This is a genomic window from Stutzerimonas kunmingensis, assembly GCF_032106285.1.
Lineage (GTDB): Bacteria > Pseudomonadota > Gammaproteobacteria > Pseudomonadales > Pseudomonadaceae > Stutzerimonas > Stutzerimonas kunmingensis_B.
Genome location: NZ_DAMCPO010000003.1, coordinates 111,897 through 167,997 on the forward strand (window position 1 = coordinate 111,897; position 56,101 = coordinate 167,997).

Annotated in this window: 58 protein-coding genes (2 of these 58 only partly in view); 49 read left to right on the forward strand and 9 right to left on the reverse strand. The window is 61.9% G+C overall.

Annotation, left to right across the window (positions count from 1 at the left end; all coding sequences use genetic code 11):
- Positions 1–1,013 carry the 3' portion of a lipoprotein-releasing ABC transporter permease subunit gene (locus tag RT582_RS03690; protein WP_221104088.1) on the forward strand. 232 nt of this gene lie to the left of the window's left edge, so the window shows 1,013 of its 1,245 coding nt (coding positions 233–1,245); its start codon lies off the left edge, out of view; its stop codon occupies positions 1,011–1,013.
- A 6-nt stretch (positions 1,014–1,019) separates the two neighbouring features.
- Here the strand turns inward: RT582_RS03690 and RT582_RS03695 are convergent, their stop codons facing one another.
- The gene (locus RT582_RS03695; protein ID WP_003299644.1) at positions 1,020–1,535 is read right to left on the reverse strand and encodes a DUF2062 domain-containing protein; all 516 of its coding nucleotides are present in this window, start codon (positions 1,533–1,535) and stop codon (positions 1,020–1,022) included.
- A 150-nt stretch (positions 1,536–1,685) separates the two neighbouring features.
- Here RT582_RS03695 and RT582_RS03700 point away from each other — a divergent pair, with 150 nt between their 5' ends.
- The 8 genes from RT582_RS03700 (at position 1,686) to murB (ending at position 8,518) form a co-directional block, all read left to right on the forward strand.
- The gene (locus RT582_RS03700) at positions 1,686–3,911 is read left to right on the forward strand and encodes a DNA internalization-related competence protein ComEC/Rec2 (protein WP_313476574.1); all 2,226 of its coding nucleotides are present in this window, start codon (positions 1,686–1,688) and stop codon (positions 3,909–3,911) included.
- Between the two features lie 71 nt (positions 3,912–3,982).
- Positions 3,983–4,615 carry a MotA/TolQ/ExbB proton channel family protein gene (locus RT582_RS03705; RefSeq protein WP_003299642.1) on the forward strand — a complete coding sequence of 211 codons (633 nt, stop codon included), beginning with the start codon at positions 3,983–3,985 and terminating at the stop codon, positions 4,613–4,615.
- The gene (locus tag RT582_RS03710) at positions 4,612–5,040 is read left to right on the forward strand and encodes an ExbD/TolR family protein (RefSeq protein WP_014820907.1); all 429 of its coding nucleotides are present in this window, start codon (positions 4,612–4,614) and stop codon (positions 5,038–5,040) included. Before RT582_RS03705 ends, RT582_RS03710 begins: the two co-directional genes overlap by 4 nt.
- Complete coding sequence (lpxK, locus tag RT582_RS03715) at positions 5,040–6,044, forward strand: tetraacyldisaccharide 4'-kinase (RefSeq protein WP_014820906.1); 1,005 nt, start codon at positions 5,040–5,042, stop codon at positions 6,042–6,044. Before RT582_RS03710 ends, lpxK begins: the two co-directional genes overlap by 1 nt.
- A 45-nt stretch (positions 6,045–6,089) precedes the next feature.
- Positions 6,090–6,275 carry a Trm112 family protein gene (locus RT582_RS03720; RefSeq protein ID WP_003299639.1) on the forward strand — a complete coding sequence of 62 codons (186 nt, stop codon included), beginning with the start codon at positions 6,090–6,092 and terminating at the stop codon, positions 6,273–6,275.
- Positions 6,272–7,036, forward strand: a complete 765-nt coding sequence (gene kdsB, locus RT582_RS03725; protein ID WP_014820905.1) for a 3-deoxy-manno-octulosonate cytidylyltransferase — start codon at positions 6,272–6,274, stop codon at positions 7,034–7,036. The genes RT582_RS03720 and kdsB overlap by 4 nt, the downstream gene beginning before the upstream one ends.
- Position 7,037: 1 nt before the next feature.
- Positions 7,038–7,502, forward strand: coding sequence for a low molecular weight protein-tyrosine-phosphatase (locus RT582_RS03730; RefSeq protein WP_014820904.1), 465 nt, complete (start codon positions 7,038–7,040; stop codon positions 7,500–7,502).
- Entirely contained in the window at positions 7,499–8,518 is a 1,020-nt protein-coding gene (murB, locus tag RT582_RS03735; protein WP_014820903.1) for a UDP-N-acetylmuramate dehydrogenase, read from the forward strand. The genes RT582_RS03730 and murB overlap by 4 nt, the downstream gene beginning before the upstream one ends.
- A 384-nt stretch (positions 8,519–8,902) precedes the next feature.
- On the opposite strand, the gene rne is transcribed toward murB, so the two are convergent.
- Positions 8,903–12,019, reverse strand: a complete 3,117-nt coding sequence (rne, locus tag RT582_RS03740) for a ribonuclease E (protein WP_187289376.1) — start codon at positions 12,017–12,019, stop codon at positions 8,903–8,905.
- A gap of 558 nt (positions 12,020–12,577) precedes the next feature.
- Here rne and rluC point away from each other — a divergent pair.
- Genes rluC through sppA form a run of 3 tightly spaced genes read left to right on the forward strand, consistent with a single transcriptional unit; the run spans position 12,578 to position 15,183 of the window.
- Complete coding sequence (rluC, locus tag RT582_RS03745; RefSeq protein WP_014820901.1) at positions 12,578–13,531, forward strand: 23S rRNA pseudouridine(955/2504/2580) synthase RluC; 954 nt, start codon at positions 12,578–12,580, stop codon at positions 13,529–13,531.
- A complete protein-coding gene (locus RT582_RS03750; protein WP_213573848.1) occupies positions 13,524–14,210 on the forward strand; it encodes an HAD-IA family hydrolase in 687 nt (228 codons plus the stop codon). Before rluC ends, RT582_RS03750 begins: the two co-directional genes overlap by 8 nt.
- On the forward strand, positions 14,200–15,183 hold the full coding sequence (gene sppA / locus RT582_RS03755; protein ID WP_313476577.1) for a signal peptide peptidase SppA: 984 nt from the start codon (positions 14,200–14,202) through the stop codon (positions 15,181–15,183). The genes RT582_RS03750 and sppA overlap by 11 nt, the downstream gene beginning before the upstream one ends.
- A 14-nt stretch (positions 15,184–15,197) precedes the next feature.
- Here the strand turns inward: sppA and RT582_RS03760 are convergent, their stop codons facing one another.
- Positions 15,198–15,776 (reverse strand): Maf family protein, encoded by a 579-nt coding sequence (locus tag RT582_RS03760; protein WP_044316186.1) that lies wholly within the window; start codon positions 15,774–15,776, stop codon positions 15,198–15,200.
- A gap of 103 nt (positions 15,777–15,879) precedes the next feature.
- Here RT582_RS03760 and RT582_RS03765 point away from each other — a divergent pair, with 103 nt between their 5' ends.
- From RT582_RS03765 to RT582_RS03830, 14 genes are all read left to right on the forward strand, one after another.
- Complete coding sequence (locus RT582_RS03765) at positions 15,880–16,407, forward strand: YceD family protein (RefSeq protein ID WP_014820897.1); 528 nt, start codon at positions 15,880–15,882, stop codon at positions 16,405–16,407.
- A 12-nt stretch (positions 16,408–16,419) separates the two neighbouring features.
- Complete coding sequence (rpmF, locus tag RT582_RS03770; protein ID WP_003293518.1) at positions 16,420–16,602, forward strand: 50S ribosomal protein L32; 183 nt, start codon at positions 16,420–16,422, stop codon at positions 16,600–16,602.
- A gap of 3 nt (positions 16,603–16,605) precedes the next feature.
- Complete coding sequence (plsX, locus tag RT582_RS03775) at positions 16,606–17,676, forward strand: phosphate acyltransferase PlsX (RefSeq protein WP_044316187.1); 1,071 nt, start codon at positions 16,606–16,608, stop codon at positions 17,674–17,676.
- A gap of 62 nt (positions 17,677–17,738) precedes the next feature.
- A complete protein-coding gene (gene fabD / locus RT582_RS03780) occupies positions 17,739–18,677 on the forward strand; it encodes an ACP S-malonyltransferase (protein WP_104097252.1) in 939 nt (312 codons plus the stop codon).
- A gap of 14 nt (positions 18,678–18,691) precedes the next feature.
- Positions 18,692–19,435, forward strand: a complete 744-nt coding sequence (gene fabG / locus RT582_RS03785) for a 3-oxoacyl-ACP reductase FabG (RefSeq protein WP_014820894.1) — start codon at positions 18,692–18,694, stop codon at positions 19,433–19,435.
- Between the two features lie 194 nt (positions 19,436–19,629).
- Positions 19,630–19,866 (forward strand): acyl carrier protein, encoded by a 237-nt coding sequence (gene acpP, locus RT582_RS03790; RefSeq protein WP_003283670.1) that lies wholly within the window; start codon positions 19,630–19,632, stop codon positions 19,864–19,866.
- Positions 19,867–20,039: 173 nt separating this feature from the next.
- Positions 20,040–21,284 (forward strand): beta-ketoacyl-ACP synthase II, encoded by a 1,245-nt coding sequence (gene fabF, locus RT582_RS03795; RefSeq protein WP_031298320.1) that lies wholly within the window; start codon positions 20,040–20,042, stop codon positions 21,282–21,284.
- A gap of 2 nt (positions 21,285–21,286) precedes the next feature.
- Positions 21,287–22,102, forward strand: coding sequence for an aminodeoxychorismate lyase (pabC, locus tag RT582_RS03800; RefSeq protein ID WP_104097253.1), 816 nt, complete (start codon positions 21,287–21,289; stop codon positions 22,100–22,102).
- Positions 22,099–23,169: an endolytic transglycosylase MltG gene (gene mltG / locus RT582_RS03805; protein WP_313476581.1), complete on the forward strand. Its 1,071-nt coding sequence runs from the start codon at positions 22,099–22,101 to the stop codon at positions 23,167–23,169. Before pabC ends, mltG begins: the two co-directional genes overlap by 4 nt.
- Positions 23,166–23,798 (forward strand): dTMP kinase, encoded by a 633-nt coding sequence (gene tmk / locus RT582_RS03810; RefSeq protein ID WP_041014478.1) that lies wholly within the window; start codon positions 23,166–23,168, stop codon positions 23,796–23,798. The genes mltG and tmk overlap by 4 nt, the downstream gene beginning before the upstream one ends.
- Positions 23,791–24,777, forward strand: a complete 987-nt coding sequence (locus RT582_RS03815; protein ID WP_313476584.1) for a DNA polymerase III subunit delta' — start codon at positions 23,791–23,793, stop codon at positions 24,775–24,777. The genes tmk and RT582_RS03815 overlap by 8 nt, the downstream gene beginning before the upstream one ends.
- A gap of 31 nt (positions 24,778–24,808) precedes the next feature.
- Positions 24,809–25,165, forward strand: a complete 357-nt coding sequence (locus tag RT582_RS03820; protein ID WP_003283656.1) for a PilZ domain-containing protein — start codon at positions 24,809–24,811, stop codon at positions 25,163–25,165.
- Between the two features lie 119 nt (positions 25,166–25,284).
- A complete protein-coding gene (locus tag RT582_RS03825; RefSeq protein WP_042922599.1) occupies positions 25,285–26,070 on the forward strand; it encodes a TatD family hydrolase in 786 nt (261 codons plus the stop codon).
- 108 nt (positions 26,071–26,178) lie between these two features.
- A complete protein-coding gene (locus RT582_RS03830; RefSeq protein WP_179486151.1) occupies positions 26,179–27,576 on the forward strand; it encodes an amino acid permease in 1,398 nt (465 codons plus the stop codon).
- A gap of 204 nt (positions 27,577–27,780) precedes the next feature.
- On the opposite strand, the gene RT582_RS03835 is transcribed toward RT582_RS03830, so the two are convergent.
- Positions 27,781–28,914 carry an aminotransferase class V-fold PLP-dependent enzyme gene (locus RT582_RS03835; protein ID WP_102832544.1) on the reverse strand — a complete coding sequence of 378 codons (1,134 nt, stop codon included), beginning with the start codon at positions 28,912–28,914 and terminating at the stop codon, positions 27,781–27,783.
- A 75-nt stretch (positions 28,915–28,989) separates the two neighbouring features.
- Between RT582_RS03835 and RT582_RS03840 the strand changes: the two genes are divergently transcribed.
- The 4 genes from RT582_RS03840 (at position 28,990) to RT582_RS03855 (ending at position 31,901) form a co-directional block, all read left to right on the forward strand.
- Positions 28,990–29,610 (forward strand): TetR/AcrR family transcriptional regulator, encoded by a 621-nt coding sequence (locus RT582_RS03840; protein ID WP_003299617.1) that lies wholly within the window; start codon positions 28,990–28,992, stop codon positions 29,608–29,610.
- A 38-nt stretch (positions 29,611–29,648) separates the two neighbouring features.
- The gene (locus RT582_RS03845) at positions 29,649–30,545 is read left to right on the forward strand and encodes a radical SAM protein (protein ID WP_313476587.1); all 897 of its coding nucleotides are present in this window, start codon (positions 29,649–29,651) and stop codon (positions 30,543–30,545) included.
- Between the two features lie 116 nt (positions 30,546–30,661).
- Positions 30,662–31,276: a DUF4823 domain-containing protein gene (locus RT582_RS03850; RefSeq protein WP_230356519.1), complete on the forward strand. Its 615-nt coding sequence runs from the start codon at positions 30,662–30,664 to the stop codon at positions 31,274–31,276.
- Between the two features lie 55 nt (positions 31,277–31,331).
- Entirely contained in the window at positions 31,332–31,901 is a 570-nt protein-coding gene (locus RT582_RS03855) for a DUF1285 domain-containing protein (RefSeq protein WP_313476590.1), read from the forward strand.
- A 63-nt stretch (positions 31,902–31,964) separates the two neighbouring features.
- Here the strand turns inward: RT582_RS03855 and RT582_RS03860 are convergent, their stop codons facing one another.
- Positions 31,965–33,620 carry an electron transfer flavoprotein-ubiquinone oxidoreductase gene (locus RT582_RS03860; protein ID WP_313476591.1) on the reverse strand — a complete coding sequence of 552 codons (1,656 nt, stop codon included), beginning with the start codon at positions 33,618–33,620 and terminating at the stop codon, positions 31,965–31,967.
- A 330-nt stretch (positions 33,621–33,950) separates the two neighbouring features.
- On the opposite strand from RT582_RS03860, the gene RT582_RS03865 reads away from it, so the two are divergent.
- From RT582_RS03865 to RT582_RS03895, 7 genes are all read left to right on the forward strand, one after another.
- Positions 33,951–34,700, forward strand: coding sequence for an electron transfer flavoprotein subunit beta/FixA family protein (locus RT582_RS03865; RefSeq protein WP_041014470.1), 750 nt, complete (start codon positions 33,951–33,953; stop codon positions 34,698–34,700).
- A complete protein-coding gene (locus RT582_RS03870; RefSeq protein ID WP_014820880.1) occupies positions 34,701–35,645 on the forward strand; it encodes an electron transfer flavoprotein subunit alpha/FixB family protein in 945 nt (314 codons plus the stop codon).
- Positions 35,646–35,771: 126 nt separating this feature from the next.
- Positions 35,772–36,596 (forward strand): substrate-binding periplasmic protein, encoded by an 825-nt coding sequence (locus RT582_RS03875; RefSeq protein ID WP_031298316.1) that lies wholly within the window; start codon positions 35,772–35,774, stop codon positions 36,594–36,596.
- 11 nt (positions 36,597–36,607) lie between these two features.
- Positions 36,608–36,961 carry a DUF4398 domain-containing protein gene (locus RT582_RS03880; protein WP_102832877.1) on the forward strand — a complete coding sequence of 118 codons (354 nt, stop codon included), beginning with the start codon at positions 36,608–36,610 and terminating at the stop codon, positions 36,959–36,961.
- Entirely contained in the window at positions 36,958–37,755 is a 798-nt protein-coding gene (locus tag RT582_RS03885; protein ID WP_102832876.1) for an OmpA family protein, read from the forward strand. The genes RT582_RS03880 and RT582_RS03885 overlap by 4 nt, the downstream gene beginning before the upstream one ends.
- A 110-nt stretch (positions 37,756–37,865) precedes the next feature.
- Complete coding sequence (locus RT582_RS03890) at positions 37,866–39,296, forward strand: aminotransferase-like domain-containing protein (protein ID WP_102832875.1); 1,431 nt, start codon at positions 37,866–37,868, stop codon at positions 39,294–39,296.
- Between the two features lie 33 nt (positions 39,297–39,329).
- Positions 39,330–39,851, forward strand: a complete 522-nt coding sequence (locus RT582_RS03895; RefSeq protein WP_014820875.1) for a hypothetical protein — start codon at positions 39,330–39,332, stop codon at positions 39,849–39,851.
- A 27-nt stretch (positions 39,852–39,878) separates the two neighbouring features.
- Here the strand turns inward: RT582_RS03895 and RT582_RS03900 are convergent, their stop codons facing one another.
- Entirely contained in the window at positions 39,879–42,443 is a 2,565-nt protein-coding gene (locus RT582_RS03900; protein WP_102832874.1) for a bifunctional diguanylate cyclase/phosphodiesterase, read from the reverse strand.
- A gap of 122 nt (positions 42,444–42,565) precedes the next feature.
- Complete coding sequence (locus RT582_RS03905) at positions 42,566–42,733, reverse strand: DUF2897 family protein (RefSeq protein WP_014820873.1); 168 nt, start codon at positions 42,731–42,733, stop codon at positions 42,566–42,568.
- A 166-nt stretch (positions 42,734–42,899) separates the two neighbouring features.
- Between RT582_RS03905 and pyrF the strand changes: the two genes are divergently transcribed.
- A complete protein-coding gene (gene pyrF, locus RT582_RS03910; protein ID WP_102832873.1) occupies positions 42,900–43,595 on the forward strand; it encodes an orotidine-5'-phosphate decarboxylase in 696 nt (231 codons plus the stop codon).
- Positions 43,596–43,646: 51 nt separating this feature from the next.
- Here pyrF and RT582_RS03915 read toward each other — a convergent pair whose 3' ends face one another.
- The gene (locus RT582_RS03915; RefSeq protein WP_102832872.1) at positions 43,647–44,651 is read right to left on the reverse strand and encodes an NADP-dependent oxidoreductase; all 1,005 of its coding nucleotides are present in this window, start codon (positions 44,649–44,651) and stop codon (positions 43,647–43,649) included.
- A gap of 217 nt (positions 44,652–44,868) precedes the next feature.
- Between RT582_RS03915 and RT582_RS03920 the strand changes: the two genes are divergently transcribed.
- Entirely contained in the window at positions 44,869–45,630 is a 762-nt protein-coding gene (locus RT582_RS03920; protein ID WP_102832871.1) for an SDR family oxidoreductase, read from the forward strand.
- A 45-nt stretch (positions 45,631–45,675) separates the two neighbouring features.
- On the opposite strand, the gene RT582_RS03925 is transcribed toward RT582_RS03920, so the two are convergent.
- Complete coding sequence (locus tag RT582_RS03925) at positions 45,676–46,863, reverse strand: benzoate/H(+) symporter BenE family transporter (RefSeq protein ID WP_102832870.1); 1,188 nt, start codon at positions 46,861–46,863, stop codon at positions 45,676–45,678.
- Positions 46,864–47,109: 246 nt separating this feature from the next.
- Between RT582_RS03925 and fliE the strand changes: the two genes are divergently transcribed.
- The 10 genes from fliE to RT582_RS03975 all read left to right on the forward strand — a co-directional run.
- Positions 47,110–47,439, forward strand: coding sequence for a flagellar hook-basal body complex protein FliE (gene fliE, locus RT582_RS03930; protein ID WP_003299599.1), 330 nt, complete (start codon positions 47,110–47,112; stop codon positions 47,437–47,439).
- A gap of 13 nt (positions 47,440–47,452) precedes the next feature.
- Positions 47,453–49,234, forward strand: coding sequence for a flagellar basal-body MS-ring/collar protein FliF (fliF, locus tag RT582_RS03935; protein WP_102832869.1), 1,782 nt, complete (start codon positions 47,453–47,455; stop codon positions 49,232–49,234).
- Positions 49,227–50,243 (forward strand): flagellar motor switch protein FliG, encoded by a 1,017-nt coding sequence (fliG, locus tag RT582_RS03940; protein WP_014820867.1) that lies wholly within the window; start codon positions 49,227–49,229, stop codon positions 50,241–50,243. The genes fliF and fliG overlap by 8 nt, the downstream gene beginning before the upstream one ends.
- A gap of 19 nt (positions 50,244–50,262) precedes the next feature.
- Complete coding sequence (fliH, locus tag RT582_RS03945; RefSeq protein ID WP_014820866.1) at positions 50,263–51,039, forward strand: flagellar assembly protein FliH; 777 nt, start codon at positions 50,263–50,265, stop codon at positions 51,037–51,039.
- Entirely contained in the window at positions 51,029–52,387 is a 1,359-nt protein-coding gene (fliI, locus tag RT582_RS03950; protein WP_042927000.1) for a flagellar protein export ATPase FliI, read from the forward strand. The genes fliH and fliI overlap by 11 nt, the downstream gene beginning before the upstream one ends.
- Positions 52,388–52,390: 3 nt before the next feature.
- On the forward strand, positions 52,391–52,843 hold the full coding sequence (gene fliJ, locus RT582_RS03955; protein ID WP_014820864.1) for a flagellar export protein FliJ: 453 nt from the start codon (positions 52,391–52,393) through the stop codon (positions 52,841–52,843).
- Between the two features lie 237 nt (positions 52,844–53,080).
- Entirely contained in the window at positions 53,081–53,386 is a 306-nt protein-coding gene (locus RT582_RS03960) for an STAS domain-containing protein (protein ID WP_313476598.1), read from the forward strand.
- Position 53,387: 1 nt separating this feature from the next.
- A complete protein-coding gene (locus RT582_RS03965; RefSeq protein WP_313476601.1) occupies positions 53,388–55,079 on the forward strand; it encodes an ATP-binding SpoIIE family protein phosphatase in 1,692 nt (563 codons plus the stop codon).
- A 28-nt stretch (positions 55,080–55,107) separates the two neighbouring features.
- Positions 55,108–55,458 (forward strand): Hpt domain-containing protein, encoded by a 351-nt coding sequence (locus tag RT582_RS03970; RefSeq protein WP_312722788.1) that lies wholly within the window; start codon positions 55,108–55,110, stop codon positions 55,456–55,458.
- 168 nt (positions 55,459–55,626) lie between these two features.
- Positions 55,627–56,101, forward strand: partial view of a flagellar hook-length control protein FliK gene (locus RT582_RS03975; RefSeq protein WP_313476604.1) — the 5' portion only. It continues 764 nt past the right edge of the window; the window shows 475 of its 1,239 coding nt (coding positions 1–475); its start codon is at positions 55,627–55,629; the stop codon falls past the right edge of the window.

A 56,101-nucleotide genomic window follows, 5' to 3' on the forward strand; every position in this document is an offset into this window, starting at 1 on the left:
AGGCCGTCGCGTCGCGCCTGTCGGCGCATCCTCAGATTGTCGGCAGCGCACCCGTCACCCAGCTCGAAGGCATGCTGTCATTCAAGGGCAGCATGCAGCCGATTCAGATCAGCGGTATCGATCCGCAGGCTGAGGCGGATGTATCCATCATCGGTGATCGCCTGGTCGGAGGCAGTCTGGATGCGCTGAAACCGGGTGAGTTCGGCGTCATCGTCGGCTTGATGACCGCCCGGCGCTTCGGTCTGAAGCTGGGCGACAAGTTGACACTGATCGTGCCGGAAGTGAGCTCCTCGCCCGGTGGAGTCACGCCTCGCATGCAGCGGCTGAATGTGGTTGGCGTATTCAAAGTGGGCGCCGACCTGGACGGCAGCCTGGGGATGATCCACCGCGCCGATGCTGCGCAGATCCATCGTTGGGCGCCGCAGCAGGTGCAGGGCGTGCGGCTTAAGCTGAGCGACCTGTATCGAGCGCCGGAGGTGGCGGCGCAAGTGGCTGAAATGCTCGGAGATGGCTACCGCGTGGAGGACTGGTCTTATACGCAGGGCAGCCTATTCAGCGCGATGAAGATGGAAAAGACCATGATTGGCCTGTTGTTGATGCTGATCGTTGCGGTGGCGGCCTTCAATATCATTGCGACGCTGATCATGGTCGTTGCCGACAAGCGAGCCGATATCGCGATTCTGCGCACGCTTGGCGCGACTCCACGGCAGATCATGGCGATCTTCATGGTTCAGGGCAGCATCATTGGCTTCAGTGGCACCGTGATAGGCGTGATCCTGGGCGTACTCGGTGCGCTGAACGTAAGTGCTCTGGTGGCCTGGCTGGAAAAAGTGTCAGGCCAGCATATCTTTAGTTCCGACGTCTACTTCATCAGCACCCTGCCATCGGAGCTGCGTCTGGAGGACGTCGTGCTGGTATCGGTCGCGGCGCTGACCTTGAGTTTCTTGGCTACGCTCTATCCGGCATGGCGAGCCGCGCAGACCCAGCCGGCCGAGGCACTGCGCTACGAGTGATGGCCGTTAGCGCCGGCCGTTCTGTCGCCGGCGCCAGCTGCGCCCGACCCACCAGCGCCAGTAGGCCTGAGTTAGAACGTAGCCGAGGATGGCGAAAACGACGCCCGAAACCAGCGAGCCCAGATACAGCGGCTGCCAGTTGTGCTGCAGCATGTGACTTACCCAGGCCAGGCTCAATTCTGCCGGCATGTCAGAGGCAGGTGTATCCAATAGCCAGGTACCGACCTTGTAATTGCAATAGAACACCGGAGGCATGGTCAGCGGGTTGGTCAGCCAGACCAAACCTACCGCGATGGGCAGATTGGCTCTCGCGGGAAGTGCACAGACGGCCGCCGCGAGCATCTGCATGGGCATCGGAATCATCGCCCAAAACAGGCCGATAGCCATGGCTCGCGCCACCGAGTGCCTATTGAGATGCCAGAGATTGGGATCGTGAATCAGCGCGCCGAGAAAACGCAGGGACTTGTTAGTCTTGATGCGATCGGGGTGCGGCATGTAGCGTTTGAAAAAGCGACGCGGCATGAAGGTTCTCTGGCAGGCTGCAGCCCGGCGATTATGCCTCGAATCGCGATGCGGCGCTGACAGGAGTTTTGTGACATTAGGTCTACACCCGCGACAAATTGACCATCCGCCCACAGCGGTCCCGGAATGGATTCCAGGAGTCGAAAAATCATGCGCACATGGATGTTGGCGCTCGCGGCAGGCCTCGTCTTGCCCCGTTTCTTACCGGCGTTGCCCTCTTTCTGGATTTTGTGCGTGCTTGGCGTGCTGGGGGGCTTGCTGCTTTCGCGTCGGCGCTGGGCGTCGTCCGGGTTGCTTCTCCTCGGGTTCGCCTGGGCATGCTGGCAGTGCCAGAGTGCCATTGATGATCGCCTGCCCGTTTCGCAAGATGGCCGGACATACTGGATCCAGGGGACGGTCAGTGGATTGCCCACCAGCACGGGCGATGTCGTGCGCTTCGAGTTGGAGGATATCGAGTCGAGGCATGCTGGGCTGCCGTCGAAGGTGCGTCTGTCCTGGTACGGCGGCCCGCAAGTGCGGGCCGGCGAGCGCTGGCGGCTTGCGGCTCGACTGAAACGTCCGCGTGGCCTGGTCAATCCGCATGCGTTCGACTACGAAGCCTGGTTGCTGGCTCGTCGCATTGGCGCGACCGGTTCGGTCAAGGCGGGAGAGCGCCTCTTCGCGCCGCACTCCGTGAATAGTTGGCGCGACCGCTTGAGGCTCCGTCTGATGGAGGTCTCCGCGTCCGGTCGACAAGGCGCGATCGCGGCACTGGTGGTCGGTGATGACTCCGGCCTGAGTCGTGAGGATTGGCAGGTGTTGCAGGACACCGGCACGGTGCACCTGATGGTCATATCCGGACAGCACATCGGCATGCTGGCTGGCTTGCTATACGGACTGGTTGCGCTAGCAGCTCGATGGGGCTTCTGGCCCAGCCGTTGGCCCTGGCTTCCATGCGCATGCGCGTTGGCTCTCGCTGGTGCGCTTTCCTATGGATGGCTCGCGGGGTTCGATGTGCCGGTGCGTCGTGCGTGTCTCATGGTCGCCGTGGTCCTGCTCTGGCGCTTGCGCTTTCGTCATCTGGGTGTCTGGCAGCCGCTGTTGCTGGCGCTGAATGGTGTCCTGCTGGTCGATCCCCTGGTCTCGTTGCAGCCGGGGTTTTGGCTCTCATTCGGGGCCGTTGCGGTGCTCGCGCTGGCGTTCTCCGGTCGGCTCGGCCGATGGAAGTGGTGGGCGACGCTGACGCGCGCCCAATGGGCAGCTTCCCTCGGCCTGCTGCCTCTGTTACTGACGCTGGGACTGCCGGTCAGCGCCAGCGGGCCTTTGGCCAATCTGATTGCCGTACCCTGGGTAAGCCTCACCGTTCCCTTCGCGCTGCTCGGTACGTTGCTTCTGCCGTTGGGCGCTATCGGCGAGACGCTACTCTGGTTGGTCGGCACCTCGCTGGCGCTGCTGTTCGAGCTGCTGTCCGCCATGGCTACCTGGCAACCCGCCTGGCTGGCGGTCGGTATACCCATCTGGGCCTTGCTGATGATTGGGCTGGGTGTGCTGTTGATGTTATTGCCGTCAGGTGTGCCGGTGCGTGCGCTCGGACTGGTGCTCCTGGCGCCGTTGGTGTATCCCCCGTATTCCGAAGTAGCCGAAGGACGGGCGCAGGTCTCGGTGCTGGATGTGGGGCAGGGGCTTTCGGTACTGGTGCGGACCCGGGAGCACGCGTTGCTCTACGATGCGGGACCGAGACAGGGTGATTTCGATACCGGCGAGCGTGTCGTGTTCCCGTCGCTGCGAAGCCTGGGCGTGAAGAGGCTGGACATACTGCTGCTGAGCCATGCGGATAACGATCATTCCGGTGGCGCTCAGGCGATCCGTCGACTGCTTCCGGTCGCGCGGACCGTCAGTGGGGAGCCGCAACGACATGCGACCGATCTGAATGCCAAGCCCTGTGAAAACGGTGCCGAGTGGCGGTGGAACGGCGTGCGTTTCAGTCTCTGGCAATGGCAGGCGGCCCGGGAAAGCAATCAGACGTCATGCGTTCTGCTGGTCGAGGCCAATGGCGAACGGGTGCTGCTTACCGGCGATATCGATCAGGCCGCGGAGCAGGCTTTGCTGCTCAGCGGACAGGACGTAAAGGCGCAGTGGTTGCTATTGCCTCATCACGGCAGCCGCAGCTCATCGTCGGAGCCATTCCTGCGAGCGGTGGAACCGAGCGCCGCGCTGATCTCGCGCAGCCTGCACAACGCTTTCGGTCATCCTCATTCGACTGTGACCGCTCGCCTCGAAGCGTCCGCGATCGACATTTACGACACCGCCTTGCACGGCGCGATCCGCATCGATCTCGGCGATTTCTCGGTGGCGGAGATACAGCGTGCGGAACGTCGGTTCTGGCGGGAAAAATGAGAACGGCGGCCGTCGGCGACCCCGCGGCCCTATGCTAGAGTGGCGCCACTTTTTCGAGGGGGATTCATCTCGTGTGGGAGCTGGTCAAAGCAGGCGGCTGGATAATGCTGCCAATCATCCTGTGTTCCATCGCCGCCGCCGGCATCGTTGCTGAGCGCCTGTGGACGCTGCGCCCGAGTCGTGTCACGCCGCCGCATCTGCTTGGCCAGGTGTGGAAGTGGATCAAGGACAAGAAACTCAGCAACCAGAAGCTCAAGGAGCTGCGCGCGGATTCGCCTTTGGGTGAGATTCTTGCCGCCGGCCTCAGCAACTCCAAGCGTGGTCGCGAGATCATGAAGGAATGCATCGAGGAAGCCGCGGCCAGGGTCGTTCACGACCTGGAGCGTTACCTCAACGCGCTGGGCACCATTGCCGGCATCGCGCCCTTGCTTGGCCTGCTGGGAACGGTGCTGGGCATGATCGAGATCTTTAGCGCCTTCATGGGCTCTGGCATGGCCAACGCGCCGCTGCTCGCCGGCGGTATCGCCAAGGCGCTGATCACCACAGCCGCTGGCCTGATGGTTGGTATTCCCGCGCTGTTCTTCCATCGCTTTCTGCAGCGTCGCGTTGACGAGCTGGTCGTTGGCATGGAGCAGGAAGCGATCAAGCTGGTGGAGGTGGTGCAGGGTGACCGCGATGTCGATCTCGGTGAGGACAAGGCGTGAAATTCCGTCGCAAACCCCGGGAGAACGTGGAGATTGGGCTGGCACCGCTGATCGACGTGGTGTTCATCCTGCTGTTGTTCTTCGTGGTCACCACGACCTTCACCCGTGAAACGCAGCTCAAGGTCGATCTTCCGGAAGCCGCCAGCGGTACGCCGCCGCAGGATGCCGAGGTCCGTCAGCTGGAAGTGCTGATCGACGTGGCCGGCAATTATTCGCTCAACGGCAAAGCGCTCTTGAAGAGCGACCTCAATTCGCTGATGGCGGCGTTGAGCAAGGAATCAGGCGGTGACAATCGGCTGCCGATGGTCATCAGTGCCGATGGCAAGACCCCGCATCAGGCGGTGATCACCGCGATGGATGCCGCCGGCAAGCTGGGCTTCGGCCAGCTGCGCATCACCACGGTCGAGGCGCAGGCCTCTCCCTGATGTCATTCGCCGATCGCCTGCAACGCGCCTGGTATCAGGGGCATCCGGCCCTATGGGTGCTGGCTCCGCTGGAGCTACTCTATCGGCGCGTGGTCGAGGCAAAGCGACGGCGCTTTCTCAAAGGTGAAAGCGCTGCCTATCGTGCACCAGTGCCGGTCATCGTGGTGGGTAACATCACCGTAGGTGGAACAGGCAAGACTCCACTGATTCTCTGGCTGATCGAGCATTGCCGCAGCCGCGGGCTGCGCGTCGGCGTCGTCAGCCGCGGCTACGGTGCCAAGCCCTCGGCGCTGCCCTGGCGCGTTCAACCCGAACACTCGGCGGAGCAATCAGGCGACGAGCCGCTGTTGATCGTGCAGCGTACCGGCGTGCCGCTTATGATAGATCCCGACCGATCACGCGCGGTACGGTGCCTGCTGGAGACCGAATCGCTTGACCTGATCCTTTCCGACGATGGCCTGCAGCACTATCGGCTGGCCAGGGACCTCGAACTCGTACTGATCGACGCGGCACGCGGGCTGGGCAACAGGCGCTGCCTGCCGGCTGGCCCCTTGCGCGAACCGGCCGAACGCCTGAATAGCGTGGATGCTGTGCTGGTCAACGGCACCGATTCGGATACCGCCGACGGCTATGCGTTCAGCCTTAAGCCGGTCGCGCTGGTCGAACTGTGCTCCGGCGAACGCTGGCCTCTCGATCACTTTCCCGCCGGCCAGCTGCTGCACGCGGTGGCTGGCATCGGCAACCCGCAGCGTTTCTTCACCACGCTCGAAACGCTACACTGGCGTCCGATTCCGCACCCCTTCGCCGATCATGCCGCCTACAGCCAGGAGCAGCTGGAGTTCAGCCCAGCCCTGCCGTTGGTGATGACCGAGAAGGATGCGGTGAAATGCCGGGCATTCGCACCGCCGGGTTGGTCATATCTCCAGGTGCACGCCGTACCTTCTGCGGCTTTCGTCACTTGGTTCGACGGCCAGTTGGCGCGATTGCTGCCCGATCACTCTTAAGCCGCTCGCACTGCCATCGCAGTCGAACGCTTCCAAGGACTGCGCATGGATACCAAACTGCTCGACATACTGGCCTGCCCACTATGCAAGGGGCCGCTGAAGCTGACCGATGACAAGTCGGAACTGATCTGCAAGGCCGACGCCCTGGCGTTTCCCGTGCGCGATGGCATCCCGGTGATGCTCGAGAGCGAGGCCCGTACGCTGGACGTGGATGAGCGCCTCGACAAATGACCACTGCCTACACTGTCGTGATTCCCGCCCGCTATGCCTCGACCCGCCTGCCTGGCAAGCCGTTGCAGGACATAGCCGGCAAGCCGATGGTCCAGCACGTGTGGGAGCAGGCAAGCAAGAGCACGGCTCAGCGCGCGGTCATCGCCACCGACGACTCGCGCATCGTCGATGCCTGCTCGGCATTCGGTGCGCAGGTTGTTTTGACCCGCCCCGACCACAACTCCGGCACCGACCGGCTGGCTGAGGTGTGCGAGCAGCTTGGTCTGCCGAGTGACGCCATCGTGGTCAACGTGCAGGGCGACGAGCCGCTGATTCCCCCGGCAGTCATTGATCAGGTTGCCGCCAATCTGGCTGCGCACCCCGAGGCGGCCATCGCCACGCTCGCCGAACCATTGAGCGATGTGCAGGCGCTGTTCAATCCAAACGTGGTAAAGGTGCTCTCGGACACCAATGGCCTGGCGCTGACCTTCAGCCGGGCGCCGCTGCCCTGGGCAAGAGATGCGTTTGCCGCCGATCGCAGCGTACTGCCTGTTGGCGTGCCGTACCGCCGGCACATTGGTATCTACGCCTATCGCGCCGGTTTCCTCGCTGATTTCGTTTCCTGGGGTCCTTGCTGGCTCGAGGACACCGAGTGTCTGGAGCAGTTGCGCGCGCTCTGGCACGGCCAGCGTATTCACGTTGCAGACGCGGTACAGGCACCGCCTGCGGGAGTGGATACCGCGGAAGACCTGGAGCGGGTCCGTCGTCTGCTGGGCGGCTGAGATGAGAATCCTGTTCGTCTGCATGGGCAACATCTGCCGCTCGCCCACCGCCGAAGGCGTGTTTCGCCAGCGCGTCGAGCAGGCCGGGCTCGGCAGTCGGATCGAGATCGATTCTGCTGGGACCGGCGATTGGCATGTGGGCAAGGCTCCGGACTCGCGTGCTTGCGCCGCGGCCGGCAAACGCGGCTATCGGCTGACAGCGCTGCGCGCGCGCCAGGTGCAGCCGGAAGACTTCCTGCGTTTCGACCTTATTCTGGCGATGGATCACGACAACCTGGCTCGACTGGAGGCCTTGCGCCCCGAAGCGAGCAGGGCGGAGCTTGATCTTTTGGTACGCCGTTACGACCTGGCGCGTGGCGTGGTGCCAGACCCTTACTACGGCGAGACAGATGGCTTCGAGGAAGTACTGGATCTCCTCGAGGAGGCCTGTGATGCGCTGCTCGTGGAATTGAAGGGACGACTGTGAGCCTGACCCTCGAATCAAACCGATCACTCAAGGCATTCAACACGTTCGCTGTCGATCAGCGTGCGCGCTACTTCGCGGCCGCTCATAACGATGAGGATGTTCGTGACGCGCTCGCCCAGGCGCGTCGGCTCGACGTTCCGCTGCTGCCGATCGGTGGAGGCAGCAACTTGCTGCTGACTCGTGACGTGCCGGCGCTTGTCCTGCATATGGCCAGCCGTGGCAAACGCATCATCGATGAGTCTGCCGAGCAGGTTCTGGTCGAGGCGCAGGCAGGCGAGCCCTGGCACCCATTCGTGCTCTGGACGCTGGAGCAAGGCTTGGCGGGCCTCGAGAATTTGAGCCTGATACCAGGTACCGTTGGTGCATCACCAATCCAGAACATCGGTGCCTACGGTGTCGAGATCAAGGACGTATTTGCAGGGCTCACTGCACTGGATAGTGAAACTGGGATCATCCGTGAGTTCAGCGAGGACGACTGCGCATTCGGTTATCGCGACAGTCTGTTCAAACAGCAGCCCGGGCGTTTTCTGATTCTGCGAGTGCGTTTCGCGTTGCGTCGCCAGGCAGCGCTGCATCTTGAGTATGGGCCGATCCGCCAGCGTTTGGCGGAGCAGGGGATTACCGTACCTTCCGCGCAGGATGTGAGCCGAGCTGTTTGTGCCATCCGCAGTGAAAAGCTGCCGGATCCACAGCGGCTGGGCAATGCCGGGAGTTTCTTCAAGAATCCGCTGGTGCCGGCTGCCGCTGCTCAGACGCTGCGCGACCGTTACCCCGAGCTGGTCGGTTATCCGCAAGCCGACGGTCAAGTGAAACTGGCGGCTGGCTGGCTGATCGAGAAGGCTGGCTGGAAGGGATTTCGTGACGGCGACGCAGGGGTTCATCGGCTGCAGGCGTTGGTGCTGGTCAATCATGGCCTGGCCACGGGGGTGCAGCTGCTGGACCTGGCGCGACGTATCCAGGTCGATGTGCTGGAGCGCTTCGGCGTCAGCCTTGAGATCGAGCCAAATGTGCTCTGACTACGACTCGTACGGTCAGTTTTGGCTGCTTTAAAGCCAGGCCGTGCGGTGTTGTAGATATCTGGTTCTGGTCGCTCGCGTCCTTCTTGAGTTGTACTGATCGCGCACTTCGGTTCGCCTAGCGCGGGCAACCAAGCAGAATCTGCGATGTGCATCGGATGTAAGCGAGCTCAATTTCGACCTGCAGCCGGTCCGGCTTCTCAAGCTCGCAGTGACGGCTTTTTCGGGGAGAGATGGGGCAGTGAGTAGCCTTGCTGACTGCGCCGCACCCCTTCTGCCATGAGCGTTCTCCCGACGAATAAGACGAAGGTGTAAACCTTATTCAGGACGGGACAATGCAAAAAAAAAGGGATGCCGAAGCATCCCTTTTTTGGCCAGCGGTGTTCAGCCTTGCGGCTTCTCACGGTTATCTGGCTGGTCACCTTCTGCAGCTTGTTCCGACTCCTGGGGTGATGGCTGAACCACTTCCTCAGTTGTCGGTGCTTCTGGCTTCTGCTCGTCTACTTCAGCGGTCGACACCTGTGCTTGTTCGGCGGGCTCGTCAGCCTCGGCGAGCGGCTGCTCGTGGAGGGTGGTGACTGGCTCGGCGAACGGCTCAGGCTGGGCGTCGGCAGGCACCGGCTCCGCAACTTGTTCAACTTGCGCTTCGACGACTGGCTCGCTGGCGACGATCTCCGGGCTGGCCAGAGGTTGCTCCGCTGCGGCCTTGGCGTCGGCTTCTGCCGCTTCCTTGGCCAGACGCTCGGCTTCACGCTGACGGCGACGGACCTCGCGCGGATCATTAGGCGCGCGTCCGCTAGGCGTCAGTACTGGCGCCAGGGTCGGTGCGACTTCGACTTTCTCGACCACCGGCTCCGGGGCAGGCTGTGGGGTGTCGTTGGCTTGGACGACCTGTGGTGCTTCGCTCGGCGCAACTTCGGCAGCGTGTGTCGATGTCTCGTCTGCAGCTTCGATAGCTATCGACTGCTCGTCCGTACTTTCCACGCTTGGCGCATGCTCGACAATCGTCGCTACACCTTCGGTGCTGGTTTGAATCACGGCGTCATCAGCGAGCTTGGCCTGTGGCGCCGCTTCGGTGTCGGCGGTGTTCGCGGCCAGGGCGGCGGCTGTTGCTGCGACGGCGATTTCCTCGGTTTTCACCGGGGCGTTGCTCTCGTCGACCTCGTCGATTTCGTTACCGTTGGCGTCACGCTGACGCTCACGGCGATTGCTGCGACGACGCTGGCCGCGGGAGCGGCGGCGTGGGCGGTCGCCGTCGTTGCCTTCGCTGCCCTCGTTGGAGTCCTGGGCGTCCTCGGCTTCGTTCGCATCCTCGGTTTGCTGCAGCAGCTCATCGGCGGCTACCGGGGCTTGCCGTTCGGCGCGCGGTTTGCGCTCTTCGCGCGGGGCGCGTGGTTGCCGCTCGGCCTGCTCTTCTTCTGCTGCTACAGCGATCGGAGCTTCGTCGATTGGTGCTCGCAGTTCGCGCTTACGCTCCTCGCGGGGCTTGCGGTCCTCGCGTGGGGCTCGCTCGCGGCGCGGCTGGCTTTCGGCAACTTCGGCCTGTTCACGGGGTTTGCGTTCCTCGCGTGGTGGGCGCGGCTGGCGCTCTTCGCGGGGCTGACGCTCCTCGCGAGCTTGGCGCTCCTCACGGGGCTGGCGTTCTTCGCGCGGCTTGCGCTCCTCATCACGGCCACCGCGCGAATCGCGGCGACGGTTCTGCTGGCGTCCGCTGCGGCGCTCGTCATTGCGCTGCGGGCGCGGCGAGGCGGGCTTCTTCTCGACTTCGGCTGTGGCCTGCGGTTCTTTCGTCTCGCCTGCGAACAGTCCGACCAGGGATTTGATCAGGCCCTTGAACAGACTTGGTTCCTGCACCGGCGCGGCAACGGGTGTTTCGGTTGGCGCTGCGGCGGCTGCCGCCGGTGCGGTGCGCTGCGGTGCGGTCTTGACCGCCGCTTCCTGACGAACCAGGGTGCGTGTGGAGCTGACCGGCTGAGCTTCTTCGGCCTCGGTCGGGCTCATTTCGTAGCTGGCTTGGCCTGCCATGATTTCTGGGCTGTCGTCACGCAGTCGCTGAACTTCGAAGTGCGGCGTTTCCAGGTGATCGTCCGGCAGGATGAAGATGCGCGCACGGGTGCGCAGCTCGATCTTGGTGATCGCGTTGCGTTTCTCGTTGAGCAGGAATGCTGCTACCTGGAACGGCACGCGGGCGCGAACCTCGGCGGTGCGGTCCTTGAGGGCTTCTTCTTCGATCAGGCGCAGAATCGCCAGCGACAGCGATTCGACGTCACGAATGATGCCTTGGCCGTTGCAGCGTGGGCAGACGATGCCGCTGGTCTCGCCCAGAGAGGGGCGCAGACGCTGGCGGGACATTTCCAGCAAACCGAAGCGCGAGATACGGCCGACCTGGATACGTGCACGGTCGGCTTCCAGTGCTTCGCGCATCTTCTCCTCGACTGCGCGCTGGTTCTTGGCCGGGGTCATGTCGATGAAGTCGATGACGATTAGTCCGCCGATGTCGCGCAAACGCAGTTGGCGGGCGATTTCCTCGGCCGCCTCCAGGTTGGTCTGCAGGGCGGTTTCTTCGATGTCGCCACCCTTGGTGGCGCGAGCCGAGTTGATGTCGATGGATACCAGTGCTTCGGTCGGATCGATGACGATGGAGCCGCCGGAAGGTAGTTTTACTTCACGCTGGAAGGCCGTCTCGATCTGGCTTTCGATCTGGAAGCGGTTGAACAGCGGTACGGAATCTTCGTACAGCTTGATCTTGCTGGCGTACTGCGGCATCACCTGCTGGATGAAGCTCAATGCCTCGTCCTGTGCTTCGACACTGTCGATCAGCACTTCGCCGATGTCCTGGCGCAGGTAGTCGCGGATGGCGCGGATGATGACGTTGGATTCCTGATAGATCAGGAATGGCGCAGGGCGATCCTGGGACGCATCCTTGACTGCGGTCCAGAGCTGCAACAGATAGTCGAGGTCGCACTGCAGCTCTTCGCTGGAGCGGCCCAGGCCTGCCGTGCGGACGATCAGACCCATGTCAGCGGGGATATCGAGACCGTTCAGGGCTTCACGCAATTCATTGCGTTCTTCACCTTCGATGCGGCGCGAAATGCCACCAGCACGCGGATTGTTCGGCATCAGGACCAGATAACGGCCGGCCAGACTGATGAAGGTGGTCAGTGCAGCGCCTTTGTTGCCGCGCTCTTCTTTTTCGACCTGAACGATGACTTCCTGGCCTTCGCGCAGGACGTCCTTGATGTTCACGCGGCCTTCAGGCGACTTGCTGAAGTATTCGCGAGAAATTTCCTTGAGGGGGAGGAAGCCATGGCGCTCGGCGCCGAAGTCGACGAAAGCAGCTTCGAGACTGGGCTCGACGCGGGTGATCTTGCCCTTGTAGATGTTGGCTTTCTTCTGCTCGCGGGCACCTGATTCGATGTCCAGATCGAACAGACGTTGGCCGTCGACCAGTGCGACACGCAACTCTTCGGGCTGAGTTGCGTTAATTAGCATTCTTTTCATGTAGTACCGTCGGTTTCCGTGGCATCCGGAAACGGCGTTCGGCACACACGACTCTCGCGGTCGGTGTCAGGTGAGTCAGGAATGGTTGTAAAGCACTCCAGTGTCCAGCGATGTGCGGCCAAATGGGCCGGCGTCGCGACGACGTCTCCTGCTTGCTGTCGGAACAGAAGCAATGGTTCGGGAGGAGGAATCAGGCATCGGTAGCGGACGGAATGAAGCGTCTGTGAAAGCCTTTGCTACGCAATCCGATGCTGTGCATCTCCACCCAACACGCATACTTTGAAAATCGGGTGCCGCTCGCAGAATCCGGGGAGCGGGTTGTCGATTATCGCGATTCCCATAGGGGGCACGCATCATGTCTTCAAGGCTTGTTTCGCAACTTCTCCGCTACTTGAGGGAAGCTCCGTCGGACGGCCTCACGTCCTAGAACATTTTTTTTGCCGGTCTGGGTTGGCGGTATCGCTGGCATCCCTGGACCTGACCGCTTTTGGCGGCGTTCGCGACTATAACAGCAATGTTTAAGTGCTTCAATTCCATGAAAATTGATATGATGCCACGATGACCAATACCCCCTCCCAGACCTCCGGTGTGCAAATACTCGAGGTCGCGCCGGAACTTGCCGGCCAGCGCATTGATAACTTTCTCCGCAACCAGCTCAAAGGCGTGCCCAAGACGTTGATCTACCGCATCTTGCGCAAGGGCGAGGTGCGTGTGAACAAAGGGCGCATCAAGCCTGAGTACAAGTTGCAAGCCGGTGATCTGGTGCGCGTGCCGCCGCTGCGCCTGGCCGAGCGCGACGAGCCTGAGCCGCTTGCTCAAGGACTGTTGGAAAGGCTGGAAAAGGCCATCGTGCACGAGGACAAGGCGCTCATCGTACTGAATAAACCGGCCGGCATAGCTGTGCATGGTGGTAGCGGACTCAGCTACGGGGTGATCGAGGCTTTGCGGCAGCTGCGCCCTGATGCCAAGGAGCTTGAATTGGTGCATCGACTGGATCGCGATACCTCCGGTCTGCTGATGGTCGCCAAGAAGCGCAGCATGTTGCGCCACCTGCATCAGGCGTTGCGCGGTGACGGTGTAGACAAGCGTTATATGGCTCTGGTGCGTGGCCGCTGGGAAACCTCGAAGAAGCAGGTCAATGCGCCGTTGCTGAAGAACACGCTGCGCTCTGGTGAGCGAATGGTCGAGGTGACCGAGGATGGCAAGGAAGCGCTGACATTGTTTCGCGTGCTTCGTCGCTTTGGTGACTTCGCAACACTAGTGGAGGCCAAGCCAGTTACCGGTCGCACGCACCAGATTCGTGTGCACGCGCGCCATGCCGGGCACAGCATCGCCGGCGACAGCAAGTACGGTGATGAGGAGTTCACTCGCGAGATTCGCGAGCTAGGCGGCAAGCGATTGTTCCTGCATGCATACGCGCTGAAGGTTCCGCTGCCTGATGGCGGTGAGTTATCCCTGGAGGCGCCCGTCGACGAAATGTGGGCGCGAACGCTGGAGCGTCTCGGTGAGTGAGTACCGGGTTCTGATATTTGATTGGGATGGCACGCTGGTCGACTCGATCGGGCGTATTGTCGAGTCGATACATGTTGCGGCGCAAAATTGTGGTTTGCCGCAGGTCGATGATGCCTCGGTCAAAGGCATCATCGGGTTGGCCTTGCCGGAAGCGATTGGCGTGTTGTATCCGGATCAGGCGGATGTCGCGCTGATCGAGGATTTTCGTCACTGCTATAGCGAGTATTATCTGTCCCTGGAGACCCAGCCTTCAGCTCTTTATCCGGGAGTCGCCAAGGCGCTATCCGAGTTCCGTGACGCCGGGTATATGCTCGCTGTCGCGACTGGAAAGGGGCGTCGCGGCCTTGATCGCGTTTTGGCTGGGCAGGGGTGGGAGGACTTCTTCGATATCACCCGTTGTTCGGACGAGACGGCAAGCAAGCCCGATCCGCTGATGATTCACCAGATTCTTTCTCACTGCGGTGCTCGTCCGGAGCAGGCGCTGATGGTCGGTGATTCGGTGTTTGACCTGCAGATGGCTCATCGCGCGGGTGTGGATGGCGTAGCTGTCGCTTATGGCGCACAACCACTGCACATCCTGCAGCAGTGCAAGCCGCGCACTGTGATCAATCATTTTTCGGAGCTTGGTGATTGGCTGCGCTCCTTGGCGGTTTCTGAGGTGAATGCAAATGTCGGATGAGTGGAAGGCTCCGGTAGACGAGTCCAAGAATGATCGTAACAGCTGGAAGCTGCTGGAGAAGACGCTGCTTGCAGGGGTTCAGGAGCAGCGGCGCGCTAGGCGCTGGGGTATCTTCTTCAAGTTATTGACCTTCATTTACCTGTTCGGCGCGCTGGCCCTGTTTTCCCCGGCGCTGCAGTTTGGTTCCAGCAAGGGCGCGGAGGGTAGTCATACGGCGGTCATCAATGTGCGCGGCATGATCGCGGATGAAGAGCCTGCCAGCGCCGATAACGTCGTCGGTGCCTTGCGGGCGGCCTTCGAGGACGCCAATACCAAGGGTGTGGTGCTGCGAATCAATAGCCCGGGGGGCAGTCCGGTGCAGTCGGGCTATATATATGACGAAATCCGGCGTTTGCGCGGCGAATATCCGACCATCAAGGTCTATGCGGTGATTACCGACCTGGGGGCGTCGGGTGCGTACTACATCGCTAGCGCCGCGGACGAAATTTATGCTGACAAGTCCAGTCTGGTGGGGTCGATCGGTGTAACCGCGGCCACCTTTGGCTTCGTTGAAACCATGGAAAAGCTCGGCGTCGAGCGGCGTGTCTATACGGCGGGTGAGCACAAGGCTTTTCTGGATCCGTTCCAGCCGGAAAAGCCTGAGGAGACCCAGTTCTGGCGAGGCGTGCTGGCTACCACCCATCAGCAGTTCATCGACAGCGTCAAGCGTGGTCGCGGCGATCGCCTTCAGGAGGAGCAGCATCCGGAGTTGTTCTCAGGTTTGATCTGGTCTGGGGAGCAGGCATTGGAGCTCGGGCTGATCGATGGTTTGGGAAGTACGGCGCATGTCGCGCGCGAGGTGATCGGTGAGCCCGAGCTGGTGGACTTCACTGTCAAAGAGTCGCCGCTGGATCGTTTTACCAAGAAACTTGGTGCTGGCGTCGCCGAACGCTTGGCTGTTCTGGTTGGGGTGCAGGGGCCGGTGTTGCGATAGCAGCCGGCTCGCGCTCACGGAACGTCGTAGCCTGCGTTCAGTAGCATGTCCACCAGGCGGATGAGCGGAAGGCCTACCAGGCTGGTAACGTCCTCGCCTTCGGTGGCGCGGAAAAGACTGATGCCTAATCCTTCAGCCTTGAAACTGCCCGCGCAATCGTAGGGCTTTTCGATTCTCAGATAGCGCTCGATTCGGGCTTCATCTAGTTCTCTGAAGTGTACGGTGAACGGTATGCAGTCGGTCTGAATTCTGCCTGTCGCGCTGTCGAGGAGCGCCAGTCCGGTCAGAAATCGGACGCTGTTGCCGCTGGCGGATTGCAGTTGCTGTTTTGCCCGTTCGAACGTGTGCGGTTTGCCGATAATCTTCGAGTCCAATACTGCAGCCTGATCGGAGCCGATAATCAGGTGATTCGGATACTGCTCGGCAAGTGCTCTGGCCTTCTGCTCGGCGAGTCGGTTTACGAGTTGTTCGGCGCTTTCTCCGGGTAGATAGGTTTCATCGATATCCGGGGCGCAGCTTTCGAACGGTAGTCCCAGCCGGGAGAGCAATTCCTGTCGATAGGGTGAGCTGGATGCAAGCAGCAGGCGGCGCATGATTCCTCCTTTATATATAGGTGCGAGATTGTATGCGTTGCGTCGTGAAGCTGGGCGGAATTCCTTTGACAGGCTGCGGGCGCGTCCCTAGAATGCCGCGCTTATGTTGAAAGGACCGATACCACCGCACGTTGATCCGCGCAAGCTAGCCGACCGAGCGGCCACCCTAGCCGGTGAGCTGCAATTGTCGCAGCTGAAGCGGCTCGCCGATCCTCTTGAGGATGATCAGGGTGTGGTGCGCGCCAGTTTTGCCTTTGGGCGCGACGAGCAGCGTACTGCGGTTATCCGTAGTCAGCTCGACGTTGAAGTCAAAATGATTTGCCAGCGTTGTCTGGAGCCGGTTGTTCTGCCGATTCACAGCGAGTGCGATTACGCGGTTGTGAATGAAGGGGCGAGCAGCCAGCACCTGCCCAAAGGGTATGACGTGCTGGAAGTGGGAGAGGATCCTCTGGATCTGCTGGCGCTGGTCGAAGACGAGCTGTTGCTCGCTCTGCCGATTGTTCCACTCCATGACCCTGAAATTTGCCAGCCGCCGGTTGGGCCAGATGAGCCTGAACCGAGTGAGGACGAGGTAACGCGGTCCAACCCGTTCAGCGTACTGGCGCAGTTAAAGCGTGACCCAAACGTTTAGGAGTTGATCCAAATGGCTGTTCAGCAGAACAAAAAATCCCGTTCCGCCCGTGACATGCGTCGTTCCCATGACGCTCTCGAGCCGAACGCTCTGTCCGTGGAAAAGAGCACCGGTGAAGTTCACCTGCGTCACCACGTGTCCCCGGACGGTTTCTACCGTGGTCGCAAGGTGATCGACAAGGGCGCTGACGAGTAATCCTTGTCCGCTCCGGTCATCGCGATCGATGCAATGGGTGGGGACTTCGGTCCCCACTGCATTGTTCCTGCCAGTCTGTCCTGTCTGGCTGAAAGCCCCTCGCTGCATCTGGTCCTTGTCGGCCAATCTTCCCTTCTCGAACAGCTTGTCGCCCAGCATCCTGGGGTCGATCGTTCGCGCCTGAAAATCGTCGATGCGTCTGAAATCATTGGTATGGCTGAACGCCCGGCTCAGGCTTTGCGTGGCAAGCCACGCTCTTCCATGCGTATTGCCCTCGAGCAGGTTCGCGACGGTAAAGCCAATGCTTGTGTAAGCGCCGGTAACACCGGCGCGCTGATGGCATTGGCGCGCCAGGTTCTGAGAACGCTGCCAGGTATCGATCGGCCGGCGATGGTGACAGCGCTCCCTACGCAGGCTGACCCATGCCTGCTGCTGGACCTGGGCGCAAATGTCGATTGCCCACCCGAGCAGCTTTTCCAGTTTGCTGTCATGGGGGCTGTGGCGGCCGAATCGCTGGGACGACAGCAGCCTAGGGTCGCGCTGCTGAATGTCGGTACCGAAGAGATCAAGGGCAATCAGCAGGTCAAGCAAGCCGCGCTGCTGTTGCAGCAGGCCGCTGATCTCAACTATCAGGGCTTCATCGAGGGGGATGGTCTGTATCGCGGTGAAGCCGACGTGGTCGTATGCGATGGCTTTGTCGGCAACATATTGCTCAAATCCAGCGAGGGCTTGGCTGGGATGCTGGTCGCCAGAGTCGAGGCGCTTTTCAAGCGTTCGCTTGGCGCGCGCATTGTCGGTGCTGTCGTATTGCCGTTGTTGCGCCGTCTGCGGGCGGATCTCAATCCGGCTCAGTACAACGGTGCGAGCTTTCTCGGGCTGCAGGGAATTGTCGTCAAGAGTCATGGTAGTGCCGGCGCGGACGGCTTCAAAGCAGCGATCCGGCGCGCGGCGCAGGATGTCGAGCATGATCTCCCTGGGCAACTGAGGAGCAGGCTGGGGCATTTTCTGCGGCCGCCTCATCCGTACGATGATGTGGATGATGTGACCGCAGGTGGTGGCCAGCCATCCAACTGAAATTCGCGACGCCGGTCCCTGGCGTATTCTTCAGACGAACAGAACCACAAGAGAGTCGTTTCATGTCCGCATCACTTGCTTTCGTCTTTCCCGGTCAGGGGTCTCAGTCCCTTGGCATGCTGGCCGAGCTGGGTGCCCAGCAAAGCGTGGTCGTCGATACTTTTGCCGAGGCATCTTCGGCGCTCGGGTACGACCTTTGGGCGTTGACCCAGACCGGTCCGGAAGAACAGCTGAATCAGACCGACAAGACCCAGCCGGCGATTCTTGCCGCCTCCATCGCAATCTGGCGTTTGTGGCAGACAGAAGGCGGCGCGCAGCCCGCATTCGTTGCCGGACACAGCCTCGGTGAGTACTCCGCTCTGGTGGCGGCGGGCAGCCTGCCGTTCGCTGACGCCATCAAGCTGGTTGAATTGCGCGGTCAATTGATGCAGCAGGCAGTGCCGGCCGGGCAGGGCGGCATGGCCGCCATTCTCGGGCTGGAAGATGCCGATGTATTGGCCGCCTGTGCCGAGGCCGCGCAAGGTGAGGTGGTCAGTGCGGTCAACTTCAACGCTCCGGGTCAGGTGGTGATTGCCGGCAGTGCGGCGGCGGTAGAGCGCGCGATCGAAGCGTGCAAGGCCAAAGGTGCCAAGCGTGCGATGGCTTTGCCGGTGAGTGTCCCCTCTCATTGCGATCTGATGCGTCCGGCTGCCGAACGCTTCGCTTCCTCGGTGGAGTCGATCGAATGGCAAGCGCCGCAGATTCCGTTGGTGCAGAACGTCAGCGCAGCAGTCGTCGCGGATCTGGAAGTGCTCAAGCGTGATCTGCTGGCACAGCTCTACAGTCCGGTGCGCTGGGTCGAGTCCATGGTTGCTCTGGGAGACCGTGGCGTCACCTCGCTGGTCGAGTGCGGACCCGGCAAGGTTCTGTCGGGCCTCAACAAACGCTGCGTCAAGGGCGTCAGCACCTACAATCTGGATACCCCCGAGGCCTTCGCGGTCGCTCGTGCCGCATTGGCTTGAACAAGGAGAATGCTATGAATCTGCAAGGTAAGGTGGCGTTGGTAACCGGCGCGAGCCGCGGTATTGGCCAGGCCATTGCCCTTGAGTTGGGCCGCCAGGGCGCGATCGTAATTGGTACTGCGACCACGCCAACCGGCGCCGAGCGCATCGCCGAGACACTGAGGGAAAACGGTATCGAAGGCGCTGGGCTGGTGCTCGATGTTGGCAACGATGAATCTGTCAGCAGCACTCTTGAGCACATTCAGCAGCATCTCGGACAGCCGGCAATTCTGGTCAACAATGCCGGTATTACCCGCGATAACTTGATGCTGCGCATGAAGGATGATGAGTGGCATGACGTCATCAACACCAACCTGAATAGCCTGTATCGCCTCTCCAAGGCCGTGCTGCGCGGCATGACCAAGGCTCGCTGGGGTCGAATCATCAATATCGGTTCGGTGGTTGGTGCCATGGGCAACGCCGGACAGGTAAACTACGCGGCAGCCAAGGCCGGTCTGGAGGGTTTCAGCCGTGCATTGGCTCGTGAGGTCGGTTCTCGTGGTATCACGGTGAATTCCGTGGCGCCTGGTTTCATTGATACCGACATGACTCGCGAGTTGCCGGAAGCCCAGCGTGATGCGCTCGTGGGGCAGATTCCCCTGGGACGTCTCGGTCAGGCCGAAGAAATTGCAAAGGTCGTTGCGTTTCTCGCTTCGGACGGCGCTGCCTACGTCACCGGTGCTACCGTTCCGGTGAATGGCGGCATGTACATGAGCTGAGTGTGACGCCCTACGCAGGAGGACAGTCTTAGAGGCTGTCTTTAAATTAGCTATAAAACCGCAGCTGGTTTATAGACAGAAGGTTGAAGGCGGCGTCATGCTTGCCTGCTTCCAGCTTGAAATGCGGAAAACGCTTTCTATACACTACCGCGCAAACCAGCTGCCTGATTTTTCCATAGGAGTGAAAACAAGGTATGAGCACCATCGAAGAACGCGTCAAGAAAATCGTTGCCGAGCAACTTGGCGTTAAAGAAGAGGAAGTAACCAACAGCGCTTCCTTCGTCGAAGACCTGGGTGCCGACTCTCTTGACACCGTTGAGCTGGTGATGGCTCTGGAAGAGGAATTCGAGACCGAGATCCCGGACGAGCAAGCTGAGAAGATCACCACCGTTCAGGAAGCCATCGATTACATCAACGCGCACGCGCAGTAAGTTGTAATCTGCTTCAGAAACAGGAACAGCCGCACTGCCTTTGAACGAGGTAGTGCGGCTTTTCTTTGAGAGGGATTCATCCAGGTCGCGGGGGCTCCATTGCACCCAACCGGGGATGGTTCCTGTCTTGGCGGGAACCGAGCCAAGTACGTTTAGGTATAGGAGTAATCGCTGTGTCGCGTAGACGCGTCGTAGTCACCGGGATGGGCATGCTATCGCCACTGGGTAACGATGTGCCAAGCAGCTGGCAGGGAATTCTCGCCGGCCGCAGTGGTATCGGCCTGATCGAGCACATGGATCTTTCTGCCTATTCCACTCGTTTTGGCGGGTCGATCAAAAGCTTCGATGTCGAGCAGTATTTGCCGGCAAAAGAGGCACGCAAGCTCGACCTCTTCATTCAGTACGGCCTTGCCGCGAGTTTCCAGGCGGTGCGTGATTCCGGGCTGGAGGTCACTGACGCCAATCGGGAGCGCATCGGCGTCGCGATGGGGTCCGGTATCGGCGGCCTGACCAATATCGAAAACAGCTGCAAGGCACTTATCGAGCAAGGTCCGCGGCGTATATCTCCCTTCTTCGTGCCGGGCTCCATCATCAACATGGTGTCTGGTTTCCTGTCGATCCATCTGGGATTGCAGGGCCCCAACTATGCGATCGCTACCGCCTGTACCACGGGCACCCACTGCATTGGCATGGCCGCCCGCAACATCGCCTATGGCGAGGCGGATGTCATGGTGGCCGGCGGTTCCGAGATGGCTGCCAGTGGGCTTGGTATCGGAGGCTTTGCGGCAGCACGCGCACTGTCCACCCGCAACGATGACCCGGCGGCTGCGAGCCGGCCCTGGGACAAGGGGCGCGACGGTTTCGTCCTCTCCGATGGTGCCGGTGCGCTGGTGCTGGAGGAGCTGGAGCATGCCAAGGCCCGGGGGGCGCACATCTACGCCGAACTGATCGGTTTCGGCATGAGCGCCGATGCGTACCACATGACCTCGCCACCCGACGACGGCGCCGGTGCTGCGCGCTGCATCCGCAATGCGCTGAAGGACTCCCAGTTGAATGTCGATCAGGTGCATTACATCAATGCACACGGCACCTCGACTCCCGCAGGTGACAAGGCCGAGGCTGCTGCTATTCGCAGCGTATTTGGTGATCACGCCTATGAGCTGTCGGTCAGTTCCACCAAATCCATGGTCGGCCACCTGCTGGGTGCTGCCGGTGCGGTGGAAGCGATCTTCAGTGTTCTGGCTATTCGTGATCAGGTCGCGCCGCCGACCATCAATCTGCATGAGCCGGATGAAGGCTGCGACCTCGATTTCGTTCCGCACGAGGCCAAGCCCCGACCGATTGAGGTGGCGGTGTCCAACTCGTTCGGTTTTGGCGGAACCAACGGTTCGCTGGTATTCCGCCGGTTCGCCGAGTGACATTGAGCTGGCTGAACGGGGAGCCCTGTGATGGGCTGCCCATTCATGATCGAGGACTGGCCTACGGCGATGGGCTGTTCGAGACTATTCGCGTCGCAGGTGGCCAGGCGCGGTTGGTCGAACGCCATCTGCAGCGGCTGCAAGATGGCTGTGAGCGGCTCGCCATTCCCGTTGATGCAAATCTGCTGCGCAATGAGCTGATGCGCTTCTGCCGGGCACTGGGGCAGGGCGTCGCCAAGCTCATCGTCACGCGTGGCGCCGGACAGCGTGGTTATGCAACGCCACAGCCGTGTCAGCCGCAGCGTCTGCTGTTAGGCTCGTCCTCTCCAGCTTATCCGCCACAGCATGCTGAAACCGGCATCAGGCTATTTCCGTGCGAGACCCGGCTTGCCGAGCAACCGCGACTCGCCGGCATCAAGCATCTGAATCGCCTGGAGCAGGTGTTGGCGCGTGCCGAGTGGCATGATCCGGTCTACGCGGAAGGGTTGATGCGCGATATGTCCGGCCGGGTGGTGGAGGGCGTTTTCAGCAATCTGTTCATCGTGGAAGCCGGCAAACTGCGCACCGCGCCGCTGACTCGTTGCGGAGTCGCTGGGGTCATGCGTGCGGAGATCATTGCGCGCGCAGCACAGCACGGGCTCCCGGTCGTGATCGACGACATCAGCTATGCCGAGCTTTTGCAGGCCGATGAGGTATTCCTCTGCAACAGCCTTTACGGCATCTGGCCCGTGACAGCTTTGGCCGAGTGCGTCTGGCCCGTCGGTCCGCTGACCCGTAAACTGCAGTCCGTTGTCGCCGACCTGTTGAGTGATTCGTGATCCGTAAAATTCTTGTTCTGCTGCTGACAGGGTTGCTGTTGGCGGCGATTGCGCTCGGACTGTTCACCTGGAAACAGCATGCTGCGCTCGAGCAGCCTCTGGCCGTTACCGACGAGGCCCTGCTGCTCGACGTGCGTCCGGGCGATACGCCCAGTGGCGTGCTTCAGCGGTTGGAGGCCGAAGGCGTACTGGAGGATGCCTTCTGGTTGCGTTTGTATTGGCGTTTGAACCTGTCCGGGCAGAGCTTGCACACCGGCGAGTATCGCCTGACCCCCACTATGACGGCGCGGGACATGATCGGGCTTTGGCAGCGTGGCGAAGTGGTGCAATACAGCCTGACCCTGGTCGAGGGCTGGAACTTCCGCCAGTTGCGTAGCGCCCTGCAGAGTCAGCCCAAGCTGGAGCAAACCCTGGATGGTTTGACTGATGCCGAAATCATGTCGCGCATCGGTGCGTCGGGCCAGCACCCGGAAGGACGCTTCTTCCCAGATACCTATCGTTTCACCCGCGGTACATCTGACGAGGACCTGCTGCGCCGTGCCTTCGCCCGCCTGGAGCAGGTTCTCGAAGAGGAATGGCAGCAGCGTGCCAGGGAGCTGCCGTACAAGGACGCCTATCAGGCGCTGATCATGGCCTCGATCATAGAAAAGGAAACCGGCGTGCCCGGCGAGCGTGGAGAGATTGCCGGCGTCTTTGTGCGCAGGCTGGCGCGGGGCATGCTGCTGCAGACCGACCCAACCGTTATCTACGGCATGGGTGAGAAGTACAAGGGCCGGATCACCCGCACCGATCTGCGCACGCCGACACCCTACAATACCTACACCAATGCCGGCCTGCCGCCGACCCCGATCGCGATGGTCGGGCGCGAGGCGATCCGCGCCGCGCTCCATCCGGCGGATGGCACCAGTCTCTACTTCGTCGCCCGTGGCGATGGCAGCCATGTTTTCAGCGATACGCTCAATCAGCACAACCGTGCGGTGCGCGAGTATCAGCTCAAGCGCCGTGCCGACTACCGCTCCAGCCCGCCGCCACGGCAGGCACCGGCGGACAACGGAAACGTACAATGAAAGGACTCTTCGTGACCCTCGAAGGCCCTGAAGGGGCCGGCAAGAGCACCAATCGTGAATATCTCGCCGAGCGCTTGCGCGCATGTGGCGTGGATGTCGTGCTGACCCGTGAGCCCGGTGGGACGCCGCTGGCCGAGCGTATCCGCGAGCTGCTTCTCACCCCGGCCGACGAGCCGATGGCGGTGGATACCGAGTTGCTGCTGGTCTTCGCCGCACGTGCTCAGCATCTCGCGCAGGTCATACGCCCGGCACTGGAGCGCGGGGCGGTGGTGCTCTGCGATCGTTTCACCGATGCCACCTATGCCTATCAGGGCGGGGGGCGAGGGCTCTCTATCGAGCGGATCGCCCAGCTGGAAGCCTTCGTGCAGGGCGAGCTGCGACCTGATCTGACCTTGATCTTCGATCTGCCGGTCGAGGTGGGGCTGGCCCGTGCGGCGGCGCGCGGTCGTCTGGATCGCTTCGAACAGGAAGGCCTCCGCTTTTTCGAATCGGTACGGCGCGCCTATCTGGAGCGCGCCAAGGCTGCGCCGTCGCGCTATCGAATCATCGATGCAGGGCAGCCATTGAATGTCGTGCAGCAGGATGTACAGGCCCTGATTCCCGATCTGATGGGGCGCCTCGATGGCTGACGTCCTCCCCTGGCAGGCGGAGCTCTGGCGGCAGCTGGCAGTTCGTACGCAGCATGCTCACGCTTACCTGCTGCACGGTCCTGGCGGCATCGGCAAGCGGCAGCTAGCCGAGCAATTGATGGCGCTGCTGCTTTGCCAGCGGCCCGTGAACGCCACGGCCTGTGGTGAATGCAAGGCTTGTCAGCTGTTGGCTGCACATACGCACCCCGACCATTACATCCTCGAGCCGGAAGAGGTCGACAAGGCCATACGGGTCGACCAGGTGCGTGATCTGGTCGGCTTCGTCACCCAGACTGCGCAGCTGGGTGGGCGCAAGGTGATACTGCTGGAGCCCGCCGAGGCGATGAATCTCAATGCGGCCAACGCATTGCTCAAGAGCCTCGAGGAGCCCTCCGGCGATACGGTACTGCTGCTCATCAGTCACCAGCCGAGTCGCCTGTTGCCGACCATCAAGAGCCGTTGCGTGCAGCAGGCCTGCCCTCTGCCGGGACGGCAACAGAGTCTCGACTGGCTGGCTGGACAGCTCCCCGAGCTGGCAGCGGAGCTGCGTGAGCAGCTACTGACACTGGCGGCGGGGTCGCCTCTGGCCGCCTTGAAGTTGCATGAGCAGAAAGTACTGGACTTGCGCGCGCAGGTTGTCGACAGCGTGAAGAAGCTGCTCAAGCAGCAACAGTCACCCAGTCAGCTGGCTGAGGGCTGGAATGCGCTGCCGCTGATCCTGCTGTTCGACTGGTTTTGCGAGTGGACGCATCTGATCCTGCGGTATCAGATGGCCGGTGATGATGCTGAGCTCGGTGCAGCCGATATGCAGAAGGTGTTGCAGTACCTTGCGCAGAAGTCAGCGCAACACAAAGTGATGGCGCTGCAGGACTGGCTGCTCGAACATCGGCAAAAAGTGCTAGGCAAAGCCAACCTCAACCGTGTGTTGCTTCTCGAAGCGCTGCTGGTGCAGTGGGCAACGCTGCCCGGCGCGGGCTAGAATCGACTGGAATTTTCGTTAGGAACACCGCATGAGCCTGCCAGCAAATCTTGGTCCGCGTAATGGCATCCTGTCCCTGACCATCAAGGACAAGTCGGTGCTCTATGCCGCGTTCATGCCCTTCATCAAGCATGGTGGTCTGTTCATCCCGACCAACAAGAGCTACAAGCTTGGCGACGAAGTGTTCATGCTGCTCAACCTGATGGACGAGCCGGAAAAGATTCCCGTTGCCGGCAAGGTCGTCTGGATCACCCCAAAGGGTGCCCAGGGCAGTCGCGCCGCGGGAATTGGCGTGCAGTTCAACGAAGGCGACAGTACCGCACGCAACAAAATCGAAACCTATCTGGCCGGTGCGCTCAAATCCGACCGCCCGACCCACACGATGTAACGCTCTGAGTCACTGAACGTCATCCCTCGCCAGACGGCAGGGTGTTCGTTGGCCTTTCCTGACAACCGGCCATTTGCTCTACAATCGCCCCTTTTTCGCGATAGCAAGTAGTGCATTTCATGCTGGTAGATTCCCACTGTCACCTTGACCGACTCGACCTGACCGCACATGACGGTTCACTGGATGCCGCGTTGGACGCTGCGCGCTCGCGCGGTGTCGGGCATTTCCTCTGCATCGGCGTTAGCGCCGACAACGCAGCGGCGGTCAGATCGCTGTCCGAGCGCTATGCCGACGTGGATTGCTCGATCGGTGTTCATCCTCTGGATCTCGAGCCGACGAGCCAGCCGGTGCTGGACTGGTTGCTTGGCGAGCTCCAGCACCCGCATGTGGTTGCCATTGGTGAAACCGGTCTGGATTACCACTACGAGCCCGAAGCTGCGCAGATGCAGCAGCAGTCCTTCCGGCTGCATCTTGAAGCAGCCAGGCTGACCGGCAAACCGGTCATCGTGCACACCCGGGCTGCCCGCGCCGATACGCTGGATCTGCTGCGTGAAGCGGCGCTGCCGCAGGCGGGTGTATTGCATTGCTTTACCGAGGACTGGGACATGGCCAAGGCTGCGCTTGATCTCGGTTTCTATATCTCTCTGTCGGGGATCGTCACGTTCCGAAATGCCGATGCGCTGCGCGATGTGGCCCGCAGAGTGCCGGCTGATCGCTTGCTGGTCGAAACCGATTCGCCGTATCTGGCGCCGGTTCCCCACCGTGGCAAAGCCAACCTGCCGCAGTATGTGCGGGAGGTCGCCGAGTTTGTTGCGGAGTTGCGTGGCGTTCCGTTCGAGGCGCTGGCTGAGCAAACCACTGCCAACTTCAAGACATTGTTCCCGCTGGCCAGGGTGCGCAGCTGACGTCGCCGCCACGCAGGATTGATGCTTTCCAGCACGTCCGGTGCGCTGCCTTCTTTCTCGCCGTCACGAGCGGCGCTTTTCTTGCTCTGAAGATCCACAAGGTGGCGTATGACCGCTGAAACGCTGCACACCGGACCGCTCCAGCGCGGTCTGAAGAATCGTCATATCCAGCTGATCGCCCTGGGCGGAGCGATTGGAACGGGACTGTTCCTGGGCTCGGCCGGAGTTCTGAGAAGTGCCGGCCCGTCGATGATCCTGGGTTATGCGATCGGTGGCTTCATCGCTTTTCTGATCATGCGCCAGCTGGGGGAGATGATCGTCGAGGAGCCGGTCGCAGGGTCGTTCAGCCATTTCGCACACAAATATGGCGGCGGTTATGCGGGGTTCCTTTCCGGCTGGAACTACTGGGTGCTGTACGTCCTGGTGGGCATGGCCGAGCTGACGGCGGTCGGCAAGTACGTGCAGTTCTGGTGGCCTGATATTCCCGCCTGGGCCACAGCCGCTGCGTTCTTCGTGCTGATCAATCTGATCAATCTCAGCAACGTCAAGGCTTTCGGTGAGGCCGAGTTCTGGTTTGCCATCGTCAAGGTCGCCGCCATCGTCGGCATGATCCTGCTCGGGCTTTTCCTGCTGGTCAGTGGCCAGGGGGGCGAGCAGGCAAGCATCAGCAACCTGTGGACGCACGGTGGCTTCTTCCCCAACGGCTTCAGCGGCATGCTGCTGGCGCTGGCGATCATCATGTTCTCCTTCGGTGGACTGGAACTGGTCGGCATCACGGCGGCAGAAGCGGCGGAGCCAAAAACCGTGATTCCCAAGGCGATCAATCAGGTCGTCTATCGCATTCTGATCTTCTACATAGGCGCGCTGACGGTGCTGCTGGCGCTGTATCCCTGGGACGCACTGTTGCAGACGCTGGGCTCCGCGGGCGACCCCTACAGCGGCAGCCCCTTCGTGCAGATATTTTCGCTGATCGGCAGCGATGCGGCGGCGCATCTGCTGAACTTCGTCGTGCTGACGGCTGCGCTTTCGGTCTACAACAGCGGCGTGTATTGCAACAGCCGCATGCTGTACGGCCTGGCAGAGCAGGGCGATGCGCCGCGCAGCCTGATGAAGATCAATGCCCGCGGTGTCCCGGTGCTAGCGGTGGGCGTGTCGGCCCTGGTAACCCTGCTCTGCGTGGCGGTGAACTACCTGTTTCCGCAGGGCGCGCTCGAACTGCTGATGTCCCTTGCGGTGGCTGCGCTGGTAATCAACTGGGCGATGATCAGCCTTGCGCACCTGAAATTTCGTCGTGCCATGCAGCGCCAGGGCGTTGAGCCGAGCTTCAAGGCGTTCTGGTTCCCGCTGAGCAATTACCTGTGCCTGGCCTTCGTCAGCGGGATCCTGATCATCATGCTGTGGCTACCCGGCATCCGCATGTCGGTGTTCGCGATTCCGGTCTGGGTCGGGTTTCTCTGGCTGTGCTACCGGCTGCGGACTCGTTTGCTGGCGCAGTCCCAGACCTGAGAGCAAAAAAAACCCGGTTTCCAGGGAAGCCGGGCCAAGACCATTAGGAGTATGAAATCGCAATCCTAGCGACCTCATCTGGCTGGGCAGTGGGGGGATTGCCCGGCCAGTTACTCAAGTATTAACGCTGCTCCGCGGGTTTGCCGGCGGATTTCCCTGATTTTTAAACGCATTTGGAATACAAGTCTCGCTGGCTGATCGCCTTCAGTGCGCAGCCAGGTCATGCAAAAGGCCTAGCGTTTCGTCTATGACGTGCTCCGGCGTGTAGAAATGTGGCGAGAAGCGAATGCCGCCGCCGCGTTGTGCACACACGACCTGTTCAGTCTTGAGTCGCTCGAACAGAGTGGCATTGGGCCAGCCGTCGAGGCGGAACGTGACGATGCCGGAGCGTCTCTCCGCTTGGCCTGGCGAGAGGGTTTCTACTCCTTTCAGCTTGCTGATCCCGTGAGTCAGCCATTCGATTCGCTCGTCCAGCGATCTGGCGACTTGCTCCATCCCCACTTCCTCCAGCAGCGACAGGCTGGCTTCGAGTGCCATTGCTCCCAGCATATTCGGGCTGCCGCACTCGAACCGCCTGGCACTGCGTGCGGGCTCCCAGTCGCTACGGTCGTAGTCGCCGGCGTGCTCCAGCATGTGCCAGCCGTACTCGTGCAGTTTCAGTTGCTCGCGTAGGTCGCTGCGACAATAGAAAACACCGAGTCCTTCCGGGCCGAGCATCCACTTGTGACCATCCGCCATGGCGAAGGCGCAACGGTTCTGCTGGACATCGAAGGGCAAGGCGCCCAATTGCTGGATTGCATCGATGCACAGAAGCACGCCGCGTTGCTCGCAGCCTTCGCCCAGGCGCGGAAGATCCAAACGCATGCCGCTCGCATATTGCACGGCGCTGATCGACATCAGGCGTACCCGAGGACCACACGCTGCAAGGAGGTCAGCCTCGGGATCGACACCCTTGAGACTGACCTGAATGACTTTCACGCCGAGCGGCCGCAATGCCTCCCAGACCACTCGATTGGACGGAAACTCCTCGTCGCTGATCACGATCTGATCACCGCTTTTCCAGTCCAGCCCGAAGGCGACGAATGAGAGCGCTTCGGATGTGTTCTTGACCAGCGCCACATCGGCACTGCTCGGCGCGTTGAGCAGTCGCGTCAGGCGTTGGCGCAGGCTGCGTTCCACTGTGAGCCATTCGGGGTAGTCGCGCGCGCCCAAGGTTGCATTCTGCTCGGCAAAGGCGCTCACGGCCCGAGCGGCCCGCCTGGGCCAGGGAGCGACGGCAGCATGGTTCAGATATCGCAAACCGACTATTTGCGGGAATTCGTCATTTATTTGAATCATGGTTGGATGTCCCGTGCATTTCATGACCGGTTAGGCATAATGGCTGCTTCGTTTTTCACCTCAAGCAGCCTTCCTATGCAGAATGAACCTCGTAAGGTCCGCGAATTTCGTCGCCGCGAACAGGAAATCCTCGATACCGCGTTGCAGCTTTTTCTCGACCAGGGAGAGGACAGCGTTACTGTCGAGATGATTGCCGATGCGGTCGGTATCGGCAAAGGCACGATCTACAAGCACTTCAAGTCCAAGGCCGAAATCTACCTGCGGCTGATGCTGGACTACGAGCGCGACCTGAACCAGATCCTCCACTCTCCCGACCTGGACCGCGACAAGGAAGCGCTTTCGCGCGCCTACTTCGAGTTCCGCATGCGCGACCCGCAGCGCTATCGGCTGTTCGACCGCCTCGAGGAGAAAGTGGTCAAGGGCAATCAGGTGCCGGAAATGGTCGAGCAGCTGCACAGCATCCGCGCCTCCAACTTCGAACATCTGACCCAGTTGATCAAAGGCCGTATTGCCGAAGGCAAGCTGGAAGACGTGCCGCCGTATTTCCACTATTGCGCCGCCTGGGCGCTGGTGCATGGTGCGGTGGCGCTGTACCACTCGCCGTTCTGGAGCAACGTGCTGGAAGATCAGGACGGCTTCTTCCAGTTCCTCATGGATATCGGCGTACGCATGGGCAACAAGCGCAAGCGTGACTGAATTGGCGGCAGCGTGAAGATTGAACAGGCGTGGACGCAATGAACGTGAGCGAGTTTCCCATCCGCTACATCGAGCCAGTATTTCGGCCACCCAGCGAGGCGCATTCGCTGATCCTGCCGGTGACCAATGGCTGCTCCTGGAACAGCTGTACCTTCTGTGAGATGTATACCGCGCCGCAGAAGAAGTTTCGTGCTCGCGATGAGGCGGAGGTGCTCGACGAGATCCGTCGTTGCGGCGAGCAGTTGATCGTGCAGCGTGTATTCCTCGCCGATGGTGACGCCTTGGTGTTGCCGACCCACCGGCTGTTGAGAATCCTTGAACAGATCCGCCAGTGCCTGCCCGAAGTTCAACGTGTCTCGAGCTATTGCCTGCCACGCAACCTGCGCAAGAAGTCGGTTGCCGAGCTGCAGGAACTGGCGGATGCGGGGCTCGGCATGGCCTATGTCGGCGCCGAGTCCGGCGACGATGAGGTGCTGGCGCTGGTCAACAAGGGGGAGACCTACGAATCGACGCTCAGCGCGCTGGATAAGCTGGGGGCGGCGGGCATCGCACGCTCGGTGATGATTCTCAACGGGCTTGGCGGTCGCCAACTGAGTCGCCAGCACGCACGCAATTCGGCGCGGCTGATGAATGCAGCGCAGCCCGAGTTTCTGTCCACGCTGGTGGTCAGTTTTCCGCAGGGTGAAGCGCGTTTTCGGAAAACCTTCGAGGATTTCGAGCCGCTGGTGCCGGCCGATCTGTTTCGCGAGCTGGAGTGGTTGCTGGAGGATCTGCAGCTGACCGATACGGTTCTTCGCAGCGATCACGCGTCCAATTATCTGGTGCTCAAGGGCATTTTGGGTGTCGATAAACCGGGCCTGCTGCGTCGGGTACGTGAGGCCATCGAAGACCCGCGTAACGCTCCGTTGCGTCAGGAGTGGCAGCGAGGGCTGTAGCCGCCAGTCGAGCGCATCCAGCTGAACCGGCTCGCCTCGGTGCTGGAAGTGGCGTGGATGCTGCATTGGCTGTCGAATCGTCGGTTTTTCGTCGCCGGCCCTATGAGGTGAGTTCCATGCGATTTCTGTTACTGGCAGTGCCTGGCCTGCTTGCATTGCTCATGCTTTCTGGCTGCATGAAGGTCAGCGACATGGCGGAGGGTACCCGTTATCACCTTCGCGATGCCGGAATTCTGGATCACAGCGAAACCCGTCGTTCCAACTCCTGGCGCCTGCAGGCGGACTCATTCATCTATATCGCGCAGGGACATTTCGTGCCGCCCGGAGACGCATACCCGCGGCCGAACGTCGTGGCCGAAGAGGCCTTCAGCGGGTTTGTCGAGTACTTCCCAATGGTTCGTCGAGCACGTGGCCCGCTCGGGCTCGAGGAGGCAATGGCCGAAGCGTCGGCAATGGGCGCGCATTATCTGCTGTATCTGCGGTTTGCCGCGGCTGATGATCGCATCGGCAGTTTCGACGAGCTGAACGATCAGCGCGCACTGGATCGCCTTGGTGTCGATTCCGGCGTGGTGCAGTTGATGCTGGTGGAAACCGGAACTCGCTATCTGGTCGATACCGCTCGCATTCGTAATCGTGGCGGCGTGCTCGGCATCTACGACGCAAAGCCGGAGCAACTCTTGCGTCCGCCACTGCAGGACTATGCTCGTCGGTTGTTGGGCCTGTCGCGTTGAGCGATGTGGCAGTATCGGGAACAGGCGATTACCTCATTCAATCTAGGAGGACCGAATGACCGATACAGGCAAGGCTGGGGATCTGCTGGCGCAGCTGCCCGCTGGCGGGAAGAAGAAAGGGTCGCCGCCGGTGCATCTGTGGAACCCTCCGTTCTGTGGCGATCTGGACATGCGCATCGCGCGCGACGGAACCTGGCACTATCAGGGTTCGCCAATCGGGCGGCCGGCAATGGTGCGTTTGTTTTCCACGGTGATTCGCCGCGACGGCGACGACTACTTCCTGGTGACACCGGTAGAGAAGGTCGGTATCCAGGTCGAAGATGCGCCTTTCGTTGCGGTCCGGCTGGAAGTCAGTGGCGAGGGTGAGACGCAAAGCCTGCGCTTTATCACCAATGTCGAGGACGAGGTCGAGGCTGGTGAAGAGCACCCTTTGCGCGTTGTCACCGACCCGCAAACGCAGGAGCCGGCGCCATATGTGCATGTGCGTGCCAACCTCGAGGCACTGATTCATCGCAATGTGTTTTATGAGCTTGTGGAGCTGGCGGTGCCCGGCAAGGTAGATGGCAAGGATTACCTCGGTGTGTGGAGTGGCGGGACGTTCTTCCCGATTGGCGCCGCTGAGTAGTGCGCCGCCTGTTTCGTTACCCATGATCGAAAAAGGCTCCCGAGGGAGCCTTTTTTGCTGGTCTTACATGTTGGGGTAGTTGGGCCCGCCGGTACCTTCGGGCGCGACCCAGGTGATGTTCTGCGCCGGGTCCTTGATGTCGCAGGTCTTGCAGTGCACGCAGTTCTGCGCGTTGATCTGGAAGCGCTTGCTGCCATCGTCGTTGCTCACGACCTCGTAAACGCCGGCCGGGCAGTAACGCTGTGCCGGCTCGTCGTACATCGGCAGGTTCTTTTCGATCGGAATGCTCGGGTCGGTCAGTTTCAAGTGAACCGGCTGCTCTTCCTCGTGGTTGGTGTTGGAGAGGAATACCGAGGAGAGCTTGTCGAAGCTCAGCTTGCCGTCCGGCTTGGGGTAGTCGATTTTCTTCGACTCTGCCGCCGTCTTGAGGCAGGCGTAGTCCGGCTTGGTGTCGTGCAGGGTGAAGGGGATCTTGCCACCGAAGATATTCTGATCGATGAAGTTGAACGCGCCACCCTTGATTGCGCCCCACTTGTGAATGGCCGCACCGAAGTTGCGGCTCTTGTACAGCTCGTCGTACAGCCAGCTGGACTTGAAGCCTTCTTCGTAAGTGCTCAGTTCGTCGCCACCTTCACGGCCAGCCAGTAGTGCGTCCGCAGCCGCGTCGGCAGCCAGCATGCCGGACTTCATCGCCGTGTGGCTGCCTTTGATCTTGGCGAAGTTCAGAGTGCCGGCGTCGCAGCCGATCAGTGCACCGCCGTTGAATACCATTTTCGGCAGGCAGTTGATGCCGCCCTTGGCGATCGCACGTGCGCCATAGGAAACGCGCTTGCCGCCTTCCAGGTACTGCTTCACCACCGGATGGTGCTTGTAGCGCTGGAATTCATCGAACGGCGACAGATACGGGTTGCTGTACGACAGGTCGACGATCAGGCCGACGACCACCTGATTGTTTTCCAGGTGATAAAGGAAGGAGCCGCCGGTGTTTTCGTCGTTCAGCGGCCAGCCTGCGGTGTGCACGACCAGTCCCTGCTCATGCTTGGCTGGGTCGATGTCCCACAGTTCCTTGATGCCGATGGCGTAGTGCTGCGGGTCGACGTTGGCGTTGAGCTGGAAGCGGTTGATCAGCTGCTTGCCGATATGACCGCGGCAGCCTTCGGCGAACAGCGTGTACTTGGCGCGCAGCTCCATGCCTGGCGTGTACATGCCTTCCTTCGGATTGCCTTCGCGGTCGACGCCAAGGTCACCGGTGACGATACCGCGCACGATGCCGTTCTCGTCGATCAGCGCTTCCTGAGCGGCGAAGCCTGGGTAGATCTCGACACCCAGATTCTCGGCCTGCTGGGCCAGCCAGCGGCACAGGTTGCCGAGGGAAATGATGTAGTTGCCTTCGTTGTGCATGGTCTTGGGGACCAGTGCGTTGGGCAGCTTGCTGGCGGCTTCGGCGGTCTTGAGCAGGTAGATGTCGTCACGCTTGACCGGCGTGTTGAGCGGGGCGCCGAGCTCTTTCCAGTCAGGGAACAGCTCATTCAGTGCGCGCGGCTCGAAGACTGCGCCGGATAGAATATGGGCGCCTACTTCGGAGCCTTTCTCAACGACGCATACACTGATTTCCTGACCAGCGTCGGCGGCTTTCTGCTTCAGGCGGCAGGCTGCGGATAGGCCTGCAGGGCCGGCGCCGACGATGACAACGTCGAATTCCATGTATTCGCGTTCCATTGGGCTTTCTCCTACTCAGGGCTTGGTTGTTATATAAGTGGTGGAGGGCTGTGATCGGTCCCTGACCGAGCCGGGCCGGCGCATTATATATAGACGCTCGAATCGGTCCAATACAAACGTTTGTTTGAATTTTCTGGAAGCCTGTTAGAATCGCCCGAACCGCGTCGTTATGACGGGTCATATGCGTTGTTGACCCCGTCCGCGGCCTGCGGTCAAGATACGGACGGTTTGCACTCGCCGAACAGGGCAGCGGCTATCAAAACCCAAGCCACGAGCAAGGCTCGGTTCGCCTCGGCGGAATTCTATTCACCGGAGAGTAACGAGGAATCCATGAAGGTTCTTGTAGCTGTCAAACGAGTGGTCGATTACAACGTCAAGGTTCGCGTCAAGGCGGACAATTCGGGCGTTGACCTCGCCAACGTCAAGATGTCGATGAACCCCTTCTGCGAAATTGCCGTGGAAGAAGCCGTACGCCTGAAAGAGAAGGGCGTGGCGAGCGAAATCGTTGTCGTCTCCATCGGTCCGACCGCTGCCCAGGAGCAGCTGCGCACCGCGCTGGCGCTGGGCGCCGACCGTGCCGTGCTGGTCGAGTCCAACGACGAACTGAACTCCCTGGCTGTCGCCAAGCTGCTCAAGGCCGTGGTCGACAAGGAGCAGCCGCAGTTGGTCATTCTCGGCAAGCAGGCGATCGACAGCGATAACAACCAGACCGGGCAGATGCTCGGCGCGCTGACCGGCTATGCCCAGGGCACCTTCGCCTCCAAGGTGGAAGTGGCTGGCGACAAGGTCAACGTGACCCGCGAAATCGACGGCGGCCTGCAGACCGTCGCGCTCAGCCTGCCGGCGATCGTCACCACCGACCTGCGTCTGAACGAGCCGCGCTACGCGTCGCTGCCGAACATCATGAAGGCCAAGAAAAAGCCGCTGGAAACGCTGACTCCGGATGCACTGGGTGTCACCACCACGTCGACCGTTAAGACCCTGAAAGTCGAAGCGCCGGCTGCCCGCAGCGCTGGTATCAAGGTCAAGTCCGTGGCTGAACTGGTCGAGAAACTGAAGAACGAGGCGAAGGTAATCTAAATGACTATCCTGGTTATCGCTGAACACAATAATGCCGTCCTCGCGGCCGCTACTCTGAACACCGTTGCCGCCGCCAAGCGGATTGCCGCCCAGGCCATCGGCGGCGACATCCACGTACTGGTAGCCGGCAGCGGCTGCGGTGCCATCGGCGAAGCAGCCGCGCAGATCGAAGGCGTGGCCAAGGTACTGGTCGCCGACGACGCGGCTTACGCCAATCAGCTGCCGGAAAACGTCGCGCCGCTGATCGCCGACCTGGCGAAGAATTACAGCCACGTGCTGGCGGCTGCCACCACCAACGGCAAGAACTTCCTGCCGCGCGTTGCTGCTCAACTGGATGTCGATCAGATCTCCGAGATCATCGCCGTTGAAAGCGCCGATACCTTCAAGCGCCCGATCTATGCCGGTAACGCCATCGCTACCGTGCAGTCCAGCGCTGCCATCAAGGTCATCACCGTGCGTGCGACCGGCTTCGATGCCGTGAATGCCACCGGCGGTTCGGCTGCGGTCGAGCAGATCTCAGGCGCTGGCGATGCTGGCAAGTCCGCTTTCGTTGGCGAAGAGCTGGCCAAGTCGGATCGTCCCGAGCTGACCGCTGCCAAGATCGTCGTATCTGGCGGTCGTGGCATGCAGAACGGTGACAACTTCAAGCACCTGTACTCGCTGGCCGACAAGCTCGGCGCTGCGGTTGGTGCATCCCGTGCCGCGGTCGATGCCGGCTTCGTGCCGAACGACATGCAGGTCGGCCAGACCGGCAAGATTGTCGCACCGCAGCTGTACATCGCGGTGGGTATCTCCGGCGCCATCCAGCACCTGGCGGGTATGAAGGACTCCAAGGTGATCGTCGCGATCAACAAGGACGAGGAAGCGCCGATCTTCCAGGTTGCCGACTACGGCCTGGTGGGCGATCTGTTCGAGATCGTGCCGGAGCTGGAAAAGCTCGTCTGAAGCTGATTGCTGTTGAAGAAACCCGCTCATGTAGCGGGTTTTTTCATGGGCGATCGGCGGGTTCGCCGGTGTACCATCGGCGAACTTCGATCAGCATCAGTTAACTCGCGCAATAAGGGGATCTTCATGCGTTTCGCTTTTCCGTTGAAATTGGCCATGGTCGCGCTGGTGTTGGCAACGCCATTCACGGCAGCGGCAGCGGGGAAGTGCGACCGTCTGGTGGCGACTGGCGCAGCGGACAACCCTCCCTTTCTCTGGCGCGATCCGCAGAACCCCAAGCGTCTGATCGGGGCCAATGCGGACCTGCTCGGGCAGATCGCCGACTCGCTCGATCTGAAACTGGACCTGCTTTACACCGGTGACCGAACCAAAGCGCTCGAAGAGGTGCGCAGTGGTCGGGTCGATGTACTGGCCGATGCGACTCTGACGGTGCAGCGGCTCGAAGAACTGGATTTCGTCCACCCGGCCATCCTGCAATTGCAGACCGTCGCCTGGGTACGCAATGAGCCTGGCTTCTTCTATGCCAGCCGTGAAGATCTGGGAGGCCACGCCGGCTTGATCGCTGGCACCAGCCGCTTCGGTAGCGAGTTCGACGCCTTCGCGAAAAAACACCTGCAATTGCAGCCGGTTGCCGACCTCGCTCAGGGGCTGAAGCGGATCGTGGCGGGCAATGGCGACTACTTGCTGCATGAGCGGTACAGTGCAGTCGCGGCGGCTGATGCATTGGGGCTGCTGGACAAGGTGCAGCGTCTCGAACCTCCAGTGGTAGGCCGGGATATGCACCTGGCCATTTCGCACGACTCGGCCTGCAATGATCCCTGGCTGCGCGGACAACTGGCGCGGAAGATGACAGAATTGCGCGCCGCCGGTGTGCCTGAGCAACTGGTGGCGCACAACCTGACTGTCTGGAAGAACCAGCAGTCAGAGCGGGCAAAGGCTTCGAAAAAGTAGGACTCGCCGTGTTGAAACGACTTCTCGCCAGCCCATTTCTGGTCCTGGTTTTCCTGACTGGCTGTGCCAGTGACCCTGTTCCGACAGAACAATTGCGTTTGACCGCACAGGCCGTAGCCCAGGCGCGATCCGTAGGCGCAACCGATGCGTACGAGGAACTCGTGCTGGCCGAAAGCAAGTTGAGCAAGGCCCAGGCGGCACTCGAGGCGGGTGATAATCGCGAAGCTCGGCTGTTGGCCGAGCAGGCAGAGCTGGATGCGCGTCTGGCGGAGAGCAGGGTTCTGAAGGACAAGCGCGAGGCCCAGATCGACGATCTGAATCGTCGCATTCAGCGGCTACGGCAGTTGCTGGGGGAGGCCAGGTGAGAAGTGCGTTCGCGATAGCCCTGGCTGGGCTGATACTGGCTGGTTGCTCGACGTCGCAGACCGAGCTCGAATTGAAACGCGCATCTGCCGCGCTGCAACGCATTCAGGCGGACAGCATGGTCCAGCGCAGCGCGCCGAAGGATGTTCAGCGTGCACTCGAAACGCAGCAACGCGCCGAGCGTTTCAACCAGTACTGGGGGGGCGCCGCCGACGCCCGGCATTACGCCTACCTGAGTCAGCGTTACAGCGAAATCGCCGCGAGGCAGGGTGAGCTTCTGCAGCATCAGGAACAGGTCGCGCGCCTGGAGATGGAGCGCGACCGGTTGCGGCGCATGCTGCAGGACGCCAGGTTGATGACCGCCGAGCAACAGGGTCGCTGGCTGGAAGACCAGATGATGAGCCTGGCTGCCAGCGAAACCGATCGCGGCATGGTCATGACGCTTGGCGACGTGCTGTTTCGTGCCGGCAGTGCCGAGCTCAGCCACACGGCCAATCGCACCTTGCTCAAGCTGGTGCATTTCCTCCAGCTCAATCCGCAGCGCAAGATTCGCATCGAGGGGTATAGCGACAGCCGCGGCGATGCCCAGGAGAATCTCGCGCTGTCGCAGGCGCGGGCGCAAACGGTGGCGGATCTGCTGATCAATCTTGGCGTCGCTGCCGAGCGGGTAGAGGTGCGCGGCTATGGTGAGCGCTTTCCGTTGGCCGAGAACGCCTCGGCCCGCGGTCGCGCGCAGAACCGTCGCGTTGAGATCCTGTTCTCCGACGCGGAAGGCAATCTCGGTCCCGACCGTTAGTCGCGCGGCCATCTGAACAGACTGTTTCGCCTAGACGTGACCTAACTGTATTGGTCTGGGTCTCCAGCAGTGCGCTACTGTTACGGTTCAGTTGGCAGGAGACCGGCGAGATGACCAATCTGTTGCTCTATCAGCGCATTGCCCAGCAGCTTGCCGAAGATATTCGGCGCGGCGTATATCGCCCCGGTGAGCGCGTGCCGTCGGTACGCAAGATGAGCCGACAGCTGAGCGTCAGCCACGCCACGGTGTTGCAGGCGTACGCCAATCTCGAAGATCAGGGCATGATCCGTGCGCGCCCGCAGTCCGGCTTCTACGTCCACCAGACGCCCGTACTCACTGCGCCGACGCCGGATATTGCCCAGGTCGAGCGGCCGAAACTGGTCACCCGCAGCAGCATCATCAATCAGGTGCTCAGCGAGTCGCGCCGTGAGGGGCTGATTCCGCTGGGCGCGGCCGTGCCGCATGTGGATTATCTGCCGGTGCGGGCGTTGCACCAGCAGTTGGCGAAGGTCACGCGGTTTCACAGCCCTCGGGCATTCAGCTACATGTTCAGCCCGGGCTACGAGCCTCTGCGCCGCCAGGTGGCGATTCGCATGCGCGATGCCGGTGTGGTGGTGGATTCGAGCGAAATCGTCATCACCCATGGCTGCGTTGACGCGTTGCAGATGTCACTACGGGTCCTGACCAAGCCGGGCGATCTTATCGCCGCCGAGTCGCCGACCTATTACGGCTTGCTGCAACTGGCCGATCTGCTCGGTCTGAAGGTCATCGAGATACCCAGCGACCCGGATACCGGAATGAGCCTTGAGGCGCTGCAGCTTGCAGCAGGGCAGTGGCCGATCAAGGCGCTGGTACTGACCGCGCGCCTGAGCAATCCGCTGGGCGTGAGCATGCCTGACCACCGCCAGAAGCAGCTGCTGAGCCTGGCGGCACGTTTCGACATCCAGATCGTCGAGGACGATATCTATGGCGAACTGATGTTCGACCAGGGCCAGTACAAGGCGCTCAAGTCCAATGATCGGGACGGCCGTGTCATCTACTGTTCCAGCTTTTCCAAGACGCTTTCGCCGGGGGTGCGGATCGGTTGGGTCATCGCCGGGCGCCATCAGGCCGAGATCGAGCGCCTGCAGACCTTCAGCACCCATTCGGCGTGCAGCGTCACTCAGATGGGTGTGGCGGCTTATCTGGAGAACGGGGGTTACGATCGACACCTGCGTGCCATCCGCCAGGAGTACCGCAAGAATCTCAGCGCGTTTCAGCTGGCGGTACAGCGCTACTTCCCGGAAGGCACACAGATGACGCGCCCCAAGGGCAACTTCATCCTCTGGGTCAGCCTGCCGGTGCGGGTCAATACCCAGGACCTGCACGTCAGGGCGCTGGAGCGGGGGATCAGCATCGCGCCGGGACTGATCTTCAGCAACACTGAACAATTCAACCACTGCATTCGTCTCAACTGTGGGCTGCCCTGGAATAACGAGACCGAGCGGGCGCTGCGGACACTCGGGCAGCTGGCTTCGGAACTGTGCCGGGATGTCCAGTAGCGCCCCAAACCTGCCGCTGTAAGGAGCGATCGGATGCGAAGGCCGCTGTTGTTATTGCTGTCGTTGGCCTTGCTGGGGGGATGCGGGGACGACGAATCGACTTCATCGCGTGCGCCCGCGCCGGTCGAGCAGCCCTCTGAACCGGAGAGTATCGTCGAGCAGGAAGAGGTGCCGCCTGATCTCGATATTGAGCTGGCGCCAATCGAAGAAACCTCCGATGCCGAGCCGCCGGAAGTGGAGATCAGCCTGCCCGAACCCGTTCCCGAGGACGAGGCGCCTGCCCCGGCGCCGCAGCCATCGACGGCCAAGCGCTCCACGCCGCCGCCAGCGAAGGTCGAACTGCCCGAGCCGGAACTCGATCTGCGCTTGCCCGAGGAACTGGTCGAGGAGCTGGCGCCAGGGCCGGGTGATGAATCGATGCGGCTGTTACCGCCGCTTTTCGAGGGTGGCGGGCCGTCGCGATCGATGCAGATCGGCGGCCGGCTGATTTCCGGCGAGGCAGAAGACGAGGAGCTCATCGAGGGCGCGGAGATTCGCCTCGAATTCAAGCGCTGAGGTGCATGCGTTCCCCGGCCCTGCGCTTTAGTCCCTGGCTGGCAGCTGCGATAGCAGCCGCTGCAGTTCATCGGCCGGCATCGGGTGGCTCATGTGGAAGCCTTGCACCTCGGTGCAGCCGTCGTCTTTCAGCAGCCGTAGCTGTTCCTCGGTTTCCACGCCCTCGGCCGTCACGCGCATCTGCAGGCCGCGGCCCAGTTCGATCAAGGCGCGTACGATCGAATGATCTTCCATCGACTGCCCGATACCGGCGACGAAGCTGTTGTCGATCTTTATCACATCGAAGGGGTAGTGGCGCAGGCTGGTCAGCGACGAGTAGCCCGTGCCGAAGTCATCCACGGCCAGGTGTACGCCGAGCGCCTTGATTCGCTTGAGCTGGTCCAGCGTGCCCTGTGTTTCCCGTAGCAGTGCACTTTCGGTAACCTCCAGCTCCAGCCGCTTGCCTGGCAGATCGTTCTCGCCGAGTGCCTGGGCTATCTCGTCGAGTAGCCGATCATCATGCAGCTGCAATGGCGAGAGGTTGACCGAGACGACCGTATCGCCTGGCCAGCGGGTCGCCTGGCTGCAGGCCTGATGCAGTACCCAGCGCCCGAGTGGAATGATCAGGCCGGTTTCTTCGGCCAGTGGAATGAACTGCTCTGGCAGTAGCAGCCCGCGCTCGGGGTGATTCCAGCGCACCAGTGCCTCGGCGCCGATGATCTGCATGCCCTGGCTCAGGTAGCGCGGCTGGTAGTAGACCTCCAGCTGCTGCTCGGCAATCGCGACGCGCAGTGCCTCTTCGCGCTGGAGCCGCTCGTGCAGCCGCTGATCCATCTCGCGGCCATAGGCACGCCAGGTTCCCCGGCCTGCATCCTTTGCCTGGTAGAGCGCAATGTCGGCGCAACGCAGCAGTTCGTTAGCCTGGTTGGCATCGTCGGGCGCCAGGGCTACGCCGATGCTGGCGCCGATATTGATCTGCTGATCCTCGTAGACGAAGGGCGCGCTGATTGCCTCGATGATGCGGTTGCAGAGACGGTCGATATCGGTGTCTTCGCTCATCCGGTGGAGCGCGACGACGAACTCGTCACCGCCCAGCCGCGCCACGAGGTCGCCGTCGCGGGTGTGTTGGCGCAGGCGGGATGCCACGCCGATCAGTACTTCGTCGCCAGCGGCGTGACCGAGGGTGTCATTCACCGGTTTGAAGCGGTCCAGGTCGATGTAGAGCAGTGTCAGTGCCGAGCCGCTACGAAGCGCCGCCAGATTCTGATCTAGGTAGTCGCGCAGCCGGCTGCGGTTGGGCAGGCCGGTCAGGGCGTCGTGCTGAGAGAGGTACTGAACGCGAGCTTGCGCCTTGGTTTCCTCGGTGATGTCGCTGGCGGTGCCGCGATAGCCGACCAGCTTGTCGTCCTGATGGATGGCGCGGGCAGCCAGCCGGCAGAAACGCTCGCAGCCATCGGCGGCACGATAGCTGCTGCGCAGTGGCGCGACCTGTGGTGCCTGGAGCCAGTTCTGCAGCGCGGCACTGTCGCTGATCAGCAGTTCCAGCAACGGGCGGCCCAGCCACTGGCTGGATTCGTGTCCGGTGATCTGGCGAAAGCGATTGGAAAGGAAGGTCAGCCGAGCTTGCGCGTCGGTTTCCCAGATCCAATCGGAAGCGGCCTCGGCGACATCGCGAAACCGCTCCTCGCTTTCCGCCAGCGCGCTGCGACTGGCGGCCAGCCTTGCATAGCTGATGTCGAGCAAGTGCAGGCTGCGCAAGGCATGGCGAATGAGCAACCAGGCGAGCAGCCCCAGCCCCAGGGCCACGGCCGCGAGGATTGGCAGGGTAACCCACAGCAGCAGGCGCCCCGGCTGCGCCGGCGTCCAGGTGAGCTGGATGGTCGAGCCATTCTCCAGAGGCCGCTCGATGCGCGGATCATCGGTTGGCGTTGAGTCTGGAGCCAGGCGCAGATGCTCGATCGAATACTGCTCACCGATCTCCGCCAGCCGCTCGGCGTCCAGCAGGTCGACGAACAACAGAATCGACGCCGGCCCTTCGTCCTCCTCGATATCCGTACCACCGGTGCTCAGCGCGGCTGCGGCGACCAGCGCCGGCTGACCGTCAGCCCAGAGCAGGGCGGAGACGCCCGATTCCTCCTCGACAGCTTCCCGGGCCCGCGCCAGCAGTTGCGGTAAACCGTGGAGAAACTCGAAACCGTCGATTGTCTGGAGTTCGCCGCGAACTACGGAATAGGCCGTATCGCCTGCCGGAGAGATAACCAGCACCACCTCGTAGTCGAAATCCTTGTACAAGGATGGGCCGAGATTGGCCTGGGTATAAGCCCAGTCGAGGTCGACCTGCCTGTTGAGATGCACGTAGGCATCGCCCCAGAACGCATAGTCGACGATGGAGCGATTCATCCAGTCGTGCTGTGCCTGCAGCGCCTTGCCTACGAGGAAGTGGCTTTGCTGCAGTGCATCCTGATCGATTCTGCGGGCAATGTGGATGAGTGCGGCAGCGGCCACAATGAGGGCGATGACCAGTAGGGCGACCATGCCAGGAAGAATGCGGCGAGCGAAAATCGAGGCGGCCTCCGGTTTTACCGGGCCATCGTCGGGAAGGAGAGTTTGCATGAGGGGATTCCTGCCAGCACTGCATTGGATCGCGGCAATGGCGGCATGGTGCCACTACCGCTCGGCAAAATCATCGTAAATTGCGCGGACCACTGGCTCGAGCGACTGCGTTCTATCGACTTTTAGCGGTCGCGGGAGTCCTGCGCGTCCGCCTCGGCATTGCGTTGAGCGATGCGTTTTTTCTGTTCTTCGGTCAGGGGAATCTTCTTTGCCGTCGAGCGCAGCATCAGCAGGCTACCGACGATCGAGCCCAGCGCGACGAGCAGAATAAGCCAGAAATACCAGGGCATGTTTTTCCTCCGGGCGGTTGGGCGACAGTGACGAGCCGCACTCTACGTGGCTGCGTCAGGGTGGTCACTATCGGCGTTGCGATAGCTATTCTGACCCCTCAGGGAGGCTTTCGTCGCGCGCTGTGTTTTCTGCGACAATGCGCGCCGACTTTTCCGAGGACGTGTCATGACCTGCCAGACTCCGATTATCGTAGCGCTCGATTTCCCCTCTCGCGATGCTGCTTTGGCATTGGCGCGTCAGCTCGATCCGAGGCTCTGCCGGGTCAAGGTCGGCAAGGAGCTTTTCACGCGTTGCGGTCCGGCGGTGGTCGAGGCATTGCAGGGAATGGGCTTCGAGGTGTTTCTCGACCTCAAGTTTCACGATATTCCCAACACCACCGCGATGGCGGTGAAGGCCGCTGCCGAGCTGGGCGTGTGGATGGTCAACGTGCACTGCTCGGGCGGTCTGCGGATGATGGCGGCCTGTCGCGAAACGCTTTCCGGCATGTCTGGGCCTTCGCCGTTGCTGATCGGCGTCACCGTGCTGACCAGCATGGAGCAGGACGATCTCGCTGGTATCGGTCTGGATGTCGCGCCGCAGGAGCAGGTGTTGCGGCTGGCCGGGCTGGCTGCGCAGGCCGGGCTGGATGGGCTGGTCTGCTCGGCGCAGGAGGCGGTGCCGCTCAAGGCGCAGTTCCCGGCGCTGCAGCTGGTCACCCCGGGCATTCGCCCGGCCGGCAGTGCCCAGGATGATCAGCGGCGCATCCTGACGCCGGCCCAGGCCATGGCTGCAGGCTCCGATTATCTGGTGATCGGTCGGCCGATCGCGCAGGCAGCCGATCCGGCGCAGGCGCTGGCAGCCGTGGCCGCCGAACTGGCATGACGAAAAAAGGCTGGGCCTCACGGCTCAGCCTTTTTCGCAGCGGGCAGGCGCTCAGCTGACCTTGAGCACCAGCTTGCCGAAGTTGCCGCCGGTGAACAGCTTCATCAGCGTGTCCGGGAAGGTCTGCAGTCCCTCGATGATGTCCTCCTTGCTCTTGAGCTCGCCGCTCGCGAGCCATTCGGCCATGTCGCGCATCGCCTCGGGATAGCGCGAGACGTAGTCGGTCACCACCATGCCTTCCATCCGCGCGCGATTGACCAGCAGCGACAGGTAGTTGGACGGGCCCTTCACTGCTTCCTTGTTGTTGTACTGGCTGATGGCCCCGCAGATCACCACTCGCGCGCCAACGCTGATGCGTTGCAGCACGGTATCGAGGATGTCGCCGCCGACGTTGTCGAAGAACACGTCCACGCCTTTCGGGCACTCGCGCTTCAAGCCGGCGGCCAGGTCTTCGTTCTTGTAATCGATGGCGCCGTCGAAGCCGAGTTTCTCGGTGAGGAAGCGGCACTTGTCCGCGCCGCCGGCGATACCCACCACGCGACAGCCTTTGATCTTGGCGATCTGCCCGGCGATGCTGCCGACTGCGCCGGCGGCGCCGGATATCACCACGGTTTCGCCGGCCTTGGGCTGACCGACTGAAAGCAGCGCGAAGTAGGCGGTCATACCGGTCATGCCCAGCGCCGACAGGTAGCGCGGCAAGGGCGCCTGCTGTGGGTCGACTTTATAGAAGCCTTTCGGCTCGCCCAGGTAGTACGCCTGCACGCCCAGGGCGCCGTTTACGTAGTCGCCTTCCTTGTAGTCCGGGTGCTGCGAGGCAATCACCTTGCCGACGCCCAGTGCGCGCATCACTTCGCCGATGCCAACCGGCGGAATATAGGACTTGGCATCGTTCATCCAGCCTCGCATGGCAGGATCGATGGACAGGTACTCGACCTTGACCAGGATCTGATTCGGGCCAGGCTCGCTCACCGGCTTCTCGACGTAGTCGAAGGTTTCCCGGGTCGGCGCACCGATCGGCCGCTGGGCTAGCAGGAATTGCTGGTTGAGCAGGGTCATGAAATAAGCCTCGTGTTTGCGAAAGGTTTGGTTTAGCCCGGCCAGCGCCGCGCCGCAAGGTACGTCAGCAGGCTGGAATGAATGGGCATCCAGTTCGGTGATATGACCGTGGCGGCAGTTAAATGCGCGAGCGCATAACGGTATAAGTTCGACCGGGAAGCCTTATGTGGTCATTTCGCGGCCACAAGGCGAGTCGAATTATTCGGGAAGAACAATCATGAGCATGACATTCTCCGGGCAGGTCGCCCTGGTAACCGGCGCAGCGGCAGGTATCGGTCGCGCTACCGCGCAGGCGTTCGCCGAGCAGGGTCTCAAGGTGGTGCTGGCGGACATCGACGAAGCGGGCATCCGCGACGGCGCAGAAAGCATTCGTGCTGCTGGCGGCCAGGCGATCGCCGTGCGCTGCGACGTCACGCGCGATGCGGAGGTCAAGGCGCTCATTGAGCAGACGCTGGCGCAGTACGGGCGGCTCGACTACGCCTTCAACAATGCCGGCATCGAGATCGAGCAGGGACGCCTGGCCGAAGGCAGCGAGGCGGAGTTCGACGCGATCATGGGCGTCAACGTCAAGGGCGTCTGGCTGTGCATGAAGCACCAGCTGCCGGTCATGCTGGCGCAGGGTGGTGGCGCTATCGTCAACACCGCGTCCGTTGCGGGTCTCGGTGCTGCGCCGAAGATGAGCATCTACGCGGCATCCAAGCATGCGGTGATCGGCCTGACCAAGTCGGCAGCGATCGAGTACGCCAAGAAGCAGATTCGCGTGAATGCGGTATGCCCGGCGGTGATCGACACCGACATGTTCCGCCGTGCCTACGAGGCCGACCCGCGCAAGGCGGAGTTCGCTGCGGCCATGCACCCAGTCGGGCGCATCGGCAAGGTCGAAGAGATTGCCGCCGCGGTGCTGTACCTGTGCAGCGACAGAGCCGCCTTCACTACCGGTCATGCGCTGGCGGTAGATGGCGGGGCGACGGCGATCTGACGGCGCGCCCGGCGCTGTCTGGCCGGGCACCCCTTTCAGCGCCGCTCAGTTACGACGGCGCAGAATCAGCAAGGTGATTACACCTGCGATCAATCCCCACAGCGCCGCGCCGATGCCGAACAGCGTCAGCCCTGACGCCGTGACCATGAAGGTGATTAGCGCTGCCTCTCGCTCGTCGGGCTGCTGCATCGCCTGGGTCAGCCCCGAGCCGATCGAGCCGAGCAATGCCAGCGCGGCGACGGACAACACCAGTGCCGCGGGGAAGGCGGCGAACAGCGCGGCCAGGGTTGCGCCGAAGATGCCGGCAATGCCGTAGAACACCCCGCACCAGGCAGCAGCGGTATAGCGTTTTTGCGGGTCAGGATGAGCTTCGGGGCCTGCGCAGATGGCCATGGTGATCGCCGCTAGATGAATGCCGTGGGAGCCGAACGGCGCCAGCAGTACCGAAGCGATGCCAGTGATCGAGATCAGTGGCGAAGCCGGCACCTGATATCCCTCGGCACGCAGCACGGCCAGGCCTGGCATGTTCTGCGAAGCCATGGCGATGACGAACAGCGGGATGCCGATACTGAAGATCGCCGCGAGGGAAAACGCCGGTGTAGTCCACACCGGCACCGCGACCTGCAGGCTGAAGCGCTGGAAGTCCAGCAGGCCGGAAATACCGGCGATCAGGCAGCCGACCAGCAGCGCAGCGAGCACGGCGTAGCGGGGCTGCATTCGCTTGGCCAGCAGGTAGCTGAAGAACATGCCGAGCACCAGCACCGGCTGAACCTCGACGGCACGGAAAATCTCGCTTCCGATATTGAACAGCACGCCCGCCAGCAGCGCGGCAGCCAGCGATGCCGGTACTCGCCGCATCAGCCGATCGAAGCTTCCAGTCAGGCCGCACAGGGCAATCAGCGCCGAGGCGAAGATGAAGGCGCCGATGGCTTCGGCGTACGGCACGCCGGGCAGACTGGTGATCAACAGGGCCGCGCCGGGCGTCGACCAGGCAACTACCACCGGCGTGCGATAGCGCAGCGACAGGCCGATGCTGCAGATCGCCATGCCGACCGACAGTGCCCAGATCCACGAAGAGATCTGCGCCGTGCTCAGGCCTGCTGCCTGGCCGGCCTGGAACATCAGCACCAGCGAGCTGGTATAGCCGGTGAGCATGGCGATGAAGCCGGCGACGACGGTCGAAGGCGAGCTATCACTGAGGGGGCGCAGGGCGGTACGGCTGATTTCGTTCATTGCTGACTTCTACTTGTGCAAGGTATGACGTCGCGCGGCTGCGGCAGGCTATCGTACAAAGCCTATTGGCCGTGCTCGGGTAGCGTCGCGGTACAGCCGCTCGCGTATTGGACGTAACAGTTGCGACGGGCGTGAGTGCAGGTCATCGCCGCGCCTGGCCGCTGGTATTCGATCTGGCACCCTTGTTGCTATCTAGTCTTTGCCTGCCGCGATGCGTCAAAAAAACCGCGGCTGTTGGAGGATTAGATGAGTCAGGGTGTTCAATTCAATCGCTTGATGCTGGAAATGCGGGCCATGCAGACCGATGCAATGGCGCGCGCCAAGCCGGAGGTCAAGACCCAGGAGGTCGGCGCTCCGAGCTTCTCCGACATGCTTGGCCAGGCGGTGAATAAAGTGCACGAAACCCAGCAGGTTTCGAGCCAGCTGTCATCTGCCTTCGAGATGGGGCAGGGCGGTGTCGACCTGACCGAAGTGATGATCGCCTCCCAGAAGGCAAGCGTTTCCTTTCAAGCCATGACCCAGGTGCGCAACAAACTGGTTCAGGCTTATCAAGACATCATGCAGATGCCGGTGTGAGGCGGATTGAATCATGGCTGAAGCGGTGAACGTTCCGGTGCCGGCTACTCCCGAGGGTGTCAGGAAGCCCCTGCTGGGCTTGTCCTTTCTGGAAAACCTTTCGGATATGTCCATGCTGCGGCAGGTCGGCCTGTTGGTCGGGCTGGCGGCCAGCGTGGCGATCGGTTTTGCCGTGGTGCTCTGGTCGCAGCAGCCCGATTATCGTCCGCTGCTCGGCAGCCTGGCGGGGATGGATGCCAATCAGGTGATGGAAACCCTCGCCGCTGCGGATATCGCCTATACCGTCGAACCGAACTCCGGCGCCCTGCTGGTCAAGGCGGATGATCTTGCTCGCGCACGTCTCAAGCTCGCCGGTGCGGGTATCGCGCCGGCCGACAGCAACATCGGTTTCGAAATCCTCGACAAGGAACAGGGGCTGGGTACCAGCCAGTTCATGGAGGCGACCCGTTATCGCCGTGGTCTCGAGGGCGAATTGGGCCGCACCATTTCCAGCCTGAACAACGTCAAGGGCGCCCGTGTGCACCTGGCGATCCCGAAGAGCTCGGTGTTCGTTCGCGACGAGCGCAAGCCCAGTGCCTCGGTACTGGTGGAGCTTTACCCAGGCCGCGCGCTGGAGCCGAGCCAGGTGATGGCGATCATCAACCTCGTCGCCACCAGCGTGCCGGAACTGGGCAAATCGCAGATCACCGTGGTGGATCAGAAGGGCAACCTGCTGTCCGATCAGCAGGAACTGACCGAGCTGAGCATGGCCGGCAAGCAGTTCGACTACAGCCGCCGCATGGAAGGCCTCTACACCCAGCGCGTGCACAACATTCTGCAGCCAGTGCTGGGCAGCGGCCGCTATAAGGCCGAAGTCTCCGCGGACGTGGATTTCAGCGCCGTCGAATCCACCTCGGAAACCTTCAACCCCGATCAGCCGGCGTTGCGCAGCGAGCAGAGCGTCAATGAGCAGCGCCAGAGCAGCCTGCCGCCGCAAGGCGTGCCGGGCGCCCTGAGCAATCAGCCTCCTGGCCCGGCGACCGCGCCGGAGCAGGCCAATCAGGCCGCAGCCGCCGCGGGCGCCGTGGCTCCTGGTCAGCCTCTGCTCGATGCCAATGGTCAGCAGGTCATGGATCCCGTGACCGGTCAGCCGATGCTCGCGCCTTATCCGGCCGACAAGCGCGAGCAGGCTACGCGCAACTACGAACTCGATCGCTCGATCAGCTATACCAAGCAGCAGCAAGGTCGCCTGCGCCGGCTCTCGGTGGCAGTAGTGGTCGACGATCAGATGACGCTCAATGCGGCCGGCGAGATGGTTCGCGTACCGTGGAACGCCGATGATCTGGCGCGCTTCACTCGCCTGGTGCAAGACGCGGTGGGTTTCGATGCCAGCCGCGGCGATAGCGTCAGCGTGATCAACACCGCGTTCGTCGCCGACAGCGCCGGTGAGACCTTCGAAGAGATACCGTTCTACTCGCAACCGTGGTTCTGGGATGTGGTCAAGCAGGTCCTCGGCGTGCTGTTCATCCTGGTGCTGGTGTTCGGTGTGCTGCGTCCGGTGCTCAAGAGCCTCACCAATCCGTCCAGCGGCAAGGAGCTGCAGGTTGCCAGCGGTCCGGGCGAACTGGGTGACGATGATGGACTGGATTCCGGCCTGGCCAGCGACCGGGTCAGCCTGAGCGGTCCGCAGAACATTCTGCTGCCGAGCCCCAGCGAGGGATATGAAGCCCAGCTGAACGCGATCAAGAACCTTGTGGCCGATGACCCGGGACGGGTAGCCCAGGTGGTGAAAGAGTGGATCAACGCCGATGAATGACAATCGAGTTCAAGCCAAGCTCAACAAGGTCGACAAGGCCGCCATCCTGTTGCTCTCGCTGGGTGAAACCGACGCTGCGCAGGTCCTGCGTCACCTCGGTCCGAAAGAGGTGCAGCGCGTCGGTACTGCCATGGCGCAGATGCGCAACGTGCAGAAGGCACAGATCGAACAGGTAATGAGCGAGTTCGTCGAGATCGTCGGCGACCAGACCAGCCTCGGCGTCGGCTCCGACGGTTACATCCGCAAGATGCTTACCCAGGCGCTCGGCGAGGACAAGGCCGGCGGCCTGATCGACCGCATCCTGCTGGGCGGCAACACCAGCGGTCTGGACAGCCTGAAATGGATGGAGCCGCGTGCGGTGGCGGATGTGATCCGCTACGAGCACCCGCAGATCCAGGCCATCGTGGTGGCCTATCTCGACCCGGACCAGGCTGGCGAGGTGCTCTCGCATTTCGACCACAAGGTGCGCCTGGACATCGTCCTGCGCGTGTCCTCGCTCAATACCGTGCAGCCGGCTGCGCTGAAAGAACTGAACCTGATCCTGGAAAAGCAGTTCTCCGGCAGTACCAACACCAGCCGCGCCAGTCTGGGCGGCGTGAAGCGCGCGGCGGACATCATGAACTACCTGGACAGCTCCATCGAAGGCCAGCTGATGGATGCCATCCGCGATGTGGACGAGGACCTGTCGAGCCAGATCGAAGACCTGATGTTCGTCTTCGACAACCTCGCCGAAGTCGACGACCGCGGCATTCAGGTGCTGCTGCGTGAGGTATCCTCCGACGTGCTGGTGATGGCGCTCAAGGGCGCCGACGACGGCATCAAGGAAAAGGTCTTCAAGAACATGTCCAAGCGCGCCGGCGAGCTGCTGCGTGACGACCTGGAGGCCAAGGGCCCGGTGCGTGTCAGCGATGTCGAGAATGCGCAGAAGGAAATCCTTACCATTGCTCGCCGCATGGCCGAGGCCGGTGAAATCGTCCTGGGCTCCAAGGGCGGCGAAGAGATGATCTAACCAGGTACGAATTCCACACATGGCCAAGGACAACCCCAGCGACGTCATACGCGCGAAAGACGTCAGCCTGTTCGATCGCTGGTCGCTGCCCAGCTTCGACCCGCAGGGCGAAGAAGACGAGTTGCCGGCAGCAGGGGTCGTGGAAGAGCCCGCCGAAGAGCTGGCGCGAAGCGAGGACGTCCCGGTCGAGGAAGTCAAACCGCTGACGCTCGACGAACTCGAAGCGATCCGCCAGCAGGCATACAACGAAGGTTTCGCCACTGGCGAGAAAGATGGTTTCCATGCCGGCCAGCTCAAGGCGCGGCAGGAGGCCGAGGCCGCGTTGGCGCCGCGGCTGGAAAACCTCGAGCAGCTGATGGGGCAGTTGCTCGAGCCGATTGCCGATCAGGATCGCAATCTCGAGCACGCCATGGCGACCCTGGTCAGCCACATGGCGCGCGAAGTGATCCAGCGTGATCTGCTGATCGATTCCAGCCAGATCCGTCAGGTGCTGCGCGAGGCGCTGAAGTTGCTGCCAATGGGCGCCAGCAATGTGCGAATCCACGTCAATCCGCAGGACTTCGAGCTGATCAAGGCGCTGCGCGAGCGCCACGAGGAAAGCTGGCGAATTCTCGAGGACAGCAGCCTACTGCCTGGTGGCTGTCATATCGAAACCGAGCACAGTCGCATCGATGCGAGCATCGAGACGCGTCTCACCCAGGCCATCAAACAACTGTTCGAACAGCAGCGCGAGAATGCCACCCGTCCTCCTGCCGCCGATCTGACCATCGATCTGGACATGCCCGATGCGCCTTGAGCGAACCAGTTTCGCCAAGCGATTCGAAGCCTATGGCGAAGCGATCAAACTGCCCAGCCAGCCCATGCTCGAAGGGCGCCTGCTGCGCATGGTCGGTCTGACGCTGGAGGCCGAAGGGCTGCGCGCAGCCGTTGGCAGTCGCTGCCTGGTGATCAACGACGACAGCTATCACCCCACCGAGGTCGAGGCCGAGGTGATGGGCTTTTCCAGCGGCAAGCTGTATCTGATGCCCGTCGGCAGCCTTGCCGGCATCGCTCCGGGCGCGCGGGTCGTGCCGCTGGTCAATACCGGACGACTGCCCATGGGCATGTCCATGCTCGGCCGCGTGCTGGATGGCGCAGGGCGTGCACTGGACGGCAAGGGCGGCATGAAAGCCGAGGACTGGGTGCCGATGGTCGGCCCGGTGATCAACCCGCTCAAGCGCCACCCGATCAGCGAGCCACTGGATGTCGGTATCCGCAGTATCAACGGGTTGCTCACGGTCGGGCGCGGTCAGCGTCTCGGCCTGTTCGCCGGTACCGGGGTTGGCAAGTCGGTGCTGCTGGGCATGATGACCCGTTTCACCGAGGCCGACATCATCGTGGTCGGGCTGATCGGTGAGCGGGGGCGTGAGGTCAAGGAATTCATCGAGAACATCCTCGGCGAGGAGAGCATCAAGCGCTCCGTGGTGGTGGCATCGCCGGCTGACGAAGCGCCGCTGATGCGCCTGCGCGCCGCGCAGTACTGCACCCGTATTGCGGAGTACTTCCGCGATCAGGGCAAGAACGTGCTGCTGCTGATGGACTCGCTGACACGCTATGCCCAGGCCCAGCGCGAGATCGCCCTGGCCATCGGCGAGCCGCCAGCGACCAAGGGCTATCCGCCGTCGGTGTTCGCCAAGCTGCCGAGTCTGGTCGAGCGCGCCGGTAATGCCGAGCAGGGCGGCGGCTCGATCACGGCGTTCTACACCGTGCTCTCCGAGGGTGACGACCAGCAGGACCCGATCGCCGATGCCGCTCGCGGTGTACTCGACGGCCACATCGTGCTGTCGCGCCGTTTGGCCGAAGAAGGCCACTATCCGGCTATCGACATCGAAGCCTCCATCAGCCGAGTCATGCCGCAGGTGGTGAGCGCCGAACATGTGCGTGCGTCGCAGCGTTTCAAGCAGCTCTGGTCGCGCTACCAGCAGAGCCGCGACCTGATCAGTGTCGGCGCCTATGTGCCAGGTGGCGATCCGGAAACGGATATGGCCATCGCGCGCCAGGCCGAGATGGTGAGCTACCTGCGCCAGGGCCTCGATGAAAGCGAGGACCTGACGCGCAGCGCCGCGCAACTCGCAGCGGTGTTCAATCCACGGCAGGGCGGCTAACCGATGGCGGCCAGTCGGGCGGCGCGCCTGGCGCCGGTCATCGAGATGGCCGAAAAGGCCGAGCAGGAGGCCGCGCGGTTGCTGGGCCAGGGCCAGACTCAGCTGAATCAGGCCGAGGCCAAGCTCGGTGAGCTGGAGCAGTACTTCAGCGACTACCAGCAGCAATGGATGCAGCAGGGCAGTCAGGGCGTCTCGGGGCAGTGGCTGATGAATTACCAGCGCTTCCTGTCGCAGCTGGAGTCGGCCATCGGGCAGCAGCAGCGCAGCGTCAACTGGTATCGCGACAACCTGAAGAAGCTGCGCCAGCAGTGGCACCAGCGCCATGCGCGTGTCGAAGGGCTGAGCAAGCTGGTCGAAAGCTATCAGAAGGAAGCGCGGATCGCGGCGGACAAGCGCGAGCAGAAGTTGCTCGACGAGTACGCCCAGCGGCTGTCCGGGAGAACGCGTGAGCAGTGATCCAGCCACGGTCTCAGGCCGGATTCGTGCTTGCCGTACCGCTGCTTGAATGATAAATCTTGACCGCGTTTCAGCGCGGCGACCGCCAACAGATCGTTTCAGCTGCCATCTGGCTCTTCCGAGGATAAGTCTCAGAACCGGATGGCCGCCTTTCAGCCGGTACACGGCTGTTCATTTCGCTTATCGCGACGGCTGCTCGCAAGCCGCTTTCAAGACGTACCGGATCAGGAGTGCCACATGACCATTACCTCGCAGCCTTCGGCGGATGGCCAGGAGTTGACCATATCCATCAGCGGGCGCTTCGACTTCAATGCGCATCAGGCCTTCCGTGATGCTTACCAACGTCAGGACGTGAATCCGCAGCGTTATGTGGTCAATCTGCAAGGCACCACTTACATGGATAGTTCGGCGCTGGGCATGCTGCTCTTGTTGCGCGATCACGCCGGTGGCGACGAGGCGGACATCCGCCTGCTCAACTGCAATGGCGACGTGCGCAAGATCCTGTCGGTGTCGAATTTCGAACAATTATTCGTGATCGCCTGACATGCCCATGCGGCTGTCGATCCTGATCGCCGAGGACAGCCCGGTCGATCGGGTGCTGCTTTCCACCATCGTTGCCAAGCAGGGCCACCGGGTGCTGACGGCAGCCGATGGGCAGGAGGCGGTCGAGCTGTTTCAGGAGGAGCGGCCGCAGCTGGTGCTGATGGACGCGCTGATGCCGGTAATGGATGGCTTCGAGGCGGCGCGGCGCATCAAGCAACTGGCCGGCGATGAGCTGGTCCCGATCATCTTTCTCACCTCGCTGACCGAGCACGAAGCGCTGGTCAGCTGCCTCGAGGCTGGCGGCGACGACTTCATCGCCAAGCCTTACAACCCGATCATTCTCGAAGCCAAGATCCAGGCCATGCATCGTCTGCGCCGCCTGCAGGCGACCGTGCTCGAGCAGCGCGACCTGATCGCCAGGCGCAATCAGCAGTTGCTCGACGAACATCGGGCCGCCAAGGCGATCTTCGACAAAGTCGCACATGCTGGTTGCCTGAGCGCGCCCACCATCCGCTTCCGCCAGTCGCCGCAGGCGCTGTTCAACGGCGACCTGCTGCTGGCGGCGCAGGCCCCGGCGGGGCAGATGTTTGTCCTGCTCGGCGATTTCACCGGCCACGGGCTGCCCGCCGCGATCGGGGCCATGCCGCTGGCGGAAACCTTTTACGGGATGGCGGCGAAAGGCTATTCGAGCACCGACATCCTTCGCGAGATGAATGCCAAGCTCAAACAGATCCTCCCGGTGGAAATGTTCTGCTGCGCGACGCTGCTCGATATCGATCCCAAACAGGGCAGCCTGCGGGTGTGGAACGGCGGTTTGCCCGACGGTTACCTGATCGGAGCGGCCGGCCGGCGCACGGTCCTGGCATCCCGTCACCTGCCGCTTGGTGTCGTCTCCCCGGCGGCGCTGGACGACAAGTTCGAGCATTACCCCTTGGTCCCCGGCGACCGGCTGTTGCTGCTGTCCGACGGCGTGGTCGAGAGTCGCAATGCCAATGACGAGCTGTTCGGCGAGCAGCGCCTGCTCGCCGTGCTGGACGCCAACGACGATCCGGCACGGCTGTTCGACGAGATCGAGCAGGCGCTGCTGGATTTCCACGGCCAGCAGCACGACGACCTGAGCCTGGTCGAGGTCGTAGTCAGCCCGGAGGCGATCACGATGCCGTCGATTGCCCCGGCCACCGCGCACCGCTCACGGCCGATGGACTGGTCGATTCGGCTCGAGCTGCGTGCCGACAGCCTGCGCAGCGGCAATCCATTGCCTTCGTTGCTGCAGATCCTGCTGCAGGTCAATCAGTTGCGCTCGCGTGTCGGTGAGATCTACACCGTGTTGGGCGAGCTCTATTCCAATGCCCTGGAGCATGGCGTGCTCGGCCTCGATTCGAGCCTCAAGTGTGATGCCGACGGTTTCAAGCAGTACTACGACTTGCGCCAGCAACGCCTGCAGGCATTGGTCGACGGTCATGTGCATCTGCAGCTGAACATCAAGACCGCCCCGCATGGAGGGCGCCTGCGCATCGGCATCAGCGACAGCGGCTCGGGCTTCGACGTGTCGCGCGCGTTGCAGGCGCAGTTTGGCAGCGATCGCTTCAGCGGTCGCGGTTTGCATCTGGTGCGCCAGTTGAGCGACCGATTCGACTGGCAGTCGGATGGACGCGGGCTGAGCGTAGAGTTCATCTGGCAGGCTGAGGCATAATCGTCCGCTTTCATTCAGGGGTGTATCGGTGTCCAACACTCATCTCGACGGCGCCGTGCTGACCACGCTGCAGGACGTGATGGAGAGTGAGTATCCGGCGCTGCTGGATACCTTTCTTGCCGACTCCGAGGAGCGCGTTCGGCTGCTCCGCCAGGCCTGTCTCGCCGACCAGTCTGAAACCTTGCGGCGTGCTGCGCACAGCTTCAAAGGCAGCTGCAGCAACATGGGCGCGACGCTGCTGGCCGACCTCTGCCAGGAGCTCGAGAGTGCCGCTCGGGAGGAGAACCTCGCCCAGGCCCCGGCGCTCATCGAATCCATCGAGCGGGAGTTCGCCATCGTCGGCATCCTCTTCCGCGCCGAGCGCCAACGCTACGGCTGAGTGGCCAAATCTCTGACGCGCAAGCGCTTCTGAGGGCTGAGCCGCGGCCCGTCGGGCCATCATTTCTGGCAATGCCAGCGCGTATCCACGGTGTTTTTCCGGCAAACATGCTGCTGGCCCGGAACTTGCTCTGCTTCCGCTACGATCCATCCGTAGCGGAATGACCTCATGGCTGTTTCCCCCGACCTGTTGCTTAGAACCCCTTCCGTCGACGCGCGTCCCAAAGCTGCGGCTAAAGCACCGGAGGCGCCGCGTGAAGGGCGAGACAGCGGCAGTTCCAGCTTCTCCGACGTCTACGCCAAGGAGCGTCAGACGAAACCAGCCGAGCGTCCGGTGCGCAATGAGGCCGGCCGTGACAAGCCGGTCGAGGACAAGCGCGAGCAGGAAACGGCAGAGGCGACCACCGACGAGAAGTCGGCGGTTGCCGAAAGCGGCAATACCTTGCCTCCCGAAACGCCGGCTGAGGAAATTCCGGAGGCGGAGCTCGATCCAATGCTGCTGCTTGGTCTTGGCACGCAGTTCGTGGCGGAGTCCGAAGCCCAGCCTGAAACCGAGGTCGATGCTGTCTCCCTGCTTCCGGGGCTGCCGACGGCCGCTGCCGGCATCGCCGGCGATGAGGCCGTCGATGCGGACGAAGCAACAC

Bases quoted from the DNA above. Each gene is read 5' to 3' on its own strand.
- RT582_RS03870 (WP_014820880.1), top strand. From the start codon at position 34,701: ATGACTATCCTGGTTATCGCTGAACACAATAATGCCGTCCTCGCGGCC.
- RT582_RS03860 (WP_313476591.1), bottom strand. From the start codon at position 33,620: ATGGAACGCGAATACATGGAATTCGACGTTGTCATCGTCGGCGCCGGC.
- acpP (WP_003283670.1), top strand. From the start codon at position 19,630: ATGAGCACCATCGAAGAACGCGTCAAGAAAATCGTTGCCGAGCAACTT.
- RT582_RS03820 (WP_003283656.1), top strand. From the start codon at position 24,809: ATGAGCCTGCCAGCAAATCTTGGTCCGCGTAATGGCATCCTGTCCCTG.
- RT582_RS03875 (WP_031298316.1), top strand. From the start codon at position 35,772: ATGCGTTTCGCTTTTCCGTTGAAATTGGCCATGGTCGCGCTGGTGTTG.
- fliG (WP_014820867.1), top strand. From the start codon at position 49,227: ATGAATGACAATCGAGTTCAAGCCAAGCTCAACAAGGTCGACAAGGCC.
- RT582_RS03890 (WP_102832875.1), top strand. From the start codon at position 37,866: ATGACCAATCTGTTGCTCTATCAGCGCATTGCCCAGCAGCTTGCCGAA.
- lpxK (WP_014820906.1), top strand. From the start codon at position 5,040: ATGTCATTCGCCGATCGCCTGCAACGCGCCTGGTATCAGGGGCATCCG.
- rne (WP_187289376.1), bottom strand. From the start codon at position 12,019: ATGAAAAGAATGCTAATTAACGCAACTCAGCCCGAAGAGTTGCGTGTC.
- RT582_RS03865 (WP_041014470.1), top strand. From the start codon at position 33,951: ATGAAGGTTCTTGTAGCTGTCAAACGAGTGGTCGATTACAACGTCAAG.
- fabD (WP_104097252.1), top strand. From the start codon at position 17,739: ATGTCCGCATCACTTGCTTTCGTCTTTCCCGGTCAGGGGTCTCAGTCC.
- RT582_RS03845 (WP_313476587.1), top strand. From the start codon at position 29,649: ATGAACGTGAGCGAGTTTCCCATCCGCTACATCGAGCCAGTATTTCGG.
- fliJ (WP_014820864.1), top strand. From the start codon at position 52,391: ATGGCGGCCAGTCGGGCGGCGCGCCTGGCGCCGGTCATCGAGATGGCC.
- RT582_RS03850 (WP_230356519.1), top strand. From the start codon at position 30,662: ATGCGATTTCTGTTACTGGCAGTGCCTGGCCTGCTTGCATTGCTCATG.
- RT582_RS03905 (WP_014820873.1), bottom strand. From the start codon at position 42,733: ATGCCCTGGTATTTCTGGCTTATTCTGCTCGTCGCGCTGGGCTCGATC.
- RT582_RS03960 (WP_313476598.1), top strand. From the start codon at position 53,081: ATGACCATTACCTCGCAGCCTTCGGCGGATGGCCAGGAGTTGACCATA.
- RT582_RS03765 (WP_014820897.1), top strand. From the start codon at position 15,880: ATGTTGAAAGGACCGATACCACCGCACGTTGATCCGCGCAAGCTAGCC.
- RT582_RS03915 (WP_102832872.1), bottom strand. From the start codon at position 44,651: ATGACCCTGCTCAACCAGCAATTCCTGCTAGCCCAGCGGCCGATCGGT.
- RT582_RS03925 (WP_102832870.1), bottom strand. From the start codon at position 46,863: ATGAACGAAATCAGCCGTACCGCCCTGCGCCCCCTCAGTGATAGCTCG.
- fliI (WP_042927000.1), top strand. From the start codon at position 51,029: ATGCGCCTTGAGCGAACCAGTTTCGCCAAGCGATTCGAAGCCTATGGC.
- RT582_RS03895 (WP_014820875.1), top strand. From the start codon at position 39,330: ATGCGAAGGCCGCTGTTGTTATTGCTGTCGTTGGCCTTGCTGGGGGGA.
- RT582_RS03965 (WP_313476601.1), top strand. From the start codon at position 53,388: ATGCCCATGCGGCTGTCGATCCTGATCGCCGAGGACAGCCCGGTCGAT.
- fliE (WP_003299599.1), top strand. From the start codon at position 47,110: ATGAGTCAGGGTGTTCAATTCAATCGCTTGATGCTGGAAATGCGGGCC.
- RT582_RS03760 (WP_044316186.1), bottom strand. From the start codon at position 15,776: ATGCGCCGCCTGCTGCTTGCATCCAGCTCACCCTATCGACAGGAATTG.
- rluC (WP_014820901.1), top strand. From the start codon at position 12,578: ATGACCAATACCCCCTCCCAGACCTCCGGTGTGCAAATACTCGAGGTC.
- RT582_RS03900 (WP_102832874.1), bottom strand. From the start codon at position 42,443: ATGCAAACTCTCCTTCCCGACGATGGCCCGGTAAAACCGGAGGCCGCC.
- RT582_RS03730 (WP_014820904.1), top strand. From the start codon at position 7,038: ATGAGAATCCTGTTCGTCTGCATGGGCAACATCTGCCGCTCGCCCACC.
- fabG (WP_014820894.1), top strand. From the start codon at position 18,692: ATGAATCTGCAAGGTAAGGTGGCGTTGGTAACCGGCGCGAGCCGCGGT.
- RT582_RS03835 (WP_102832544.1), bottom strand. From the start codon at position 28,914: ATGATTCAAATAAATGACGAATTCCCGCAAATAGTCGGTTTGCGATAT.
- RT582_RS03840 (WP_003299617.1), top strand. From the start codon at position 28,990: ATGCAGAATGAACCTCGTAAGGTCCGCGAATTTCGTCGCCGCGAACAG.
- kdsB (WP_014820905.1), top strand. From the start codon at position 6,272: ATGACCACTGCCTACACTGTCGTGATTCCCGCCCGCTATGCCTCGACC.
- RT582_RS03825 (WP_042922599.1), top strand. From the start codon at position 25,285: ATGCTGGTAGATTCCCACTGTCACCTTGACCGACTCGACCTGACCGCA.
- RT582_RS03695 (WP_003299644.1), bottom strand. From the start codon at position 1,535: ATGCCGCGTCGCTTTTTCAAACGCTACATGCCGCACCCCGATCGCATC.
- rpmF (WP_003293518.1), top strand. From the start codon at position 16,420: ATGGCTGTTCAGCAGAACAAAAAATCCCGTTCCGCCCGTGACATGCGT.
- fliH (WP_014820866.1), top strand. From the start codon at position 50,263: ATGGCCAAGGACAACCCCAGCGACGTCATACGCGCGAAAGACGTCAGC.
- RT582_RS03815 (WP_313476584.1), top strand. From the start codon at position 23,791: ATGGCTGACGTCCTCCCCTGGCAGGCGGAGCTCTGGCGGCAGCTGGCA.
- pyrF (WP_102832873.1), top strand. From the start codon at position 42,900: ATGACCTGCCAGACTCCGATTATCGTAGCGCTCGATTTCCCCTCTCGC.
- fliF (WP_102832869.1), top strand. From the start codon at position 47,453: ATGGCTGAAGCGGTGAACGTTCCGGTGCCGGCTACTCCCGAGGGTGTC.
- RT582_RS03920 (WP_102832871.1), top strand. From the start codon at position 44,869: ATGAGCATGACATTCTCCGGGCAGGTCGCCCTGGTAACCGGCGCAGCG.
- tmk (WP_041014478.1), top strand. From the start codon at position 23,166: ATGAAAGGACTCTTCGTGACCCTCGAAGGCCCTGAAGGGGCCGGCAAG.
- RT582_RS03830 (WP_179486151.1), top strand. From the start codon at position 26,179: ATGACCGCTGAAACGCTGCACACCGGACCGCTCCAGCGCGGTCTGAAG.
- RT582_RS03700 (WP_313476574.1), top strand. From the start codon at position 1,686: ATGCGCACATGGATGTTGGCGCTCGCGGCAGGCCTCGTCTTGCCCCGT.
- RT582_RS03720 (WP_003299639.1), top strand. From the start codon at position 6,090: ATGGATACCAAACTGCTCGACATACTGGCCTGCCCACTATGCAAGGGG.
- sppA (WP_313476577.1), top strand. From the start codon at position 14,200: ATGTCGGATGAGTGGAAGGCTCCGGTAGACGAGTCCAAGAATGATCGT.
- RT582_RS03855 (WP_313476590.1), top strand. From the start codon at position 31,332: ATGACCGATACAGGCAAGGCTGGGGATCTGCTGGCGCAGCTGCCCGCT.